The sequence below is a fragment of the Chlorogloeopsis sp. ULAP01 genome (assembly GCF_030381805.1).
GTDB lineage: Bacteria > Cyanobacteriota > Cyanobacteriia > Cyanobacteriales > Nostocaceae > Chlorogloeopsis.
The window spans coordinates 518,673-576,343 of sequence record NZ_JAUDRH010000001.1 but is presented as its reverse complement, the minus strand read 5'-3'; the positions used below and the strand labels follow the sequence as shown (position 1 = coordinate 576,343).

Sequence of the window (57,671 nt, the reverse complement as noted above, 5' to 3'; positions counted from 1 at the left end):
AGAGAAATCAAGGTATCGCGCCCTATGTCATTAAACCAATGGTAGCCAGAAATAACTGTAGGGCTGCCAATTGAAGTTCGGTAAACAATAAATTGATCGGCTGCTCGTAAAAGTTGCTGCAAAATCGGGGATTGGGTATTGGGGATTGGGTATTGGGGATTGGGGAGTGTGGGAAGTGTGGGGAGTTTGGGAAGAAATTGCTTCTCCATCTCCCCCATCTTCCCTCTCCCCTTGTCCTGTTGTTTGTCTCCCATCCCTTGTTGTCCAAAAATTTGGCAAAGCCGCTCTTGCTCTATTTCTATCGCTTCTGCAAAACTTTCGTCGGTGAGGATGCTCTGAAATCTGTCGGGAAAACCCACTTTTGCTTCCAGTGTGACTACATCTCCGGGGCGAAGAGTAACTGCTAGGTAACCAGGGCTGTAGAGATCTTCGCGATCGCTCAATCCGCGTCTTGTTTCCTCTGGTAAATGATAATTCCAATACCAAACTGCATCTGGTTGATATCTGCCATGAGTCCAGCGCAGGTGCCAAGGTGTGCCAAAATGTCCAGAATCAATCGCTTGTAAGCACACTTGCTTCTGACCAAGTAATTGGGAAAAATGTAAGTCGGGAATTGATTTTTGCTGGTTGTGAAAGTCGCGATCGCTGATCAACAGTCGCAACTTTAAAATTGCAGCATCATTACCCTCATAACGATATTGAATTAAAAGGCGATGACTCAAACAAGAGGAAACGGAAGCGCGAGCGTACAAAGACGTCGAGAATTTATCCACCACATCACTAGCCTCTGCCCCTTCTAACCCATAAGGCATGATAATCTGCCTGCTTAACTGCCAGTTGTCTTCCCCCCAAATCCATTTGGGAACAGGATTGATATCAAAATAGCGTAGCAGTTCATAGCCTGTCGGATCGATCTGACCAAAGCCCCAAAAATTAGTCCCTAATGCTATAAGTTGCTTTGGTAGTTCTAAGCTCGCTTCTAAATGCGAAAGCAGCAGTGTACGCCCCGAAGGCGGGTTAGTCGCGGCAAACAGCCAGCCATGATAGGTGCGAGTGCGGACATCAGAAACTGTACCACTGGCAAAACTTCCCAAGCCATTTGTAAGCAACCATTCTCTCGTATCTAAATCCACCATTTGCTACTCAAAATCGTTATGAGTATGATATAGTTGTAACAGTTCGTAATTTAAGCTGTCAGGGCATGTACAGGAAAGCGTTACCTGTACACAAGTAAAAAGCGGGCAGCTAGACACATATAAGTTCAAGGAGAATTAGTATATGTCAACAGAAGGATGCCTCCGCGTTGGTCAAAGCGCTCCCGACTTTACAGCCACAGCTGTAGTAGATCAGGAATTTAAGACGATTAAACTTTCCGACTATCGCGGTAAGTACGTCATTTTGTTTTTCTATCCCTTAGACTTTACCTTTGTTTGCCCTACTGAAATTATTGCCTTCAGCGATCGATACGAAGACTTTAAAAAAGTTAACACAGAAATTCTAGGTGTTTCCGTTGATAGCGAATTTTCTCACCTAGCCTGGATTCAAACCGATCGCAAACAAGGCGGTGTTGGCGATTTAAATTATCCCCTTGTTTCCGACATCAAGAAAGAAATTAGCACTGCTTATAACGTTCTTGATCCTGCGGCTGGCATTGCTTTACGCGGTTTATTCATCATCGATAAAGATGGCGTCATTCAGCATGCTACCATCAACAATCTAGCCTTTGGTCGCAATGTCGATGAAACTCTGCGGACACTGCAAGCTATTCAGTATGTGCAGTCTCATCCCGATGAAGTTTGCCCTGCTGGTTGGCAGCCAGGCGACAAAACAATGGTTCCCGATCCCGTCAAGTCCAAAGTCTACTTTGCTGCTGTTTAGTATAGTGGAAAACAATTGAAAGGGAACTCTTAACAGGGAACAGTTGCCCGTTAAGAGTTCCCTTCTTCGGTAAAGAATAGCCACAGATAAACATAGATATATCCTCTCTATCTGTGGTTTTCTAATTTAATATTTTAATGATATTTTTAGATATTTTTAATATTTTCAGGGAGAAAATATGTTGACATCTACTAATTTTAGTGGCTTATTAAATGAGCGTTTTTTTAGAAATTTTTTACCAATTCCAGCCAGTAATCAGTTACCGCTAGAATTTTTAACACCAGACTTTCAACTGCCGGATATTACTAATGGCTCTTTAAGAAAATTGTCAAGTTACAGAGGCAAACAACCTATAATACTAGCCTTTACGCGTATTTTTACAGAAAAACAATATTGTCCCTTTTGCTATCCACATATCAAAGCATTGAATGAAAACTACGAGCAATTTAAAAATCGGGGTATAGAAGTTTTAATGATTACTAGTACCGATGAAAGGCAAAGCCAAATAGTTGTCAGGGACTTAGGTTTAAAGCTACCGCTACTAAGTGATCCTACCTGCCGCATATTTCGTTTATATAAGGTTGGACAAGCTTTGGGAGCACCTTTGCCAGCACAATTTGTATTAGATAAAGAAGGTAGACTGCGCTACAAACATTTGTTTTCTTTCTTGGATCATAATGCCAGTGTAGAGACTTTGCTAGAACAATACGATGAAATAGTTAATGGTTAATGGCAGTTAATTACAATCAAAAATTAGCTATCAACCCCTAACCACTGTACGGGCGGGTTTAAAAGATAAATTATCGGTCTTAACCTAAAAATAATCAATGAAACCCGCACGGCAGTCGCTACAACCGGGGGAACCCGACGCCAGGTGCTACAATGCGCTTAACCCGCAAGGGCGCACTGACTCCCCTACTAACCACTAACTACTAACAATTTCTACAACCTGATATTTTGTAGATGACTGCGGGGGTTGTAGGTACGCATAGCGCGGATTTTTTCATAATACTCCCGCTCTTGCGAACTGATTTCTCTAGGAGTGGCGATCGCAATTTTAACTAACTGATCGCTACGTCCACCCTTAGGTTGCGGCCAACCCTTGCCCCGCAAACGCAAAGTCTGCCCAGAACGTACTCCAGCAGGGAGTTTCACATTAACGCTGCCATCAGGAGTAGGTACTTCAATAGATGCTCCCAGCACGGCTTCATCTGGCGTGATTGCCACTTCACAGACTAAATTATCACCTTCAAATTGGAAGAAAGAGTGGGGCTGAAGTTCAACTTTTAAGTACAAATCTCCTCGTTGTTGCGTATAAGGGCTGGTTTGCCCTTTGCCCCGCACGCGCAGGCGGGTTCCTGATTTTGCACCAGGGGGAATGCGAACATCAATAGTTTCATTGCCCAGACTGAAGCGCTTTTGGACACCATGAAATGCTTCGGAAAAAGTCAGAGAAATTGTCGCTTCACTGTCTTGGGTAGTGCCTGTTGTGCCAGCGTCTTGAAAGCCAAAATCACCAAAGCCGCCAAATCCGCTAGGAGCGCCTGTGGAAGTGCGGTAACTATAGGTTTGTCGTCCACCACGAGTGCTACCACCGCCACCACCAAAGCGTCCTAACAACTCATTGATAAAATCATCAAAACTGCCGTACTGACTAAAGTCAAAGCCACCCATATCAACGCCAACACCGCCGCCAGGGAAACCTTGACCGACTTGTTTCCAGTATTGACCGAATTGGTCGTATTTGCTGCGTTTTTCTGGATCTGACAAAACTTCGTAGGCTTCGTTAATTTCCTTGAAGCGTGCCTCCGCCTGTTTATTGCCAGGATTGACATCAGGGTGATACTTACGGGCTAATTTCCGAAAGGCTTGTTTTATTTCCTCTGGACTGGCAGTTTTACTAACTCCCAAAATTGCGTAATAGTCTTTAAAATCGGTTGCAGCCATCTACCAGCCTCCACTAGCAATTCCCTTTATGTTTTTTTCTAGATAAAATTTGAGTCGTTATTTTGCACCGGGTATAATTCCAGGCATATTAAGTCTGATTTTAAGTTAACAAACCTTATATAAAATCAAGTACGGTTCTTGCTTACTGTACGAGCGCAATTCCCGTACTCTCCTCGCTCCGGGGAAAAACAATGCTTAGGCTGTCTAATCCTTCTAGTAAGCTAGGGGGAGCATCCCGGAGTTGACGATACATACGAAATATTACATCTTCTGGCACTTGACGTTCCCGTCTTTTATTGCGAGCTAAACACAACCAAATTGGTGTGTCTACCCAAATTCCGACAATCTGGGTAAAACCGAGATCGCGAGCTATGGTGATGATTTCGCGGCGCTGGCGTCGCTGGGCATTAGTAGCGTCATAAATTACCGTACTATCTGTGGCGATCGCTTGTTGGAATTGTCGCCTGATTTCTCGCCAAATCAATAACCACGATCCCTGAGTTGCCTCATTACCAAATAATAGCCCCCGAATAGCATCGGTGGAAACCAACCGCCATTGGGGGCATTCTGCTAGCAATTGTTTTGCTAGGGTTGACTTACCGCCACCAGGAAGACCAATTAGTAAAATTAGTCTTGTCATTTGTCCTTTGTCATTTGTAACAGATAAACAATGACTATTGACTAATAACTAAATTATCGTTCCATCAGGAATGACAGCATTTTTTAACACCACGACAATACCATTGCGGATGTAAAAACCTTGATTTTCGCGTTCGGCTTCTTGAACGTTGTCTTTATTGACAATTTGTACATCACAACCGATGTGAGTATTTTTGTCAATGATGGCACGACGAATCGTTGTGTTAGCACCTATACCTAAGGGTATGCTGCTATGCTCGCAATCAGACTGGCGTTCGGCAAACGGCTGATAGTAGTCAGCACCCATGATGAGAGAATCTTGGATGACACAACCAGCTTCAACCCGCGATCGCACTCCTAAAACCGAATTTTCAATCCGGCAATTTTTGAGAATACAACCTTCACTAATAATTGACTGTGTTACATGGCAATCTAATAACTTGCTGGGAGGGAGGTAACGAGCGCGAGTGTAGATTGGCGCGTGCTCATCATAGAAACTAAAAGGCGGACGGGGTTGTTTAGTTAGTGCTAAATTCGCATTATAAAACGCTTCTATTGTTCCGATATCTTCCCAATAGCCATCAAACAAGTAGGCTTGAATGTTGTAGTCATTGGCTGAATCTGGAATAATTTCTTTGCCAAAATCAGTGCGTTCAGTAGCATCTTTTAACAACTTGGTCAAAACATCTCTTTTAAAGATATAAATCCCCATTGAGGCGATATAAGGTTGTTGCTCGGCTTGGTTTTTTTCTAAGCCAAGGATGGTAGTATCAACCGCCATTTTCTTGAGAGCATCGCCTTTGGGTTTTTCGCTAAAGTCTACTACCCTTCCAGACTGATCGATTTTCATCAAGCCAAAGTCGGAGGCGCGGCGCTCATCAATGGGTATTACAGAAAGAGTAATATCAGCCCCAGTTTCCCTGTGACGCTGAATAAATTGGCGATAGTCCATCCGGTATAGGTGATCGCCTGATAGTATTAAATATTCGTCTACACCCCATTCTTCAAACAGCCATAGGTACTGACGAACCGCATCTGCTGTACCTTGGAACCAACTGAGGTTTTCTGGCGTTTGCTGGGCAGCAAGCACTTCCACAAATCCCTCAGTAAAGCCAGAAAAATTATAGGTACGCGCAATATGGCGATTCAGCGAAGCCGAGTTGAATTGTGTCAGGACGTAGATTTTGAATATTTCGGAATTTATACAATTACTGACAGGAATATCAATCAAGCGATACTTACCTGCCAGTGGTACAGCTGGTTTAGCGCGTAATTTTGTTAACGGATATAGGCGGGTACCTGCGCCGCCACCGAGAATGATTGCTAAAACTCTTTTCACAAGTTTCTCCCGACTGCCTTTCAACTCTCACCTACAGTTTAGGACTGTCTGTACCTGCTGGTAAGGGGGGATCAGAGATTTCTAGTGAGTTAAGTTTGCTGTATGCTGCCACAGACAAGTAGCATTATCTATTGCTATTACAGGAAAACGAGTGTATAAATTTAACTTAAATTTATGATCTACCTATGCTTCTTCCACCTAACTGTCTATCCATCAAATGCAGCTTTTGGGATAGCTTTAGATACTGTACCCAAGGTTGCTCTGATAATTTAGAAATTTCATTAGGTGATAGAGTAGCACTAAATACATCTTTTGCTTTGTTAATATCACTAACACCCAAATTTTCTAAGATAGTGATCGCAGCAGATCCGTCTGTAATTGGTTCAGTGTGAATAAAGACTACCAAACTACGTTCTTCTGGATCGTGAACTTGATTTAACGCCATTGCAAGAGCAGCGTCTAGCTTCTGATAGTTCATCTAAAAAATCTCCCATCAATACCCCGTCTACTTTCTTGTTCAGACAGATAGATGGAAAGTAGGGCGAGATATTACCACTTTCCGAATCACAAAGAGCAGACTAAAATCAGCCTGCTCTAGAATTACCGTAGCAAATTTATTGCTTTCAATTGCCTACCCTTATGTAGAGCTAACTGACGCTTTTACCTACGACTAATTACAGATTCATGAGTTTAAGAGATCTCTCAATAAATTACTCTACTCTTGAGTGAGCTTTAGCGTATCAATCAATCCAAAACCCCATTTACCATCAAAAGTTCCCGCAGCTTTGCCAGGAATAGAACAATTTTTACACAACAGTTCTTTGACCTTCGCTGGATCTATATTGGGGTTTTTCTGCAACAACAATGCAACTAAACCAGTGACAAACGGTGTTGCCATACTTGTACCAGCCATCGCTACAAATTTGGAATTTATCATCATTGAGCGATTAAGATTGGCATTCGAGGAGAGGGCAGAAATAATCATCGCTCCTGGTGCTGCAACATCGGGCTTTTGAGCACCATTACGCAATGGGCCTTCGCTGCTAAATTCAGAAATACTATTTAACTCTAAGCCTATTTCTTGCTCGTTGTTGTCAATGTCTTTATATTTCACTCTAGTGGTATAAGAAGCAACTGTAATCGCGCTGCTGGCTGCTCCTGGTGAACCAATTTTCACTGCATCAGATACACTTTTACCTGTAAAAAATACAGATGGAGAGTCACTTAATGTCCATACGTCTAACTGTACATCACTTCCTGATGCTTTGCGTACTCGCAATTGCCAAATGCCACCTTGTACGGGTTGATTAAACCTGTCGTTACCCAAACCGCGAATTTGTACGAAGAAATTATACTCTCCGTTGACTGGATCAGGGCCGGGTGTGACAATTTCTACTCGTGCATCCGGTAAAGTATATAATTTGGAAGGATTATCGTCAGCAATGATCGCTTGAAAAGGTGTCACAAAACCTTTGGGGCTGCGCACAGAAACTTCTAACTGCCCACCTTTGGAATACCAGCCGTTTAACCAGACTATGCCTGCTTGATTTAAGGGAACGTTAAAGCGCATTGTATGCAGTCGATTGCCTGTAACCTGGGTTTGACCGTGAATATTGTCGTTACCTTCGTTACCTGCTGCACAGCAGACAATCCGTCCTGGGCCAGTTTCGGCATCAATGATTTTTGAGAGAGAATCGCTGCCATCATGAGCATCAGCGTGTCCGCCCAAACTTAGATTTACCACTGCTGGACGTCCCATTTCTGTTGCTACCCGAAAAATATAGCGAACGCCATCGGCAATGTGGGCATCTTGTAAGTCAGTTTTAACGATTACCAATTCTGCATCTGGTGCAACACCATTATAGGTACTGTCAGAAGCAGCAGCAATTCCGGCTACGTGAGTACCGTGACCGTCTGTATCTTGGGACACGCTCAACAGTGCTTCGGTTAATTCAGCTCCATAACCACCTTCTGATACTCCTGGTCCTGGTAAAGTCTGATCCCAGATGCGGAGAATGCGCCCTGCAAAGGCAGGGTGTTTGGGATCGATACCACTGTCTACGACACCGATAATAACTCCTTTCCCTGTCAATCCAGTTTCATTTTTGAACTCTGGTAATTTTACTGCCTTTGCTGCTACATCCATGCGCAAGTGTAATTTACGCGATGGTTTGATCCGTTGGATGGCATCCTCTTGTGATAGAGCGTCTAAACTTTCTAAAGGCAAGTAAGCTGTCCGCACAGTTCCTATATCTTGGTTAACCTCAATACCGTATTGTGATAAATAACTCAAGTCAGCTTGTTCATCACAGTAGATAAAAACGACACTACGGGTTGGCTTGAGGGCTGCTTTGGGAGTAATTATGCCCAGCGATCGCTTATGGAGAATTAAAGCTTCTTGTCCTTCTCTTTGATAATCTTCATAAGCTAAAAGTAGTCCAGGAGAGAGCTTTTCGTATCTCATTTACACCTCAAATTATCTTCAAGTGCTGCAAGATTTTAACAGGTTAAATCGCTTGGGTATCTATAATACACAAGTAATTTTTATTACTTTGTCTTTTAATGCAAATATATCTATATAATATTTACGAGTAAATTATATTACATACTCAAGTAAGCGTAAAATTACTTATAATCCCTGATTCATCACTTGCACCTATATGTATTTCATTGTGATCTTCTTAATCACTCGTAATTGGCATCAGCTAGAAACTAATGCTTGAACAAAGCTATTTACTGAATACAGTGTCTAACTCACCAATTACGTATAAGGTGAAGAGAAAAATAAATCTATCGATTAAGAGTAACAGAGCCTAGAGACTCTAGTTCTCATTACCAGGTTCAACCTGGTAACGAGGAATCACAATCCCTGTTTCCCGTTACTTCCCAATCCCCTATACCCAATCAAGACTCATCCTCTAATTTTGTTAAATAAAGACTCGTACTTAGCAGTTACATCGGGTGGTAAGGGAAGTAAAAATTCGCTTTTGGCAAAAATTTCGTTATTGTTTCTGAGCAAATTACGTAATGCTGCTTGGAGATTAGAATATTCAATTTTTGGAGAAATCGGTGAATTTGTTCTAGCGAGCAGAGAAATTTGTTCAGCTATGTTTGGTAACCAACAAAAATCGATCCATTGGTATGCTAAGTTTTCATTTGTAGCACTTGCTGGTCTTACCCACACATCTGCCCACAATGCTGTTCCTGATTGGGGAGTAACTGCGGCAAGTTGAGGATAACGTCCAATTACTGGTAATACATCATTTGACCATCCAACCGCCAGCCAAGTATCTCCTATGATTAGAGGTTCTAAATATCTTGTGGAGCTATAAAGCTTAACCTGTTGATTGAGAGCGCTTAATTCTTGTTCCAAGTTGGGAATGCTTTCCAAATTTTGCGTGTTGTAAGATGCTCCCAGCTTCTTTAGCACTAGTCCTATTACTTCCCGTGGCTGGTTGAGTACAGAAATGCGATCGCGTAGTTCGCGTCGCCATAAGTCGCTCCAATCTGTCGGTATCCAACCCAATTCTCGAAATTTATCGCGATCGTAAACAATCACCGTGCTACCCCAACGGTAAGGAGCCGCCCAAATCCTTCCTTGAGGATCTGGGTAACCTTGCTCGTTGCGTGTTACTAATTCCTGCCAGCGTTGAGGTAAAGTAGGCCATTGTTTGAGCTGTCCTACTTCTAGTGGTTGAATTAGTTTTTGCTCGATTGCTGTTTTTAGCCAATAATCTCCTAAAGTCACCAAATCAGCAGCAGTATTTGCTGATGCTCCTAAAGGCAGGGGGAGATTCCATTTTTTCTCGGAATTGGTTTTAGATTGATTATGCCAAGTTTGTAATTCTTGGTATAAATCCCGTAACTGTTCTACAGGGGCAAAATTTAGTTGTGCCTTTTGCTGCAAAGCTCGTCGGAATTTATCAACTACCTGAGCGGGGATAGAGCCTCTTAAAAGTTGAACAGTTAATGTCTCCTGGTTGTTGTTAGTGCATCCAAGCAGTGACTGCAGCAGTACTAGTGTAATACTGCTTTGCAAAAAAGACCGTCTATACATTGATTTGAGATTTTAGTTTATCACTCATACTATTTAACCAAATTGCCTGATTCCCCTTGCTACTGACCAAACAACGCCATAACCAGTCTAATTAAGAAGATTTCTGTAAGCAACAACCATAGGTTATTGAGATTAAGATACACGCTTACTCACTAATCTTTTATATTTTAGGATTCTTTAAATCAGACACATTCTTGAAGTCTTAAAAGAGCATCAAGCAGCAGTGGCTAGAATTATAGACTTTCTAAGGTACTGTGGGCAGAAAACTGTCTTAAAAACAATTATTTTCACTATATTTCAGAATAATCAGCTTTTTTATAAGTATTTTTCCTTGAATTTATGATTTAATTTATCCCACTCAAAATAATCAGCCAAAATCGCTGTATTTACATAGGCATAATTACTGTCATCTGTCTGAAGTTAAGCGCCAGAGACTACAAAAGAGATTTTTCGTCACGAGTATTGCGCGATATGAGTTATATGGGTGTTTACTTAGTTAATTCTTACCTTGGCCAGAAGTCACTAAGTCTCTAGCTGTAAATATTCTTGTTTGATAATTTGTCAAAATTTAGTGATATCTAAGTTGATAAATTACCATTAGCAGCTTTAACCATTAGCTTTGCCAAGCTTGAGTATACTTGATGAGTTTTTCTTCGATATACTGCTAAAAACTAAAGACAATTAAGGTAAAGCATGGTTTTTTTGAAAAAACTCCGAGAAAGTAAATTTTCTCAATGCTAAAATTGAGTAAGGCTATAGGCAATATTTAGAAATGTTACCAATTGATTAATTAAATGTTCAATCCTAAAAAATAATATTAAAAATTAAAAAAATCATAAGTATATTTAACGTTGCCAGTAAATTGAATAACATAGAGAAAAATAAGCGGACGAGGGTATTAAATGGAGCCATTACAAAAGCAAGTCCTGACATTGAGTTATAAACTGGATGCCCTCTACCAAGTGATTGAGCAGCTTGATAATAAAGTATCTCAAGCTTTATCGACGTGCTGCTTGGAAACAACACACGAGGATAGAGATAATGTTCTAGAAAATGTTGAGACTGGCCGCTTACAGTTTAAAGCACAATTTAGTCTTAACCCGGAGATGGAACACAAAGATGTAATAGCAGACGGTATTTATCCAGACTCGAATCTTCAGGGAGGAGACAAGCAAATCACGCCGGAAATTCAAATCCAAAGACTGACAGCACAGTTAACGGCAGCATACAATCGGATTGCTGCTCTAGAAGAGCAATTACTACTCAAAAGAATTCACTAATAAACTCATTAGTCAATCTTCCACAAATGATGTTGTGTTAACCCTAGACTACTGAACTATAAAGTTGAAATAAACCTTTAAGTTGAGCTTCAATGGCTTTTAAAAGTTGATGTTGCTGCCTATCGTAAGTAAGATGAGCGGCGATGCAAGCTCCTCCAGCCCCCAGCCCTTCTTTTACAAAACCCTGTTCATAGGCTTGAAGTTGGGGGTAAACAGAATTAGCAAAACTTAATTGAGTGGCTAGTAAGGGCGGAGGAGCACCGCCCAATTTTATGCTGTGTTCACCCACTAGCTGGGCTAAATCTACAGTACCTCCTGTCGGATCTTCTGCTACCCAACGCGTTGTACCGATGACTACTGCTTCTGGGTGCCAGGGTAAATTATAAGCTTGAGCGATCGCACTCGTGAGGGCGTATACTGCCAGCATTTGTGTGCCACCAGCAAGCATAACGCCACAACTGCGGCTGAGAGCGATCGCCATTCCTGCTGCGACAACTTGCATGGGATCACCCACCGCCGCTACAAGTTGGAGAGGATCTATTAGGGGTGTAGGAGTGGAGGGGTGTAAGGGTGTAGGGGAAATAAAGTGGTTGGTAGTTAGTTGTTTATTACTCCTGTGCTCCCTCATCTTCTCCAAACCTGCCTGTACTACTGCCCACTTTTGTGCGTGGTTACAAACGGGGTGGCTGCTGTTGACTTTTCCCACTGCATTTATGCCCAAACCCGTTAGGATTGCCAAAGCAGTTGTCGTTCCGCCGACAACACACTCACCCAAGACTAGGTAGCCTTTTTGAATTTTGTTAGCTAGGCGATCGCCCCACAAAAGTCCTTGTTCTAGCAAGTTGTGTACCATTGCTAGTTCCATTGCATTAGCGTGACTTAAGCACCGGGCTGGAGAACCGCCCAAATCAATTACTGGCACAGCAGGGGGCTGAGGCAAACCAGCATTAAATAAATAAATTGGTATATTGAATTCCTCCACCACCGCACGGGTAATTAACACTGGAGATGCACCAGCAATCAGAGGTGGTAGGGGATATTGGGGTTTTTTTTCTGTACCGTAGTAGAGAAATTCGGCATCAGCAACTGCTGTGTATTTGCGATCCTCAATCGTGCGCCCGGCTGCGGATATTCCGGGAATTAAACAAGTGTCAGTAAATCCTAAAATGCAAGCAAATACGGGCGAGCAATCACGATACCGAGCGAGCCATTCCTTTCCCTGTTGGGTTTGGGTATAAATACGAATTAAGTCATTAGTCATTAGCTTAAGACAAAGGAAAAATGACCATTACTCATAATCCATCAAAACTTGTACCCAGCGTGGTGGGCGGGGAATGGGGTTGCCTAAGCGATCCAAGAGCAACCATGCTGCCAGATGTACGACGAATAGGTAAATAAAGTTGTTGAATATGATAAGAGCGATCGCTCCTAGATTAATCGTATACACACTAGGAGATGAGAGTATGCCCAGCCTGAGGAATAACCACTCAATCATATCTGTCACTTGGTTAATCACATAAACCCAAAGGTCTTCTCCTGACAACAAAGACAAAAGCCACAACCGAAAAAATACTCCTACAGTACCCAATATTGCACCCAAGCTAATTGAAACAATCCAGGGAACGCGACGATGCCAAGTTGCTCCTAAAAGTACTCCCATAAAGCCAAAGGGCATAACAAATAGTGAACTACGGACAGGCCCCATTAATACCGATAGCAGCAAACCACAAGTGACTGCTGCCATCCACGCTGCTCTTTGTCCCCAACGCAGGTAAACTAGAGCGATCGGTACTGGGAAAAAGATCCGCAACACCGGGCCTAAAGGAAAATAGAAATTAATAAACCAAATTAAGCTAGCAGCACTGGCTAAAAATGCTGTTTCCACCATTCTCAAGGGTGCATCTAGCTTTAATTGGGGTTGTCTTAAATGATTTTGTTTATCTGGATATGGAGGAGTTACAGAGTTGTAGGGTTGGGAGTTGGGACGTTCTTCTGGCTCATCGGTTGGAGAATCTATAATGCTCATATTAAAGAAGCTAAACAATCATTCTTTCTAAAGCTGACACATCTGGGATACAAATGACTTCTTGATCCCGCTTGATCAACCCTTTCTTTTCTAGTCTTGTCAAAACTCTTGTCACTGTTTCCCGTGCCAGTCCGCTTAAGCTACTTAACTCCCGATGAGGTAAATTAGGAATTTCTGTTCCCGTTTCTCCTTTTTTCCCTTGTCCCTCTGCCAAAAATAATAACGTATCTGCTACACGCGATTGGCTATCAGATTCTCGTAAACGCAGTCGTCGATTAACCTGCCGCAACCGCCGTGCCATTAATTGTGCCAATCTTACCCCTGCCAAAGGTTCTGTCTGAATTAATTTGAGAAAATCTTGAGCAGGCATACTGCCAATCACAGTCGCAGTCAAAGTAATCACGTCAGTGGAGCGAGGCACTTCGTCGAGTGCAGCCATTTCGCCAAATAATTCTCCTTTGCCAATAATATTTAGCGTGACTTCTTTACCTTCTAAATTATAAGTACGAATTTTTACCCATCCCTCAATAATAAAATATACAGACCCTCCCCAGTCATTTTCTAGCAGGATCACTTGATTGGCTGGGTGAGTGCGAGTAACCAGATGAGCGAAGGCTATTTCTATAGCGCTTCCGGGCAATCCTTGAAAAAAGGGAGCCGATAAAATCCAGGGATTGGCGGGTGTCTGGACGCTATGCCGATCTTCCATTACGAAATCTAATTGATAAACGCTGCAATAAACACAACAAACAAAAGCGCCATTCTCAACCTCAGTACAATTCGTCGTGAATCGGAGTCAGAAAACAATAGTGCCGATCGCTCTGGATAAACAGTTAGACTTCAGGCTACTCCCAAACCCCTTTTCATGATCACGTGTACTAAACTATCAAAGCACAAGCCCTTTCCAAGATAAAACTAAACTATATTACACAATCAAGTGACAAGAGGATTCTCAACTATTTTTACCTGGTAATAAAAACTAGGTAAAAATTTGGGTGGGTGTTTCACCCGCTTTCGGAACTGGTACAAGATATATGGCTGGCTACCTATACTGCAACCATGATGACCGGAGTACAGGCAAGTTATATCAATCATACTCAAGCTCCTAAAATTTTGCTAAGGCTGTTTTCAGCTATTGCTAAAATTTGTAGCAATCATGCCTATCGCCGAAATTAACTGTCTGTTGTAAAATATTTCGTTTTAGTAACTTATTGAAAATAATTCTGGAACTTTTGGAAAATTAGGTTGACGTTGGTTTTTTAGCTCAAATTTTACAAAGGGTACAGATAGTCGCACTTAACTGACCAGTTTAACAAGAGGTTGAAAATTAAAAATAATGCATAAGTTTTGGTTTTTTAGTACCGTGTAAACACCGAGCAGATTTCTTGGGAGTTGCGAACTCAGTGGCGATCGCCCACGAGATTGGAACGCTCAACTGATGCATAACATCATGACAGTAGTAATAAAGTAATTTCTGCAATATCAGACGTACAGTTTTAGCGAAGGTAAATTAAAGTGACTTCCCGCACAACTGAAATTCAAACATTGATCGCAGACATTGATAGTTTACTAACTAACAAACGCCTCTCAAAGCTTCTCTCTAGCGAAGGAGAACAACCAAGACAGGTTTTAGAAAGAGTTCGTAATTTTCTTGTGAGTTACACGGAAACTGAGGCGGAAGTAGGTAGCCCAGAAAACCAAGAGCAAAATCAGCAACCGCGACTGCTGTCACCTTTACTAGCAAGATTTGTGGTTAAAAATAATCACTCTTCTTTATCGCGGCACAAGCAAGCCAACCAAGAGAGAGAAGATGTGAACTCTACCGAGACGAACGTATTTTCGTCATTGCTGGCACCATTACAAGCAGAAATACAAGGGCTTTTACAAGAGCGGGCAAGCCTTGTTCAGGAAATTAGGCAGCTAGAACAAAGACGGTTACAAAGCTACTCCCTTGCCCAGCAGTTGGCGAACCAAGAACAAATCATTACAGATTTTTTACAGGCAGTAACAAATCGACTGGGGGGCAATTTCCAGCCTCAGAAGTCGCCAACTTTGGCTAATTCCCCACAGGAGCAATGGCTCGCCCTTGGTGCTGCTGGTTCATCTGCGGCAAATAACAAAGGTGAACTAGAACAAGTATCATCTTCTGGTGAATCTTTATTAGAGTCACAAGATCAGCTGGCGCGGTTAACACGTCTTGCGAATGAATTGGATCGACGGCTACTTGCCCTTGACGGCAGTGTAAATGTGGTGTTTGAGTCACTACAGCGCAATATTCACACCTATAATGAGTCTTTGTCTCAGGCATTGGCAAGAATGTATAGTAAGGGGCTGCAAGGAGAACAGTTATTGACGGGCTTAATCAATAATTTTGCCCAGCAGGCGCAGCTACAAATCAGTTCTCAGGAACCGTTTACTATTGATATTCATAAAGAAACTTTATCTGCCAATCTCAGAAGTCTGGAGGCGGGTAATACAATTTCGGAATCTACACTAGAAGATAGTTCAACTGCATTTACCAGTAATTTCCCAGCAACCGACTCTGTGCTCAGTGAGGATAATTTAGGGACAGAGTTAGAGCAAGATGAGCAAAACACGCCGGATACTACTAATGTCACTACTAATGAAGTAGAGCCGGAGAACTCTGTGTCAATCCGCGATGAAGTAGAGCAACTTTATGCCAGTTTGTTTGGCACTGAAATTGCAGTTAACTCTGAAACTTCTTCTGAGGAAGCCAATACTGAAATCCCAAATGATAAGATAACTTTTGATGAAACTCCTGCAAGCAATCAACCAACCTCAGAATTTGTTCCTCAAGAAGTAATTCTTGAAAAGATAGATGCTCCAGAGGAATCATCTGTTGATGAAATTACTGGGAATAATCAGCAAATATCAGAGTTGTTTCATCAAGAAGTAACTGTTGAAAAGACAGATGTGCCAGAAGAATTTCTTGTTGATGAAACTGGTACTATCAGTCAGCAGGAATCAGAATTTGTTCCTCAAGAAGTAGTTTTTGAAGCCCCCAATCTTCCAGATGAATTATCTAGTGATTTTTTGAATACTGATGAAATTCGGCCCTCAGATACCAGCGACGAATTTCAATTACCAGATTCTATTCTTAGTGGCTCAGATCCCTGGTTTGATGAACCGGATGCTGGTCTTTTAGATTCAGGTAATACCAACGTCATAAATACACAAAATACATCCGAAGTTGTCAGAGAACAATTATTAGATTTATCAAATAAGATGACATTTGCGGAGGATACACAAACTTCATCTGTATCACCAGACGAGTCAATTAGTGTTGATCCAACTACAAATGTTGGTACTAATGAGCAGTTATCTGAAATAGAATTGCTAGAAATTTCGGCAAGTACACAACCAATTCCCATAACCGAAGAAAGAGAGATTTCCTCAGATGACTATATTGTGGCATCACCACAAGAAAATTTACTGGCACAAGCAGAAAATCAGAATCTAGCTGTACCAGAAATTTCCTTGGATCGAGAGCAGTTGCAGCAATTGGATCTAGATTTAGCTAATTTTGATGAACAAAATAATTTAGAACAGCAGGTTGCAAAAAATTTAGAATCTCAAGAAACAGATGAGGGACAACTTGCTACTACTTTTTCGAGTACGCAGTTAGCTGAAACTGAAAAAAATGAAGAGAAAACAGATTCTTCAAAAATTATTTTGTCTTCTGATTCTAACTTTGGAAATCTTACAGAATCTAAGTATAATACTCGAAATTCGGCCTGGTATCTCGGTATTGATTTGGGTACAACGGGGATTTCTGCGGTACTGTTGAATCGCTCCACGGCAGAAATGTATCCTCTATATTGGTCAGCACAAAACCAACCAGAAGCAATTTCTAACACAAAAGCATTTCGTTTACCAGCAGAAGTTTATTTGCCGCCAACGGCTTATTCTGGACATCATCTAGAAACAGAAACTAAACAAGCACAGGAGCGGGCTAATGCTAGTAATGCACCTGCTGTGACACAAAATCTTTTTTCTGCACAGTTAAAACCTTATTTACACATCGCCCTCCCTTACAGAAACGAACGGCAAAAATGGGAACCAGTATTGCAATTCAATGAAGTTGCGATGATTCCTTTGGTTTGGGTCACGCGATCGCTCTCAAAATTGTTGTTGACGTTAAAATCTGATCCTAGCAGCACAACTCTCGGTTTAACTGCATCGGCTGCTGGTTTAGATCAACAAATCTTACATCATGCGATTGATAATATTGCTGGTGTGATCTGCACCTGTCCTTGGAATTGGACGGAACAATATCGTTTTAATATCCGCGAAGCCTTACTAATTAGTAAAATTGTCCAGCATCCTCAACAAGTGTTTTTTGTCGAGGAAACGATCGCCTGTTTACTTTCAGAACTCGATGGTGCCAACGGTGAAGTCGTCAAATTAAGTGAGAGTCCAGTTCCTCATGCTGCTAAAATCAGCGATCGCCCTGTGGTTGGTAACACTCTGGTAATTAATATTGGGGTATCGGCAACAGAAATGGCATTGGTTGATTTGCCAGAAAACCTGGAAGATTTAACCCACGATAATTTTATGCTCCACGGTTTTGCTTATGCAGCTAAGGGAATAGAGCAAGACATCATCTGTCAATTACTGTTGTCAACAAAATGGCGACAACCAATCACCTCCAACCAAGACAATGGCAATGCCACAAGCGGTAATGCCTGGAACTGGCAACCAGCTGTTTATGGTGTGGAGCAAATGAGTTTTGCAGATTTAGGATTAGAATCCTTGAATTTACCGCGCCCTGGTGAACCGGATGTTGGCGATCGCATCCGCCTTCAGCAACGGCTCGAAAGCTCTTTACTTGGTAAGGCAGTTTTGGATGCAGCCATAGCCTTAAAGTTAATTTTGCAACACCAAGAATCTTTCAGCATGGAATTATCAGATCAGCGTTGGAACCTACAGCGACGGGATTTAGAAAGCCATGTATTCGTTCCATTTGTCCGTCGCCTTAACCGTGAACTCAACAAGTTATTAGTAGCAAAAGGTATACCTACAGAAGCAGTTCAGCAAGCAATCCTGACTGGTGGCACAGCTAATTTGGGTGCAGTTTCTCGTTGGCTGCGGCAAAAACTCCCCAATGCGAGAATTATTCAAGATGCGTACATGGATGAAAATGGCAGCCCGATTTGTAGCCGGGTAGCCTATGGTTTAGCAATGCTGCCTCTACATCCGCAGGTTTTAGAAGTACCCAAGCAACAGTACACCGATTATTTCCTGTTTACAGAGTTGTTGCGCCTGATTCCAGAGCGAGCCGTATCTTTAAATGATGTGATCGAATTATTTGAGACTCGTGGCATCAATACTCGTAGCTGTCAGCAACGCCTACTAGCTTTTTTAGAAGGTGAACTACCTCCTGGTTTTCTACCTAATGGCACCGCTTATAACTGGCTTGCCCAAATTTCTAGAGAGAATTTAGATTATAAGGCGATCGCAGAAGCACCACTTTTTGAAAAACAAGGCAACTTTATCTATCGTCCTAATTCCACACAATTGCATTCTCTACGTCGTTATCTGGATATCATCAAAGTCAGTACTCAGCAATCGCTGGAGGAACCCTACACGGTGAATTTTGCCTTAGGGGTAGTGCGTTAGTGGAAGAAGAACTGGGGACTAGGGATGAGAAATGACAAACCTAGTACCCAATACCCAAATTTGTCGTTTCTGTATATCGATTTTCGATAACGAAAAACTATACATCAGTAAGAATCTCTGTTACGATGCTGTTGAGCAGTCAGCTCGGTAAAACAGTCGGAATTTATAAGGATTGTATGGCTTCTCAACCACACCAATCTCTCAAGCGGCAGCTAGGTATTCCAGGGGCGATCGCTCTGGGTTTAGGCTCCATTGTAGGCACAGGTGTATTTGTCAGTATTGGGTTGGCGGCGGGAATAGCAGGCCCCGCCATGCTGATTGCCGTTGCCATTGGAGCATTGGTTGCTACTTGTAATGGATTGAACAGTGCTCAACTGGCAACAAATCATCCTGTGAGTGGGGGTGCCTACGAATACGGCTACCGTTATCTCAATCCTTGGTTGGGATTTACAGCAGGTTGGATGTTTTTAATTGCCAAATCCGCCTCTGCTGCCACAGCAGCATTAGGCTTTGCTGGATATGTGCTAAATTTATTCGGTTTGTCTGACCGTTCATTGCTGGTTCCCACTGCGTTGGGGGCTGTTGTCATTCTCACTGGTCTGATTTTAACGGGCATTAAGCGCTCCAATGTAATTAATATCGGCATTGTGTCAGTTACAATCTTCTCGCTAGTCTTTTTTGTACTAGCAGGTTTACCCCTTGCGATCGCAGAAGGTGCTACGAACTTTACGCCATTTTTTCAGAGTGGAACAGAGGGAGGAACGAATACAGCAATTGGATCTGTGTTCCACGCTGCCGCTTTGATGTTTGTGGCTTATACAGGTTATGGGCGTATTGCGACCTTGGGGGAAGAAATTCGTGAACCTCGGCGTACAATTCCGAGAGCGATGATCACAACATTGATTATAACCATGTTGCTCTATACAGGAGTGGCTGTAGTTGGCATTGGCTCTGTAGGGGCGGATACTTTGGGCAGTGTCACCCGCCAAGAGGTAGCACCATTAGAAGTGGCGGCTCGTAATTTCGCTGTGCCGGGTAGTTCTATCATTATGGCTGTGGGGGCTGTGACTGCAACCCTGGGAGTCTTGCTCAATCTGATTTTAGGTTTATCTCGTGTGCTGTTTGCAATGGGTCGCCGCCGTGATCTGCCAAGGGTAGTTGCCCGATTAAATCAGTCTACAACACCCTATATTGCAGTCATCATTATGGGAGTTGCGATCGCAGCCATTGTGCTAATTGGAGATGTGCGAATCACCTGGTCATTTAGTGCATTTACAGTATTGGTGTATTACGCACTGACTGATTTATCCGCACTACAAATTCCTGACTCGGATCGATTATATCCCCGATGGATTGCCTGGGTTGGTTTATGTGCGTGCCTGTTTCTGGCTTTTTGGGTTGAGCAGCAGATCTGGTTGATGGGATTGGGGCTGATCGCCGTTGGGCTAGTGTGGCGATGGGTGATGCAAAATCTATCTGCCTATTCTGCTGAAGATTGATACAAGAGTGGGGCTTAAATGAGATGGATGCCCTGATTTCCCGTCGAGCAAGCAAAATGTCTGCTAAATTTGGTCTCAATCAAAATAGCAAAACATAGTAATCTTTTATTACTCTTCCTCAAACAATTCACCAAAAAGCTCTTTTACCTTTTCCTTCGCTTCATCTAGCATAGCTTTACCTTGAGGAGTTGCCCGGTAATATTTCCGCAATTGCCGCCCCGATCGCTCCTCTACAGAAGATAGGTAGCCCTTGCTCTCCATGTCATGCAGCATTGGGTAGAGGGTTCCAGCACTGAGTTTATAGCCGTGGCGTGCCAGTTCTTCAATAATACCTAGTCCAAAAATTGGTTCTTGAACTGCATGATGCAGAATGTGAAGTCGAATCAAGCTAGAGTAAAACTCTCGTCCATCCATCGGGCAATGTTTTTGTCACATTTAAAATTTCATTTTCGCCTATATGGCGCTAGGCTATTGTTGGGTTGCCGTACCAAAATCCTCTACTCTTGAAGGGATATCAACACCGACAGTAGTGTGGGTAGTTTTGTACGTACTTCGTAATACAATCACCACTTGAAGGTGTTCACCCTGGGGCGATCGCCTTTTTGTAGATTCATAAAGAAGTGTCTTTCCCAACCCATACTAAAGCGGAGGTAAAAAATGCCAATAGATTCATTATTTACCAACCGAGTAGCAGTGCTGGCGACAATGCACCAAAAAGAAAAAGTTATTGCCCCAATTTTAGAAGCAGAGTTAGGAATTCAAGTTATCGTACCCCAAAATTTTAATACTGATGCTTTCGGTACATTTACTAGAGAAATTAAACGTCCAGGCAATCAAATTGAAGCTGCAAAATTGAAAGCAGAAAAAGCATTAGAATTAACTGGTGCAACTCTTGCAATCGCCAGTGAAGGAAGTTTTGCACCCCATCCGGAAATACCTTTTATTTCTAGTAACAGAGAAATTGTAATTTTTTTAGATAAAAACAATAATTTAACAATTGTTGGTGAAGACTTTTCCACAGATACTAACCATAATCATATAGTTGTAGAAAATATCGAGCAAGCATTGAAATTTGCGAAAAAAATTGGTTTCCCTGAACATGGTTTGGTAGCTATGTTCCGCGAATTTCCTCAAGATGATAATGAAGTTATTAAAGGAATAGTTACAGAAGAAAAATTAGTAGAAGCGGTGAATTTTATAATTAAAAATTCACTGACAGGAAAAGCACATCTAGAAACAGATATGCGGGCAATGTATAACCCTACACGGATGAAAAATATCGCTAAAGCCACTCAAAATTTAGTAAAAAAAATTAACAGCCGTTGCCCACAATGTTCTACACCTGGTTTTGAGGTTGTTAGAAGAATTCAAGGATTACCATGTGCGATGTGCTATATGCCGACTTCCTTGACTGTTGCTGTTATTGATCAATGTCAAAAATGTGGGTTTAGTCAAGAAAAAAGATTTCCTCATGGAATTGAATACGCCGATCCAGGACAATGTATGTACTGCAATCCTTAATTATGCATGGTTAGTTAGATGTTTTCCCATCAGATACGACAGGCGAAGTCTCTCCCCAACTTCCGGTAAACACAAATGTTTCTAGGGGCTGGCGCTGGCGTGGAGCAAATTCACGTTGTTGGTATTGTTCAGGTAATTCTTCCGGATTGCCTGGATATCCAACTGCGATCGCTGCGACTGGTTCATATCCCTCAGGAATGCTGTACAACTCCCGCGCCTTAGAAACATCGAATCCTGCCATTTGGTGAATAAATAAGCCTAGAGAAGTTGCTTGAGTTGCCATACTACAAGCTGCTGCCCCCACATCGTGAAAAGCATGACGGTTTTCTTTTCCATTCTTTTCAAAGTAAAGCTTTGCTACCGATAGCATCAAAACAGGGGCATTCTTTGCCCACACTTGATTTCCTTCTGCAAGGCAACTCAGCAAACGGTTGAATTCCTCTGGATTGTCTTGAGTCGCAACGATAAAGTGCCAAGGCTGCTCGTTATATGAAGAAGCAGCCCAACGAGACGCTTCTAGTAAACTGCAAAGCTTTTCTGGTTCGACTTGCTGTTTTGCAAATGCGAGAGGACTCCAACGCTTTTGCAATAATTGATCAATAGGATACTGAGAATTAGCAGGTTTTTCCATGATTTTCTCGCTTTTTGATTGCAACAAAAGATGAGCTAAATTGGAAAGGCACAGCAGATACTGTCAGCTTAAGTGTAGCGACTACAAGCATTGTTATGATAAGTGGGGACTTTGGGGACTTTTTGATTCCTGATACAGCAGTTTCAGTTGCTGGGTTGACTGACTACATCCGTTTTTTATTAGAGCAAGATGAACAACTGCGGCAAATTTGGGTAATTGGAGAAGTTTCAAGTGCTAATCAGCACCGCAGTGGTTTATTTTTTACACTGCAAGATCCCGATGCTGGGGCTGCAATTAAGTGTGTAGTCTGGAATAGCCAATTGCCCAAACTCATGCAAATGCCCATAGTCGGCGAGCAGCTCATTATCTTGGGCAGTATGCGAGTTTATCCCCAACGGGGAGAATATCAGCTTTCTGTTTGGCAAGCTTTACCTGCTGGTGTTGGTTTGCAAGCGCTACGTTACCAACAATTGCGAAATCGTTTAGAGGCAGAAGGTTTATTTGCTCCCGAAAGAAAGCGATCGCTTCCTCACCATCCCCAAATTATCGCTGTTGTCACTTCACCCACTGCCGCCGCTTGGGGAGACATTCAAAAGACTCTTAAACACAGGTATTCAGGTTTACATATTTTATTTTCGCCAGCCATAGTACAAGGAGAACAAGCGCCCGAATCTATCGTTACTGCCATTCAAAGAGTAGAACGAGATGGACGTGCCGAGGTGCTAATTTTATCGCGGGGTGGAGGTGCTGTTGAAGAATTAGCTTGCTTTAATGATGAGCGAGTGGTGCGAGCAGTTGCCAATTGTTCGATTCCTGTGATTACCGGCATAGGGCATCAAAGAGATGAGTCTTTAGTAGATTTAGTTGCAGATGAGAGCGTACATACTCCTACTGCCGCCGCAGAAAGAGTTGTTCCCGCGCTTGTAGATTTATATAATCAGCATCGACAGCGAATTACCGCTTTACAACAGGTGGTGTATGGCGAGTTAGAAACTGCGGAAAATCAACTCCAAGGCTTGCGAAATCGTTTGCGGCGTTTGCGGTTGGATGCACAGGTACAGCAAGAGCTACAGATATTAAGTTGGAAACGTCGGCGACTGCTACAATCCACCACTAGTAAATTGCAGCACGCCAATCAGCATTTAGAGATGTTGCGACAAAAGTTGGCAACTCTTGATCCAAAAGCTGTGTTGCAACGGGGTTATGCGGTAGTTAGGCAAGAAAATGGGATAATTGTTCGCAATGCGGCTGAGTTGGGAGTAGGGCAAGAGTTATTGATTCAGTTGGGTCAGGGTGAGGTTAAAGTAAAGGTTATGGAAACAAAATAGTTAGAAATTTGAACCGCCAAGACGCATTAGACGCGTCAGCGGCTTCTCGTAGAGTAGGACAGAAAGATTTAAATGATTAAGCGTAATAGTTCTTCTAATTCTAAATCTGTAGAGGTTTGGAATTACGAAGCGAAGGTTGCTGAGATAGAAAATATTATTGCTCGCATTGAAGCGGGTAATTTGGAGTTGGCAGATGTGTTTGAGCAATTTGCTAAGGCTGTGGAAAATTTGCGTGAGTGTGAAAAGTTTTTGCAGCAGCGACAGGAACAGGTGGATTTGTTGATTGAAACTTTGAGTGATGAGTAAGATATTACTTTTACTATTAGCAAGATTGTGAGCAATAAAAGTGCTGTCTTCAAAAATTTTCCACAACTTGAAACTAAGAATTTGATTCTTAGGGAGATACAATTAGTTGATGCACCAGCCATTTTTGAGATTTTTGCAGATGATGAGGTAACTAAGTTTCATGACTTAGAAACTTTCACTTGTTTAGAACAAGCTCAGTGTTTGATTGAGCGGCGTAGGGAGAGATTTGAGAATAAACAGGGAATACGCTGGGGAATTGCGAGAAAAGAAGATAATATCATTATTGGCTCTTGTGGCTATGGTATTAAAAACGAGTTTCAGGCAGAAATCGGATATGAGCTTGCTAGGGTGCACTGGCAAAAGGGCATAATGACAGAAGCTTTAAAAGCTATTATTAATTGGGGTTTTCACCAATTAGCTTTGAATCGAATTGAAGCAATGGTAATGAGAGAAAATATTTCCTCTGTGAAATTGTTAGGAAATTTAGGATTTGTAGAGGAAGGAATTTTGAGAGAATACGGTTTTTGGAAAGGACACTTTCATGATTTGAAAGTATTTTCTTTACTTAAAAGAGAGTTATGAATCCGAATGTCCAGACGCGATATATTGCCTCTGGGCAAAGATTTTGGAATGACGCAAAATTATTTTCATAGCCTAAATCAGCAACGCTCTTTGTGCGATCGCCCAGAATTTGTCTCAAAATACTGGGTTTCCAAATTTCCACTTAGGTATTTGACAAACTAGTTTATTTTATCCGGTACAAGTGCCACCACAGCTTGAACTAATTGTTCTGGTTCCAGGGGTTTTGTCACATGCCTTTGAAAACCACAGGTTAAGGCTCGCTGGTAATCGTTTTCTCTGGCATAAGCAGTTAGGGCAATTGCCGGAACTTGTCCGCCTTTTGCAGGAGATAAAGTCCGAATCTGTTGGAGCAGGGTATAGCCATCAACATCAGGCATCCCAATATCACTGACTAAGACATCTGGTTGAAAGGATGCCAAATTTGCCAGCACTTCTGGGGCAGATGCAACGCTTAGAACTTCTGCCCCATACTGGGTAAGCAATACTGTTAATAGCTCACGAGCATCGGGATCATCATCGACTGCGAGGATTCTAATGCCCATGAGATTGAGTTCTTTTTGTGGCAACTCATCAGTTTGCTGGATTTCTGGTTCAACTTTTAGTAGTGGCAAGCGGACAGTGAAAGTGGCTCCCAATCCTTCACCGGGACTGTCGGCTGAGATGGTGCCGCCGTGAGCCTCAACCAACTGCCGGACGATCGCTAATCCTAGCCCCAGCCCTCCGTACTTGCGGGTGATCGAGGCGTCTTCCTGTCGGAACGATTCAAAAATGTGGGGGAGAAAGTTTGGGTTGATGCCTTTGCCGGTATCTGTGACTTTAATTTCTGCTTGATTTTCCACTCGTTGAAGTTTGATATTAACTTGTCCATGATTCGGAGTGAACTTGATGGCATTAGATAGCAAGTTCCAGACGATTTGCTGGAGACGAGCAGTATCACCAGATGCTTGCCCAATATTGGGTAATTCAGGGTGGAGTGAAATGGATTTAGCGATCGCTGCTGTTTTGACTGTATCGATCGCAGCTGCAATTACAGAGGCAAGATTGACGGAGGTAGCATTTATGCTGAGTTTGCCGCGCAAAATTCTGGCAACATCAAGTAGATCATCAATTAGTTGCGTCTGCAATCTAGCGTTCCGCTCAATAGTGGCGAAGGCTTCTGCCATTTTGTTTTCATTTAGCTTGCGAGTTTGCAAGAGCTTTGCCCAGCCCAGGATCGGGTTGAGTGGTGCTCGCAATTCGTGGGAGAGTACAGCCAGAAATTCATCTTTGATGCGATTGGCTCGTTCGGCAGCTTCCCTTGCGGCTCGCTCTAGCTGCAATAAGTGCTCGCGTTCAATTTCTAGTTCCTTTTGATCGTGAATATCTGTGCAGGTGCCAAACCATTTTACCACCCGTCCTTGTTTATCTTTGAGTGGCAAACCCAGTGCCAGATGCCAACGGTAGCTATGATCAGCAGCTCGTCTCAAGCGATATTCATGGCGATAGCAACTACCGTGATGCACAGCATTCATCCACGCGGCTTGAGTCGCTTTTAGATCATTTGGGTGAACGGCACAAAGCCAGCCTGTTCCTATAATCTGCTCAAAGGACAATCCGATATACTCACACAATCGCTGATTTACGTAGTCATAAACACCACTAGCATTGCATGTCCAAACTAGTTGTGGAATCGCCTCTGCCAGGTAGCGGTAGTGTTCCTCACTAAGGCGTAGTGCTTCCTCTGCCTGTTTGCGATCGCTTAAATCGAGAATGAAAGCTACCGACTCTTCTCTTGCCTCTCCTACCAGGCTATAACCCACCAGAACCGGAACTCGACTGCCATCTTTGCGAATATATTCTTTTTCGTAAGGGGTACAGGCACCGTTTGCCCGTGCCTCTGCGATCGCTTGTTCATCGAGCGGTAGGTATTCTGACGGCGTGAGATCAATCCAGCGAAGTCTGCCTGCACGCAAATCTTCTTGCGTGTAGCCGATAATTCTCAATAGCTCATCGTTGGCTTCATTAATGTTCCCGTAGATGTCTCCGTAGAGAATGCCAACCACATTGGCATCTACAAATCCTCGCAGTCGGGCTTCGTTTGCTGCAAGTGCTGCTTGTGCCTGTTTGCGTTCAGTAATATCTTGAATTAACCAACGAACCCCAGCAATTCTTCCTTGAGCATCGCGCATGGCTGTTCCTGTAATTGCAACTGGAATTGGATGCCCGTTTGCTGATTTTAAGCTCAGTTCTTCGGTTTGCAGCTTTTGTGCTTGCGATTGCCGATACAAATTGTTAAGCAAATTTCTAAAAGCTCGAAGATCTGAGTCACTGATGTAGACTGCTAATGGTTTATTGACCAAATAACTTTGATTGATTACCACTAATGTAGCGATCGCCTGGTTTGCCTCCTGAATCATGCCATTTGCGTCGGTTACTACATAACCATTGGGTGCAAAATTAAACAGATCCCGGTAACGTTTTCCTTCTGCTTCGGCTAGATTATGGGCAATTACTAGTTCTTCATTTTGTTGACGCAGTTCTTCTTGGGCAACTTGAAGCTCCTCTAAAGTTTCTTGCAAGGTTAAATTTGTTTGCTCCAGTTGAGCGGCTTGCTGCCTTAATCCATATTCAATTTGCTTGCGATCGCTGATATCGCAGTAGTAAATGCCTAATCCATCAGGTGCAGGATAGGCGTGAACTTCATACCATCGCTGCCTCGATTCATAAAAATATTCAAAATGAACGGGAATTTGTTCTGCGATCGCCCGTTGGTAGTTCTCTTCAAGAATACTGTTCTTAGTTGCAGCCCAAACTTCCCAATGGGATTTACCAATCAGCTCCTCTGGTGAAACTTGATTAATACGAGCAGTCATCTGGTTGACGTAGGTAATGCGCCAGTCTGGATCAAGTGCGACAAACGCATCTGTCATGCTTTCGAGAATATTGGTAATTTTTTGGTTAGCGGCTCGCAGATTTTGCTCGGTGTGCTGGTGGTTAGCGATTTCGTTGAGCAGCTTTTCCTCTAGCCGCTTTTGATGATCAATATCGGTAATCGTGCCAATCCAACCCGTAAGTTGTCCTTGGCTATCTTGCGTCGGTATCCCCCGACAGATGAACCAATGATACACACCATCCCAACGGCAAATTCGGTATTCAATTTCAAAACGTTCTCCGTTGGCTACAGACTGCTGCCACTGCTCAAGGGTGCGATCGCGCTCATCAGGATGAACCGTAGTTATCCCCGCCAAGCCCATTGACTCGGCTTCATTCAAGCCCGTATACTCATGCCAGCGTTGATTCCAGTAATTGACAAATCCCCTGGCATCGGCAGTCCAAACCATTTGGGGCATTGCTTGTGCCAACTCTCGATAAAGTTGTTGACTGGCATTTAAAGCGGCTGCTGTCTGGCTGAGTTCCAGTTCCATACGCTTGCGATCGGTAATATCTCGCCAGGAGGCAACAAACCCATCATTCAACTTGGTAGCACGAATATCAAATGCTCGCACCAGCTGTTGCTCACCATAGGTATCCTCATAAACCAGTGAATCTTTAATTAATGCCTCTCCCGTTTCAACCAATCGACAATATTCGTCAAATAACCCTGATGCGCGATGGGCAGGCAGTAACTCGCACAATCCTCTGCCAATCTGCTTGTGTTTGGGCATTCGGTTATTATCACAGGCTGCTGCATTGAGATAATCGATGCGAAAGTCCACAATCTGCCCCGACTCATCCCGCATCGATGAGAAGATGCCGAAGCAGTCTAGCATATTTTCAATGGACGTTTGGAACTGCTCTTGATTGCGTTGCAGTTCCCGTTGCAACTGTGCATTTTTGATCGCACTCCGCATTCCTAACCGCAGATCATCTGGAGTGAGCCGCTCTTTGATCAGATATTCTGTAGCTCCATTTTTGAATGCTTGCACTACAATCTCTGCATCACCACTACCAATTACCACAATTGGCGGACAGCGATCGCCCATTTGTTCTTTCATTTGCCTCAGAAAATCAAAGCTACCGGAATGGCGAGAATTGAGTTCTAAGAGGATGCCATCGATTTGCTGTGATTGAGACAGTGTCAGAATTTTGGTGCGATAGCGTTCTGTTAGAATTCTGTATGCAAAACTCACATCTTGCTGTAATTGATGCTCATAATCGTTATTGCTCTCATCAGAGTCGGCAATGACAATAACAGTCCGGTGAGTTAACATACATAAGATCCAATCTGCAAAGTTTTCAATAAATCAATCGAGACTACTAGTTTGAGGAATTTTTTGAAGATAAATTCAGTCATCCTTAAGATAGTGTCAGTTTTGTGGATCAGCTTTGCCAGCTTGAATCAAGGAGCCGATTCTACGGCAATACGGTTGACTTAAGCCTGAGGCTTCAATTAACCAAGCCTGCAAAGGTAGGCTGTGCCTGGAAAGTTACACTTTTTAAGGTGTCGGCTACCCTGAACTGAACCGTATTGGTTTCTAGGGTTAATGATTCGAGCCTTAAAAACATTTAGTCTTAATCGCTTTTTATTAAGTACTTTATAGCAATTTCCATATCTTTAAAATATATCTTAAGATTGGTGCCTGCTGAATTAAAGCATAGAGATGGCCTTGCCTATAAATAAATTTATCTTTATAAAATAAAAGTTGTTCATCTCATATCTTGTATCTGTGCTCTTATCCACCAAGAAATAAATTTCAAGGGCTAAAAGCTAAAGTCTGCTCAAGCAGATTAGGTAAGATTTTCAGTCAGTTTTAACTGACTTGAGCTAGAAGAGAGGAACTTCAGTTCTAGGCGTTTTAGGAGCGAGGCGCAAGATGTGAATCAGGTGATGAAAATCATTCAGTAAAAATAAAAGAGTTAGTGGTAAGAGTAAATTTTATCTCTTACTACTAACTCTTGTGGAAATAATTTTGAATTTATGCTCCTACTGCTTCTTTGGCTGCGTATAGCACTTCTGTTGTGATATCTTTAATACCTCGCTCACGAGCAAATTTCTCTGTGTTGCGCTTTACTTTTCCACGCACAAAACCAGGAATTTTATTCAATTCTGCTAGACCATCTTTTGTCCAATTCAGGTCAGATTCCGCAGAAATTCCTTTAGTAATTACTTCCTTAGTATCATGACCACCAAATATTTCTAGTAAATGATCTTCCATTCCTAAGGTAAAGGAATTATAGATCAAATCTGTAATTTGATTTGTACCTTCATAACCCAAAAATGGTTTATAACCAATTGGGAAATTTTGGACGTGAATCGGTGCAGCAATTACACCGCAAGGAATGTTTAAACGTTTACCAACATGACGTTCCATTTGCGTGCCAAAGATGGCAGAAGGTTCGACACGAGCGATCGCATCACCAATGGCACCGTGATCGTCGGTAATAATCACTTCGTCACAGTACTCGCTTACCTGCTCTCTGAACCAGTCTGCATCGTATTTGCAGTAGGTTCCAGCCCAAACAACGTGAATGCCCATTTCTCGTGCCAAAATTTTGGTTATGGCTGCGGCGTGGGTGTTATCACCAAAAACTACAGCTTTCTTGCCAGTCAAGTTTTGACAGTCGATGGAACGGGAGAACCAAGCGGCTTGGGAGACGTGCAGGGTTTGCTCGTTGATAAAGTCTTCGTAGTCTACATTAGCGCCTTGCTCATTAATTATCTGCTGAATTTTGCGGATGCAACGAGCAGTTTCTACTACACCCATTGGGGTGATGTTGATGTAAGGTGTCCCAAATTCTTGTTCGAGGTAGCGAGCTGCCATTAAACCAAGTTCGCGGTAAGGCACGAGGTTAAACCAAGCACGAGGGAGGTTCTTCAATTCGTGTACAGAAGCACCTTCGGGAATCACAGTATTGACTTCAATTCCCAAGTCTGCCATCAGCCTCCTTAATTCGGTGCAGTCGTGCTGATTGTGGAAGCCAAGGGTGGAAATACCAATGATGTTAACAGAAGGCTTTTCGGTTTTGCCTTGTGGTAGTTCGCCTCTCTTGCGGGCTTTTTCAATGTAGTACTGAACGATTTGATGCAAAGTGCGATCGGCTGCTTGCAGTTCGTTGACGCGGTAATGGTTCACATCCGCCAGCATCACGTCTGCTTTCGCTTCTATCTTCGCGCGCTCGACGAAGTTTTGTAGATCTTCTTGCAAAATGCTGGAGGTGCAAGTAGGAGTGAGAACAATTAGATCGGGAGTTTCCTCCTTATCCTTGCGGGTAATGTTGTCCACCACTTTTTCTTGGGAACCACGTGCCAAAACGTTACGATCAACGATACTGGCTGTTACCGGGGTGAAGTTCCGCTCCCGCTCAAGCATGGAACGCATGACGTTGAAATAGTCATCGCCAAGGGGCGCGTGCATAATAGCATGAACGTTTTTAAAAGAACTGGCAACCCGCAGAGTGCCGATGTGGGCTGGGCCTGCATACATCCAGTAAGCCAATTTCATTCGGTGTTCTCCCTGTTAATCAAACGAAGTATGTCCGAATTAGAGGTGGACAATGATTGCTTGATTATTAAATCGTTTTTGATTCTCTCAAAAGTTCTAGTGTGACAGAAGTTGGCTTCTTGTAAGTTTACATCCCTAAGGAATGCCTGAAATGTCGTTGCTGATTGGATTAGGCGCTCAATTAAAACAACATTTGTGTTGTTAAACTTCAATAAAAATTAACGTTTCGGTAAATTACTTAGCAATTACGAATTGCGATCGCTACGAGTTGTGACAATAGCATAATCATGCTATTTTTTCGCATGAAAGTTATATTTATCCAAGCCATGCCAATACATCTTCAACTGATTGGTTAGGAGTAAATAATTTTAACGGAATATTATCTTTTAGGTTGTTGCTGATGACACAAACTGTCTCGTCAAATTTACTGAGGTCGTGAAAGAAAGAATCGCTCCATTTTTGATTTGTTGATTGGCTTTCGTCAAACACCAACACCAAGCTTTTACTGCTTTTACGTTTTAAGGAATTGTAATAAAGTTTCAGCGTTGCAATTGTTTCTGGGATTCCTCTTTCCCACTCTGGACATTCCCAGTCAAGCATCTTGTCGTAAATTTCGGGAACGGGGTTGTTAATGTAGATGAGGTGGGTGGTTTGATTGAGGTGGGGGTTATTAGCGATCGCTTTTTTCAAAATGTTAGGTAAATCAACCTGGTTAAGGGTTTGACTTAAATCAGTTCTCACTTCCTCTCCTTGATGCCAAGCTTGATAAAAGTCAGGATAGGTCATATTTTGGGCGCAATGCCAGATGACTCTATAACAGTTTTGATAAAGGGCAGGATCACTCTTAGCTACTGATTTTTCTAAAAATTGTTTTAGAGATTTAATCACATCTGCAAATAAAACTTTCGGACAAGTACTAATTATTAAATCAGCAGCACTTTGCACAGAGTAATCATTTTGGTTGGATTGTAAAATCCCAATCAAATTTTTTATAAGCCGAATTAAAAGCTTAGAATCAATTAAATCATTTTTCTTTAGGCTCCATTGTAAATCATAAAGAGCAGTGGAATATTGCTTTTGACTATTAAGTAACTCAATTAAAATATTAGTTGCTTTCTCACTAAAATTGATTCTTATCAGACTTTGAGCAGCCAAGCTACGTGTAACTTCATCTTGGTGCTTAAGTAATTCTTCAAGATTCCAAATAATCTCTGGATTATCCTTTTTATAAAAATCAGAACCCAAAATATCAATAACATTACAATTATGTTCGTCGCGCAGTAATTCTACAAGAGTAACTACAGCTTGAGGATCATTTGGAGCAACCATAAGTAGGTAGTGAGCTGCCTCTAAGCGAGTCATAGAATCTGGGCTGTTTAAAAACCTATTAAAAATTTCCTTTGCTTTTTTGTGCTTAGGATGAAGTTGCCATAAACATTTGGCTATTATTATAAGATACCAATCATGCTGAATAGTATCAAGTAGTTTTTCAAAAGTAGAAATATCTATAATATTTTTAGTTGCGTTTTCTGATATAAACTCAACAGCAAATGCACAGGCTTCCTGTAAAAGCTCAGTATCATTACTCTCATGATAATTAGTATTACGTTGTTTCTCTTCCTTTGTTATATATAAAAAATCCAAGTAGTTATGTACATCTTTTATGAATTTAGTGAGAGCGCAACTTATTTCTTGATTTATAAAAGTATTTTTTCTTACGATGTGTTCAATAATTAAATAACACTTTATTGGATTTAAGCTACTAAGTGTATTAACTATAACGTGAATAAATTCTGAATTATTAGGATTAATGTTGCCTAAACATAGAGCAATTGTAAACCTCTTATCTTCGTCTTGACAAGATTTTATTAGCTTTGTTAAAGCCTTGATGGCTGTTGAGTTATTAAAAGCAATCTTTCCTATAATTTCTGCGGCTTCGCTATAAATTTTAATGTCTTGCTCAGAATAAAGTAATTGAAGTAGGGGGTTGATGATATCAGACTTGCTAGTATCTATTTGTTCCAAAAAAAATTTCACCTCTATATTCAAAAACGAGGATTTATGATTTTTCTTATTAAATTTACAGTTGGAAATCAACAATTCAATCAAAACTTTAATAGCAAGTGAACTGTTAGGATAAATTTTTAATAAAATTCGAGCAGCAGAAAAACGAATCCATTGCAAATCCTCAAACTCAAATTTATATATATCTTCTTTTAAAATCTTTTCTAAAAATATAATATTTATTGAATTGCGTGGAGCAATATGGCTTAAAATCTTACTGATTCTGCAACACAATCTATCACGATTAATAATTAAAGCTAATATCTGAGATATAATCTTGCATTGATTAGTCAATTTTGAATCAATACTCTCTTCACTATCTGCAATTTGTAGATTAGATAAATTTTCTAATGTATCTTGAGCATGGAGCAATGCATCTTGTAAAGCATTAACATCTGACTTAGACAAATTTTCTAATGGATTAGCTTGTATTCGTTCAATTAAGAAATTAGCTGCTTTAGTAGTATCAGTTTCGTGTATGATTTCTGTAGCTTGTTTTTGTAAAGGATCGTTTTCCCAACAATAAGTTTCAGATTCTGAATCTTCAAAGCTCCATTGAATAATTTGTTTTACAATTTTGTCTGAATATCTACAATTGAACTCTGCTATAGATGCTGCTGCTATAAAATACGCTTGATAATAATAAAAATTTTCACATTCATCTTGAAAACCTACTAATTTTTTAATAAAAGCTTCTTTCTCTTCTGGCAAGATATTTTGACGTCCAAACCAAAGTAAAATAACTTCTCTCCACTGTGGTTCAAAAATGCGATATCTTTCTGGAACTGGCTTAAGATTGTTATTATTATGAGTGCGAGGTAGAAAAAAATCCCAATCATCAATTGCTAACGCTGCAAAATATTCCTGAAACGTGGAATGATAAAAAGCATAAACAGGATTATTCGGGTTTGGATTATTTGCATCAACTCCAACTTGATTTAACCAAGCAAGCTTGTTAACTGCCAAATCAAACAGCGAAGCATCAACAAATACATCTTCAATAAATTTCTTTTGCAAACAAAATCGCTTCTCTTTCTCATCAATTGCCTTTAGTGCCAACTCTGCCAGCTTGGCGTTCAGTTGCTTTCTTTGTTGGGATGTTGTGGGAAATTCATCTTGTTTCCAACAATAAAATTCCTCCACATACATTTGATAAAGTTCTGCTTTGGTATCGGGTAACTTACCATCGTGTAAATGCCAAGTGGAACACAACAGCATCAACCGCAAAGGATTTTTAACTAAATCTTTAATCCGTTCTTTCCCTGGTTGATTTAACGCCTGCTGCAATTTTTGTGCATCGTTGGGGTTTTCAAAACAAGCCTTGATAAACCCCTCAACTTTCTCTTGGCTAAACTGCAATGTACGGTAGGTTTGATAGCCATTGAGTGCATAAGGATTTGCTTCCCAGGTATTGAGCCGACAAGTTAAAACAACGCGACAAGTCTGATAGCAAGTTGGTATCCATCTATCAATACAACTCAGAGGATGTTCGTAAGTTGCCATTTCATCTACACCATCCAGCAGCAGCCACACCTTACCATCACTCAACAACTTTTCAAATTCAGCTTTTCTCTTGTGTGCTTCGCTACCTAAAACATCCTCCAACCAATGATTGCGAACATCCTGGAACTTTGGTGCAGGATTGCCTAAATTACCCAAGCGTATAAAAATTGGTAAATTTTGAGTTTCATCCAAGATCCAAAAGGCGATGCGTTGCAACAGCGTCGTTTTACCTGCGCCTGGTTCGCCAATAATGGCAATTTTGTGGCTGTGCTGTGATTTTAGAACTTTGCTAAGAAATTCTTTGTACTCAAACTTCTCCCGTTCTTTGTATTCTGGTTGATATAACCGCGAAGATGCAGGGTTATCATCGTCATTGCGTTTATCTGGCTTTTTGCGTTCAACTAATGCCAAAGGTACGTGAAGTTTATCAATATCAAATACCATTGCATCCGCACACATCAGTTGCTTGGAAGTTAGCTGCTTGTGCTTTTCTAATGATTTACGACAGACTTCGCGCCAATCTAAAGCTTGGGATGCTACTGCTGTTTGCTTTGGAACTTTCCCACTCTGAGATTTTTGAGCTTGACGGCGTTTATCCCATTCGCCACTAGATTGAAATAACCAATTGAGATTTTCTTGTTTGTCGATACTGGGAAACTGCAATACAAAACGCCAAACTTTGGAATTAGTTTTAGTTCTGGCACTAACTTGTTCGCGTTTGTCTTCTAGAATCTTTAATGCTGCCAAACATTGTAAAGCATTGCGAATATCTTCATTTCCCAAGCTATTCCCATAATTACTGGTGAGTTTGGCAAGTGCTTCTAGAGTGGAATGTGTAACCCATAACTGATTTTCTCCTTGCCAATCAGCCTTGATGTCTAAATCTCTGTAGCTATCGGATTCTTCCGACTCTTCCAAAAATGATAGCAAGGCGCTAAGTAATATTTTTGACTGTTCTCTACCATTTTCGTAGCTAAGATTTCGTCCCATCTAAGTATTACAACTAGCCAGCAAAATTTTTCCAAAAAATTCAAATTGTCCCAAAGGAAACATCTTTCCCAAGCACACTTAAATCTATTCTATGGGGCTTTTCTGGAATGTTTGGGAAAATTACTTGTTCATAAGTCCCAACCTTAACCTCGGTTTGAAGCTAGAAACGAGGTTAAGAAATGAAAAAATTACAAAGCGATCGCAGCCTATATAATCGTAAAATTATCAGTTTATTACTAGTCCTGAAAATCCTGCTTATCGGTATCAAAGCCGAAAACCGCATTCAACAAGGAGATACCCCCATCGAAGTCTTGATCTGGATGATTAACCAATGCATTCCTGTACTGCAAAAAGCTGGGAACCTGGAGGATAAGAAGAAATAGAAAAAACCCCATCCCTAAGCACTCCTTTGGTTGCGGGAGGGGTTCTAAGTTTATGCAGACACCAAGCGACGCAAAGATTCAGCCCGACGTTTGGCTGTGGAGTTTTTTGGATCGTATTTAAGTGCTTCTTCGTAACTTTGCAATGCCTGAACGTTTAATTTTTTCTTCTCGTAGGCATGAGCAATATTATTCAGTGCTGTTACATAATCAGGTTTGGCTTTCAGTGCTTCTTTGTAATTACGAATTGCTAAATCATACTGTTCTTGAGCAAAGTAAGCGTAACCCAGCCCATTGTAAATGGCAGCGATATTTTCTTCTCCCTCTTCTTCCGCAGCTTTGAGAGCTTTTTGAAAAAGGGTTATAGCCTGAGAGTAAACTTTTTTTTCAGTATAGATACTACCCAATTCGTAATACTCTTGAGCCGTACCCTGTTCTTTTGTCAGTTTTTTTCGCAACTTTGAAAAAGAGCTTTCTAGCTTGCGAGTTTTGAAAATCTGACGAAAAACATTGATAAAGGTGAATAAGAGCAAACCCACCAAAATTGAGAGATAAATAACCGCTAAATTACTATCCATTGCCTTTATTAAAAATCTCTTCTCTATATTATTATCAGGTAATGTTCACGAGATTGCTTGGAGTGCTTCACAACTGTTTCTCTAAGCACAGCTTCACTTTGCTTCATATATATTCGATTTTTCTATAGAGCTAAATACCTGCTGAATATGCCTCATCAACTTTGAGAGTTGTACCCGTAATGAATTTCGCATCGTCAGAAATCAAAAAAGCAACTATTTTAGCAAACTCAGCATAGGTTGCAGGGCGATTAAACATCATGTCGGTTGGCACATTCCATCCTTCAAGTTCTTCGAGGCTGTCTGCCACAAAGAAGGGAGCCACAGAAATCATCCGAATTCTATCGGCTTTGTAACGCTTGGCATATAGTTTTGTAAATCCTTCCATCGCAGCGCGGAGTGTGCCACTAAATGGTGTTCCTAATGCTGGCTCATGAGAATCAGATGCAGAGATATTAACAATCACCCCGCCCCCTTGTTGGCGCATTGGTTCTGTAACCAGCCTTGCGATCCGAACAACGCTCAAGAACAGCATTTCAAAATTCTCTATCCACATTTCATCGGAAATTGACAGTAAATCTGGGCGGGGTGGATCTCCAAAACTATTTACTACTGCATCAATGCGACCGAATTTTGCTAGTGTTGTCTCTACTAATTGCTGCAAATCTTGGAAATTTGTAATGGAACCCTGAGTAGCTATACCGCCTAACTCTGAAGCTAACTCAAATACACTTTCACTTCGTGCCAAGAGTGAAACCTTGTAGCCCCGTACAGCTAACTCTCGCGCACAACCTGCTCCGATGCTCCGACTTGCAGCCGTAATAATCGCAACTTTTTGTGAATTCATAGGGGAAATCCTCGCAACACACTGGCTGCTCTACTAACTCCTAATGTGCGTCTAATGTGAATTAGCCGAACTCACCTTGAGTCGCAGCAAAGAATCGATTGATTGCGAAATCCAATTTTTAGATGATAACGAACACCGATAAACACAGATGCACACGGATAAATTATCTGTGTTTATCTGTGTCCATCTGTGGTCGATTTCTATAATATGATTTTTGCTTGCCATTTTGATTCACATCAGACGTAATTTTTAACTCTGACGATGGCAAACCCCAATATTGAGCGCGTTGCTGAAGCCAACCTGCTTCTAAATAACGAGCGATCGCGCTATTTATCTCTCGTCGCAGTGGATCGTACTGCAATCCCTTGGGCATAACTACAGATAAGGGTTCGGTTGATAATTTGGTAGAGAGCAGCCGATATTGAGGATATTGTTGCACCCAACCACTCAAGACGCTACCATCGGCAGCAAAAGCAATTGCTCCATTACTTTCTAAGAGCGATCGCGCCTGGTGATAAGACTTCACACCCACTAATTCTGCTTGTGGCACATAGTACCTGATTGTGGCGATCGTGCTGGAGTGTTCGAGAACAGCAATCTTTTGCTTTGCCAAGTTACTTAATCGCTGTACAGAGCTATCTTTTGTGATTAATCTGGTTCCATCAAAGTAATAAGGCAGACTGAAACTCACTAAGCGAGCGCGTGACTCTGTAGCGGTAACTCTAGCGATGGCAATGTCAACTTTATTGTCTAATACTTTTGAGAGGCGATCGCGATTTGCTACAGGCTGCAATTTCACAGCATTGGGCTTGCCGAGCAAATCACTTGCCAAGGCTTTTGCTAAATCAATTTCTAAACCTTGTAGATTACCGCCCGCATCTCTAAATCCCAGTGGAGGCAAATTATCTTTAACAGCAACAGTTAAATAGCCCCGCCGCTGAATTTCTGACAGTTCTGCGGCAGTACTGGAAACATTAAAAGGTAAAAGGCAAAAGGCAAAAGTAAGCAGAAAAACAAGTATCCTATTGCGGGTACATCGCATTTTTCAAACACCAAGCGATGGAATATCGCGGCAATACAAACTGAGTCCGCAATACAAAGACTAATGATAGCTCGTAAAAGCAGGCTTTGTTTGTATAGAGGTAGAGACAGGATGTATTCCTCGTGTCTCCACCATCTGTAGGCGTTGTGCGTGCATTGCAATGCTCGCTCCTTCTACCTTTATCCTTCTTTATGATTTAGCTTGGCTTGCCAATTCAGCAACTTTGCTGAAACCACTTGGATCGAGAACTGCCATTTGAGCCAACATTTTACGATTAAGTTGGATGTTGGCTTTCTTGAGATTGCCGATGAATTGGCTGTAACTCATACCATGTTGGCGAACAGCAGCATTGATACGGGTGATCCAAAGGCGGCGGAAGTCACGCTTGCGTTTTTTGCGATCGCGATAAGCATTCCGCAGCGCTTTCATTACTTGTTGGTTGGCAGTTCTAAACAGAGATGAGTGAGAACCGCGAAAACCTTTAGCGAGTTTGAGAATCTTTTTGCGGCGTTTGCGAGCAACGTTACCGCGTTTTACCCTTGTCATAGCTTAATTAATTCCTAAACAAATTTACAAATAAGGGAGCATCAAGCGTACATTTTCTTCATCGCGCTCGTTAACAACTGCCATTTTGGAAAGCTTGCGCTTTTTATTAGAGGTTTTGTGTTCGAGCAGGTGGTTTTTGAAAGCTTTACGACGCACGATTTTGCCGCTGCCGGTAGCGCGGAATCGCTTTGCCGCCGCTTTACGAGTTTTAAGTTTAGGCATGGATGGATTGTAAAACGACACAATCTAATATATTACTACGTTTTTTATCTGGATTGGGGATTTATCGCACCTTGGGGAAAACAAGATGTCTGACGAAATCGACATTGTTGAATACGAGCCGCGCTGGCAAGCTATGTTCGCACAAGAGGCAGCGCGTCTTCAGCAGGCGCTGGGTGATGATTTGGTTGTCGAAATTGAACATATCGGTAGCACAGCAGTGCCAGGACTAGCTGCAAAACCAATCATTGATATCATGATCGGAGTGCAAACTCTTGCAGATGCAAAAGCAGTCATTCCTTTAATGGAAGCACTGGGATATGTCTATTGGCGGGACAATCCTTGTCTAGCAAGGATGTTTTTTGTAAAAGGAATGCCGCCATATGGTAAACAACGTACTCATCATGTTCACATCGTTGAGGCGTATGGGGAATTTTGGCAGCGCAAGTTATTTCGTGACTATTTACGAATACATTCGGATGAGGCGAAACGCTACGAAGCTCTAAAAAGAGATTTGGCGGCGTGTTTCCGTACAGATCGTGAGGCTTATACTGAGGCTAAGAGTGAATATATAAAAGCTGTAATGGAGAAAGCACGGCGCTTTTTTTATTAACATAAGTTTTATATTTTAATTCCGCAAAGTGGAACTAGCCTTACTTTGAGAGGTAAATAAGAATGGAAAAATAACCCTTACTTTTAATCCAGAAAAATATAAAGAATTATTAATTGCTTATCTTCCTAAAATTATCAGAACTGAAGCTGAAAATCAACAAGCTTTAGCCATTATAGAAGATTTAATGCACCGGGAACGCACTCCTGAATAAAATGAACTATATCAATTATTAATTACTTTAATTGAAAAATTTGAACAAGAATATTATCAGCCTGATGAGCAGATTAATCCTCACTCTATGATCTTGTTTCTTTTAGAACAATCTGACAGAAATAGAGAAGATTTACAGGTAGTTTTAGGGTCAGAGAATGTGGTTAATCATATTTTAAACGGATAACAAAAGATAACTCCAGAACAAGCGCGAAAGCTAGGAGAGTTTTTTCATGTGGAGCCGAGCTTGTTTATCATGTAGACAACTACTGCACACTTCCAGGAAACTGACGCTTCAATGCTGGAAAAACAGGGCAAGGTGCTGAAGATTGTAAATTCTCTGGTTTACTCCAAGTGAACGGTGCTTTCTGGGCGGCAGACATCCACAACAAACGCTTTGCCCGTGTCATTGCAACGTAAAGTAACCGATATTCCTCGGCAGTTTTCAGGTATTTTGCTTGTTCCCAAGCTTGGGTTATATCTGGTAAAGTTGCTTGTCCATGGAGGTTGGCGCGAATTTGGGCGCGGGCAACTTCTGATAAGGTAAAGCTGCCCAAAAATTGGCTTTGGGGAGGAACCCAAAATCTACCAGGTATCAAGTTTTCATGTAAGAAGGGGAGAAATACGTAATCCCAGTCTAGCCCTTTGGCTTTGTGCATGGTGATAATAGTAAGCTGACCGCGACGCGTATATCGAGCTTCTAAATCTTCTGTTTCTACAGGCTCAAAGCGTTCGGAACTAACTATTTCACTTAAGACACCCAACATTGTCCCCATTGAGGTATTGCCAGCTATTTGCTGGTTAACTCTTTCTGCAAGTTTGTCAGCTGTTGCTAGTTCTGCTTGGTCGTAATTTAGCGTTAAGGCAAGGAAAGGAATTAACTGATACAAAGGCAACTCCAAGCGAGCGCGAAGTAAACTTCGACACAAACGTGCAGCTTTTTGGGCTGGTTCTGGCTGGGGCGCAGACAAAGGGCCGGGATACAAAAAGTCTTCTGGTACAGAGGCAAGGGCGTTAAGATCTTGAGTGGGAATTAATTGCCGTTCGACGAAGACTTCTAGAACTGCTTTGAGATAGTCGGGAGAATGAGGGCGATCGCAAAATTGCAGTAATATCAAAATTTCTTCTGGTACGTGGGAATGGCGATCGCGTTCACCTACATCATAAAGTGTAATTTTATGCTCTTTGCAAATAGGTGTCAGTGCTTCTGCCAACCATCTGCCTTGGCGATTTTCTCGCACTAAAATAGCCGCGCTAATACTTGTTGCGTCTTGGGCAAATAACTGAACAACTCTTTGGGAAAGCAACTCGACGGTGTGATTAATATCACGCGGAGTGTATATTTCCAGTCCTCGTCCTACTGGTTGGGGATTAGCATCGGTTTGAGGATCATCGGAGTCAACGAGGCGGATTTTCTGGGGACGGAAGGGGGAGGCGGTAAGAGGGGGCAGTTTTTCCCCGTGTCCCCTCTCCTTGTCAACGGACAGTTCGCTCAACGGAGGGAACCTCCGCACACGACTGTCCTCCCCTTGTCCTCCTAATTCCCCCTGTCCTTTTGCGTTTCCATAAAAGCTATTCACCCACTCCAAAACAAAGTTGGCAGCGTCGATGATAATTTTGCTACTGCGCCCGGCTTGATCCATTGTTGCCAGTCTGTTTTGAATGTTGCAGTCTTCACAGAATTGACGGAAATAAATCGGATCGGCTGGGGTGAAGGTAGAGTTAATCGCTTGGTTGGGATCGCCGACGCGGATTAGGTTTGGTGGTTGATTAGGGTTGTTGGCATCGGTAGCAAGAATTTCTAATAGCTTGGTTTGTAGCGGGCTGGAGTCTTGGGCTTCGTCTTCAAAAACGGCGAAAACTTGATTTTGCTCAATTCTGCGAGCGCTTTCGTTTTCTAGTACCCGCAGCGCAGCTAAAATCATGTCATCGTAGTCAATAAAGTCACGCGATCGCATCAAGTTTTGATATTGTTCATACAGTCCCGCCGCAACTCTTAAAATTCCATACTCATCTGTGGTTTGTTCGCTTAACCGCAGCAAATCTTCCGGCAACAACCCAGAACTTTTTGCCTCATGAATTACCGTAGTTGCCAAATCCGGCAAGATTTCTGTTCGCAGTACTGATTGGCGACGCAATCTTTCTGTTTCTTCGCCGTCAAATTGTATACCTTCAATCAAGCGAGAATAACGCTCTGGATGCCTAGCAATCCATTGTTCTACAGCAGTACGAATGAAGCGATGACCTTGGGTAGGAGTAATTAATGTCACATTTTCTAACTGCAAGCCAGATAAATCGGGATGGCGACTGGCAATATTCAACGCCAAACCGTGCAACGTATAAACAACAAACCCACTGGGCGGTAAAGATAATTCCTTGAGGTTTTTGCGGATTTTGGCTTTAATATTAGCGGCGGCAGAGCGAGTAAAGGTAACAACTATCAATTGCCGTCGTCGTTCAGACAAGCCCAAAGCAGAACGCTGATATTGACGAGCGATCGCAATTGCTGCTGCTGCTGCCATCCCTGTAGATTTACCAGCACCAGGAACCGCAGAAACAGCCAATTGCCCAGAGTACCAATCAGCCATTTGTTGTTGTCCGGGACGCAGGCTGTTGCGAATATTTAATATAGCTGTCTCCCTTAGGGAAGACAAATCAGATGGAAGAGATTCTTTGAGGGTAGGTTCTTGAGGCACTGGATATTTACTGGATATTTAAAAGTAGCGTCTTATAAGATTTTAGATTTTAGATAAGAAAGTGGTTAGTAGGGGAGCCAGTGCGCCCTTGCGGGTTCCCCCGTTAAAGCACCTGGCGTGTGGATTTTATTGGACTTCTTGCATTCGCACGTAGTTTAGTAGAACAAGCTTTGATTCGGCAAGAAGGTTGTGTATAGGTAAAAAATAGTTGCTAATACTATTTCACGAAAAGGCTGATATGGATGTACCCCTCCCAACCTCCCCTTACTAAGGGGAGGTTGGGAGGGGTTGAATATGAATCACTCAAAAAGTGAAATGGTATAACTCTTTGGTAAATAAATTAATCTACTAAATTCGTTACTTAAAATTCCTATGTTGACAAATACAGAAAATTCTAATAATCAAGAGTTAGTCGGTTTTATCTGGAGCATTGCTGATAAACTTAGAGGCCCTTACCGTCCACCCCAGTACCGACGGGTGATGTTGCCTCTAATTGTCTTGCGTCGTTTAGATTCTGTTCTAGAACCTACTAAAAATGATATTAAATCTTTGGAGGCGGACATTATGGCGATGTTGGGGGAAGTGGTTTAAGAACTAAAATAAAAATGTAGAGTCGGGAGATTTTAGCAATGGCTTTAACAATTTCAGATGAAGAGTTGGAAAGTATTCAGCTTTCGGATGAGATTCGAGAAAAAGCTTTAAAAAAAGCTAAGGAAGGGTATGTAATGGCTTTATTGGAGGTAGGAGAAATTACCAGTGGCAGGGCAGCAAAAATCCTTGGTATTTCTCGTTTAGAAATGATTGAAATGATGAATAGATGGGGGATTTCTATTTTTGATGATTCGCAGACTTTGGAGGAATTACGTTAAAAAGTGGAGCAGACAGAATTAATTTTAAATCAGCAAATTTCTTATGCCGCAAATATAGGAGATATGGCAATTTTAACCTTTAATGCTTGTTTTCCTGATAGTATTGTTGGTTTTCTCCCATCAAAGATGACAGAAATATTTTTTCTTTACTATCTTTTTAGTTCTATGAAGAAGCAATTTTTGTCAACGGCTGTTTTAAATACACAGTTAAATCTAAATATTGAAAGAATAAGCAATTTATTTACAGTTATTCCTCCTCTAGATGAACAAGTAAAGATAACTAAATTTTTAGAAAAAGAACTTCAAAATATTGACCAACAAAAAGCCAAAATTAAAGAAGCCATAGAACTATTAAAAGAATATCGCACCGCCCTCATCACCAACGCCGTCACAGGTAAAATAGATGTGCGACAATTCCCTATCCCCTAACCCCAGAAACCACCATGAAACAAATTACCCTTGTAGAACTTCCCGAAACCGTCCAAAACCTAATTAACCAAGCCCAAAAAACAGGCGAAACTCTCACCATCATCCAAAATGGTATCCCCTTCGCCATCATTTCCCCCATCAAGAAAAACAAAAGAGCTGCCTTCGGAGCGATGAAAGATAGCGGTAAAATTACAGGAGATATTGTCGAGCCTACTTCAAATCTAGTTACTTGGGATGTACTATTATGAAACTTTTACTAGATACCCATATCTGGATTTGGTATCTTCTCGGCGATCTCCACCTTTCAGAAAATCTACAAAAAGTGATCTCTGACGAAATAAATGAACTGTGGCTAAGTCCTATCAGCATTTGGGAAACCCTCTTACTTACTGAAAAAGGAAGACTTAATCCTAAAGCCAACTCCAGAACAATGGATTCAAAATAGTCTACAGCAACTAGATACAAAAGAAGCCCCCTTATCCAATGACATTGCGATTTTAAGCCGTCAATTAGATTTAGTACATCAAGATCCCGCAGATCGTTTTATTGCAGCAACCGCAATTCATTACGAACTTACTCTTGTCACCGTAGACGGAAACTTAACTAAAGCCACTTGTCTTAATACATTGAGTTAAACCAGTTTGCCAATTCAGAAAATTGTAAAAATTTTTACCTATTTACTATAAAAGAATCACTTAATAAAATTTCTATCATACTCGTCAATGATAGATCACGACAGACTCTTTAAAGAATTAATCCAAACCTTCTTTTGGGAATTTATAGAACTATTTTTACCAGAAGTCTTAGAGTATGTTGCCCAAGACAGCCTTACCTTTTTAACAGAAGAAGTATTTACTGATGTTACCACTGGAGATAAAAGAAGAATAGACTTATTAGCACAAGTAAAATTGAGAGGAGAAGACAGTTATTTTCTCATACATTTAGAAAATCAAGCATATAATCAAAAAGAATTTGAACGGCGGATGTTTCATTACTTCGCTCGTTTAGATGCTAAATATTTATTGCCAATCTTTCCTATAGTTATCTTCTCCTACAACGAACCAAAACGCCCCGAAAAAAGTCAATATATAGTTAAGTTCCCTAACAGGAAAATACTAGAATTTAATTACTTTTCCATCCAACTAAATAACCTGAATTGGCGCAATTTTTTAAATCAACCAAACCCGGTGGCTGCCGCATTAATGGCAAAAATGGACTTTAAACCAGAAGAAAGAGTCCGAGTGAAACTAGAATGCTTAAGGATGTTAGTAACACTACAGTTAAATCCTGCTAAAATAGAATTAATTTCCGGCTTTATTGATACTTATCTCAGATTAAACGCCACAGAAGAACAAGAACTTGAAACTGAACTAAAACAAGCCAACTTAGTTGAAGAGGAAGAAATCATGGAAATTGTCACCAGTTGGATGCAAAAGGGAATTGAACAAGGAGAACAAAAAATTATTAAAAAGCTAGTAAAACGGCGTTTTAATAATATTGATTCTACTTTGGAAAACCGTATTAATGATTTATCTTCAGAACAATTAGAAAACCTAGCAGATGCAATTTTTGATTTCCAATGTTTAGAAGATCTCATAAATTGGTTAGACCAGCAAGATAACTCTAATCTTTAATATTGTCGTAGTTGAAATCAAGATGCACTAAGTCCCCATTCCCTAAGCACAGAAACCACCATGAATCAAAAAACCTATCAACTCCCCTTAACCTTCGAGCAAATTATTAATCTTGTCCTACAACTTACAGCGCAAGAACAAGAACAACTCATTCAAGAAATAAAAAAACACCCTGCAAATAAAGATGAAGATTTACCGAGGGTTTTTGACAGAATCAGCAGAAATGCTCAAGCCAAAGGATTAACAGAAGATATCTTAGAAGAATTACTCGTCGATGAATCATAAGCTAATTGTTATTGACACAAATATTTTAATTAGTGCTGCCCTGAGTCCAGATGGAACAGCCCGTAAAGCACTCAATAAAGCCTATAAACAATTCAAAAATTCCCTTTCATTACTAAAGCCATTGAGACTTTAGCGAAAAAAGGTAAAACCATAGACATTACCACCAAAGATAAACGCTTTGCCGTCATCGTTGATGAAGCCCACGGCTCCCAAACCGGAGAAACCGCCACAGAACTCCGCAAAATTCTCAATAAAGATGGTATCGAATCAGCGATCGCCGCCCAACTCCTAGAAGATGAACTTGAGGAAGACGATCTCACTGATGAGGCTAAACAACAACTCCTCAAAGAACAACTCACCCGCACCAAACAACCAAAGCTCAGTTATTTTGCCTTTAGCGCTACCCCCAAACACAAAACTCTACTTGTATTTGATGAAGCAGGGGAGAATGGTAAAGTCCCTTTCCATCTCTACACGATGCGCCAAGCGATTGAGGAAGGCTATATTAAAGACGTTTTGGCAAATTACACCTGCTACGAACGCTATTACGAACTTGTCCGTATCTCAGAAGATAACCCTGACTTACCCCGTCGCCAAGCAGCCAAGGCGATCGCCCGATTTTTCGAACTCCACCCCCACAACATCGCCCAAAAAGTTGAAATCATCATTGAACATTTCCGCAACCATACCCACCACAAAATTGGGGAAAGAGCCAAAGCAATGGTTGTCACCCGTTTCCGCGAACACGCCGTTAAATACAAACTCGCCTTCGATCAATAATATTAAACAAAAAGGCTATAGCGACCATTACGAGGTGTGATCGCACTCGGAACTCGGCAGCTAGATAAAGAAGTCCCCTTATCCGCGCTGATTGACTCCCTGAACGAACGTTTTGGTACTAACTTCACTCCAGCCGATCAACTGTTTTTCGAGCAAATTACCAAAACAGCGATCGCTAATGACTCCATCAAACAAGCCGCTCAAGTCAATACAAAAGAAAACTTTGCCCCAGTTCTAGAAAAGCATATTGAAAATCTATTTATCGAACGCATGGAAGGTAATGAAAAAATCTTTATGCAAGTGATGAACAATGAAGAATTTAAAGCAATTGTGTTTGAAAAATTACTATCTAGTATTTATGAAAGTATCAAAAGTGAGAATTTATGACTAGCACTTGGCACATTGCCAGCGAATTTATGTACTAAATCCAAATTTGGTGTTGAGACGAGATGCGGGAATCGTTAAACCAAGAAAGCAAGAAAATGTTGTTTTGTTATTTAGTGAAGCGATAAGATATCTGATTAAAACCGCTTCTACTGACAAATGATAAATCACAGTTTTTATCTACATTATTTAGGTTTAACCGGAGTCATCGCCCTCGGTATCATCCTGCGCTTTTACAATTTGGACTTAAAACCTCTGTGGATGGATGAAATTATTACTGCCATCTTCAGCTTGGGTAAAAATTACCATGACTTGCCTTTAGACGTAGTCTTGCCTATAGAAAAATTACAGGAGATTTTTATTTATCAACCAGGCAAAAGTTGTGCTCAAATAGCTCAAAATCTTGCTAATCAGTCTACTCATCCGCCGTTGTTTTTTTGCTGGATGTACAGTTGGCTAGGTTTGTTCGCTCCTCTAGGAGAGAATTGGATCTTTAAATTGCGATCGCTACCTGCTCTGTTTGGTGTGGGTGCGATCGCGGCTATTTATTGTCTCAATCGTCTTGCTTTTTCTAAAGCGGCTGGATTAACAGCAGCAATGTTAATGGCAGTCTCGCCTTTTACTGTTTACCTTTCCCAAGAAGCAAGGCACTACACTTTACCCATGCTATTAATCACTTTGTCATTACTGGGTTTAATACAAATTCAATTAGATATTTTTCAACGTCAACAAATTAGATTTTGGATTTGGTTAAGTTGGACAATTATTAATATTATTGGTCTTTATGTCCACTACTTTTTTATTCTTGCTTTAATTGCAGAATTTGGAATATTATTAGTTTTATTGTGCCTGTATAGGACAAATATTACAAATCAATTGCAAGTTTGGTTAGCAACAATTTTATCTATTAGTACAGTTACACTGAGCTTTTTGCCCTGGTTGCCAGTGATATTAAGAGATTATCATCGTCCTGAAACTAATTGGCTCTATCCTCCAAATCACATTGCCCCTTTCTATCAAACCTTGCTGAACTGGATACTAATGGTAATTGCTCTACCTGTTGAAAGACAACCTCTTGCGATCGCTATCCTATCAGGAGTATCCATGCTTTGTTTTGGAATTTGGCTGGGGTGGCAAGTTTGGCAAGGATTAAAGCAACTATGGTGTAAATCGACAACTCATTTAGCTACACTTACACTTTTAAGTTTTTTCGTTGTAATTTTATTAGAATTTTTTGCTATTGCCTATTTTTTAGAAAAAGATATTACAGCTATTCCTCGCTATAGTTTTGTTTACTATCCCAGCTTCTGCTCTCTTGTTGCTGCCAGCCTCATAATAATTAAAAAAGTAAAATTAAAATTTACTGTTTTTTTTGTAAGTTTTATCAGTTGCATTTTTGTGATTTATAACTTAGTTTTTCTCAAACCATTTACACCTGAACAAGTCGCTCAAACCATGAACCAAAACCCCTCTACACCACTGATGGTTGTGGTGGGATATGGAAATTATCAGGATGTAGCATTGGGATTGAGTTTTGCCTTAGCATTAAAAACAGTCAGGAATGGGAAAGAGAAAGTATCCAAATCTCATATCCCATTTTCGTCTACTCATTTTGCTTTTTTCCAAAAATCACCTGATTTTCAATCTATATGGGCAAAGCTTTCTCAATTGTCTAATCTAACCACTTCTAACCTCAATTTATGGGTTGTTGCTCCAGGAATTAAACGCCGTGATTATCCACAACAAGTGCTACTTTCACAATCTAATATTTGCACTATAGATGCCAAACAGCATTATCGTGTTGGCGTTCCCTATCAACTTTATCGGTGTGGTGAGAAATTTTAGATCAGGATGGAAAGCACTTGCCGAAAGCTTGAAGTAATCGGAGTGAACCTTTAATGCGAATCTTCCTTCGCAGCAATGCCCAGATTATGTTTTGCTCCTTGGCTAGAAAGCGAAGCCAATTATCACTATCAGCAGTGATACGAATATCTGCATTGCCAATATACCCATCATGAACCTGTATTTTCTTATCTCTGATAATCACTGTTGCCCTGCATTCCTCTGCACCTGTGAATGTGAAGTGGTAAGTTGCATCTAAACCTTCTGATTGGTTTCTTTGAAAGGTTAGCGGTAAACCACGCAGGAATCCGCGAATTGAACTTGGCTGCAATCCATTTCTAATTCTTTTTACTTTTTTATGAGGAAACCGACGTTTTACATGGGCTTCAGCATCAGAACCAGGAACAACATAGATAGTTTCCTCTTTATTCTCTAAAGGCTTAACTACTTCTTGAATAAAGTCTTTACGATTTGCCAAAAACGCACCAATCACATCTTCTCCTGCCGGGCAAACAGCCATGCAGTAAGCAGCTTTATAGTTTGCTCCAAAAGAAAGGCTTTGCCACATTGATGCTGATTCAGCACTACTCGCTTTTTGACGGTAATTTCGAGCACTATTGCTTTCAGCAATATTTTCTACCCAATCTGTGAATCCTCCCATGAATTCCCGATAATTATGGGTGTAGCAAGCTGAGAAGTTAAAGTGTCCATCTGTACCAATTGCTCCCACTGGACAGGCTGTGACGCATAATTTACACTCCAAGCAAGGATTATAGTCGATAGGTTGGTTATATGCGGTTACTTCCTTATCTATTAAAATTGTCCCCAACAAGATGAAGTTGCCAAACTTAGGATGAATGACGTTACGGTGAATTCCCATGTGTCCTAAGCCTGCTGCCACCGCCACAGGTTTGTGGGAAATTACCCAGACTTTACCGGGGAAGCGATCCATCTCCATCGGGAAACCCATTGCCGGATTTAAGGCTCGTACACCCCGTTGCTCAAGAGCAGCGACAATCTCACGGGCAACATGATTAACTTCATCACCTGTACTGTGAAATTCTACGTTGGCAACAGAACGCGCCGGGCTGCGAACATTCTCTCTGTTCATCCGACACACGAAGCTAATCAGGGTTTTTGTCGGAGGAAAGGCAGTTAGGATATCCTGGCGTTGGTTGGCAATCTGCGATCGCTCAATCTCGACAAAACCCACATCATCTGCCCCAGCCCCTAAACAAAGATTGCGTAACCACTCAGCATCAATCACAGAAGTAGACTTGGAATCATTGCTCTGTGCTTGTTCGCGAAAACGTCTCACTGTCGGATGGTGATCGAATTTTGGCATATATATTCATCCTGTGAAAACAAAGTTTAAGGGAAATAGACAGGACTTACGCAGGAGTTATGGAAAATAAACAAACCGCAGAGTACGCGGAGAACACTGAGGAAGGAGGATTTTAGAGGGGTTTTGCGTAAGTGCTAATAGAGAAAAAAGAGTGTGTATACACTTATCAAGCAAAAAAATTAGCTTTTTTGGAGGGTGGAAACGGTATCAGACAAACTTTTTAACAATATGCTCCATCTTTGTTGTCCTAATTTCTCTACCACAAGAGTTTGCGCCTCCTCCCACAAGGGCAGTGCGTTTTCTAAAGCGGCATTACCTTCGGCTGTTAAACTTACAACCCGCATTCGTTGATCTTTACCAGGCTCTATCTGGATCAATCCCTGTCTTTCTAATGGCTTGAGGTTGCGTGTCAGTGTAGTTCGATCCATGACTAATTCTTGTGCAAGGCGTGTGATTGGTGCCGAGCCAACTATGCTGATAGCAGCGAGAAGTGTAAACTGATTCACTAACAATCCACTTGGTTGTAGTACTTCATCAAAAATTTGCGTCACAACGCGCGATGCTTTGCGCAGATTAAAGCAGGTACAAGTAGCGGCGACTTTTTTACATAAAGCTAACTGAGTATTTTGGTCTTGCATAACAATCAGTGTATATACACTCTTTTTCCCTGTCAAGTGTTTGATGTGGAATTAGCGTCGCTGGGTTAGTTTAGCGCTAAGAGGCATTAAATAGGGTATCTACTTATATAGAATGTGAGTTCTATATCTATGTTATTCAAAATAAGAATCGGTCAAATTGCTCAAAACCTTAGGAGTTTGCGAAGAATTAAGCAAACTTATAAGGATGTGCTAATAGCATTAATACTCTGCTTCATAATTATTGCCTGTACTAGCACCTCTAAATTAGAACCGTCCTCACTCACCCAATTGTCTAATGACAATATAGTGTTGAAGATTTGGTGGGATAAAGGCTTTACTTTAGAAGAGGATGAAGCACTCCAACAACTTGTGAAGCACTGGGAGCAAAAAACTGGTAACAAAATCAAGCTTTCTTTCTATAATGATGACGAGCTGGCACAGAAAGCACAAAGGGCGCTTCGAGCGGGTGTTCCGCCCGATTTGATGATAAGTTTAATAGCTGAAAGGCAGTTGAATCCGCGTCTTGCTTGGGCTGGCAAACTAGCAGATCTCTCGGATGTAATTGAACCAGTCAAAAGTTTTTATTCTAAGGCTGTACTGGAAGCCGTTCATTTGTATAACAATGTAGATAAAAAGCGGAGCTACTATGCTATTCCGATTCACCAAGCAACTATTCAAATATTTTACTGGCGGGATTTAATCAAACAAGTTGGTCGTCAAGAAAGCGACATTCCTAAAGATTGGGTTGGCTTTTGGGAATTCTGGAAACAAGTACAGGTTGATCTGCGAAAACAGCAAAAAAAGGAGATTTACGGGCTAGGCTTTCCTTTTTCCATCGGAGCTTCAGATACTTACTACTTGTTTGAGCAGATTTTAGAGGCATACGATGTTCAGATTCTAGACACTAAAGGTCAATTGCGCATTGACGATCCTAAAGTCCGTCAAGGTATTATCGATAGCCTAGACTGGTATGCCAAATTTTATCAAGAGGATTATGTACCACCAGAAGCAGTGAAATGGTTAAATCCAGACAATAATCGCAACTTGCTTAACCGTGTTGTGGTTATGACACCCAATCCTACACTCTCAATTCCTAGCGCTGTACGCGAAGATGCTGATACTTATCGCAACAAGCTAGGCACTATAGTTTTTCCTCACAAACCTAATGCCAGTTCAATGCGTCATTTAGTCACTCTTAAAGAAGTAGTTTTGTTTGCTCAGTCTCAGAACCAGAAGATAGCCAAAGACTTTCTTACCTATTTAATACAACCAGAGATAATGGGAGATTATCTGAAAGCTGCTGGAGGTAGGAATTTTCCAGTACTCAAACCAATTTGGAAAGATCCTTTTTGGACTAATCCTGCCGATCCGCATATTTCGACTGTTGCTAAAACATTAACTCATGGTCAAACACGCCTATTTTATAGTACTCAGAGCCCAGCTTATAGCCTAGTTTTGGAGGAGAACGTTTGGGGCAAAGCTCTCAATCGGATAATTGCAGATGGTTTATCTCCAGAACAAGCAGCTAATGAGGTAATTGTGCAGATCAAACAAATTTTTGACAAGTGGCAGCAAGCTATATAAAAGTCAAAAATTAAAAGATAGATTTAACAATCTAGAAAATTATCTTTTCTTGTGTCAAAAAATCAACAGCCTGCGTAAAGATAAAAAAAGCGATAAATCTTCAGTGGGAACAAAGCGCTCATAGTTTATGAAGTTTTGGAACCAATACTTTACCAATAATGTTACTCGTTCCTTCTTACTCCTATCCCTAGTGAGTGTTGCTGTAGTGGGAGGAGTTGCCTTCTTTAAAGCAAGAGAGGCTTTAAAACAAGCTGCTTTCAATCGACTGAGTGTGACTGCAACGCTCAAAGAGGAAGAAATCACCCGTTGGTTTGAAGATCAACAGCGAGATTTTTTACTTGTGACTCAGTTACCAGACGTACAATCGAATGTGAGCAAACTCCTGAGTCAAACAAAATCTGATACAGATTATCAAGTTGCTTACAGGGTTCTCTCTCAGTACTTAGTTAGGGTAAATCGCCTCAAACCCAACCTGAGGGAGATTTTTGTTCTTAATCGTAGTAATCGAGTAATTTTATCTATTAACAAAATACACGAAGGTCAGTATGAACCTTTAGGTAACGTTACTTACGTTGAAAAGATTGAGCTGGGAGATGCCTTTGCTCCCATTTTTTATGTTTCGCCTATCACTGGCAAGCCATCAGTCACCTTGGCAACGCCTTTGCGCGATGTAACAGGAGAACACAAGGGTATAATTCTAGCTCACCTAAATTTAGACCGAATCGATCGCATTGTCCGAGAACGTACAGGCTTAGGTAAAAGTGGCGAAACTTACTTAGTTGGCTCGATGGTGACGAGAAATACTTTTATTTCCAAAGAGAATGACAACAGGCGAGAATTTGCCGAAGGAGTTAGCAGCCAAGGCATTAATGCAGCAATGAGTGGAGTAAGTGGTTACGGTCTTTATTTTAACTATGCGAAAGTGCCAGTGATTGGAGTATATCGCTGGCTTAATGACCAAGACCTTGCCTTATTAGTGGAAATGCATCAAGAAGAAGCTTTTTCTCCGGCTCGCCAACTAGCAGGGACAATTGTGGCAGTAGGATTGATATCAGTAGTATTTCTATTTATTGGTGTAAATTGGCTGACACAGCAGTTGAAAATCTCGCGCGAGCAGTTAGAGAATTACAGCCACAAACTAGAAATGAAAGCTCAGGAAGCCGAAGCTGCTAATCGTTCTAAAAGCGAATTTTTAGCAAATATGAGCCACGAATTACGCACACCATTGAATGCCATTCTTGGCTTTGCTCAACTTATGGAGCGAGATCCTGTTCTCACTCCAAAGCAATCTGAATTTTTAGCTACCATTAACCGTAGTGGCAAACACCTGCTGGGTTTAATTAACGACGTTTTGGAGATGTCTAAAATTGAGGCAGGACGTGTTGCTCTTAAGCCCGTACCTTTCAATTTAAGAACTTTTTTACAAACTTTGCAGGAAATGTTTTTGGTGCGAACTGAAGCAAAACAGTTATCGCTGCAGTTTGAGCTTGCACCTGACTTACCTGAGTTTATCGTTACTGATGAAGGTAAATTACGGCAAATTATAATCAACCTCTTGAGTAATGCTGTTAAATTCACTTCTGCTGGGGGAGTGACGCTGCGAGCAAAGTTAGGTACTGGGTACTGGGGACTAGGGACACTTGAAGAGGACACGGGGAATAATTCTCCCCCACTCCCCCCCTCTCCCCCTTTCCCTTTCCTCTTTTTCGAGGTTGAAGACACTGGATGTGGGATTGCACCAGAAGAAATGAAAGATTTATTTAAACCGTTTGTGCAAACCAGCAGTGGTGTCCAAATCAAGGAAGGTACTGGGCTGGGGCTGGCTATTAGCCGCCAGTTTGTACAGTTGATGGGAGGCGAACTCCGTTGCAGCAGTACTTTTGGGCAGGGAACGATTTTTAGTTTTGATGTACAAGTCCAAATAGCTAAATTACCAGAACAAGTCCCTCAAACAACTCCAAGACGAGTTCTCCAGCTTGCTTTTAATCAACCAGCATACCGAATTCTTGTAGTTGATGACCATCAAGAAAATCGGGAACTGCTAGTGCAACTGTTGCAAAGCGTTGGTTTTGATACTTGCAGTGCAATTGATGGACAAGAAGCTGTCACCATTTGGCAGCAGTGGCATCCCCATCTGATTTGGATGGATATGCGAATGCCCTTGATGGATGGCTATCAATCTACCAAGCAGATTAAGGCAATGGAGAGGAATCAACAAGATGGGGATAACTTACCCGCCGTGTCTTCTTCCCGCACGATCATCATCGCTCTGACTGCCAGTGCCTTTGAAGAACAGCGAGCCAACATCCTAGCTGTAGGTTGTGATGATTTTGTTCGCAAACCTTTCCAAGAGCAGATTATCTTTGAGAAAATAGCTAAACATTTAGGGGTTAAGTATATTTATACCCAACAGCAGGAGAGCAAAAAAACACAGGAATATAACAGTAACTTAACATTAGAAAACAAGCTCAAGTCAGAAGATTTGATAGTGATGCCCTCCTCTTGGAGAGAACAAATGTGCCAAGCAGCCTTAGAAGTTGACGCTGATAAGATTGTTCAACTGATTGAGTTAATTCCCAAAACTCATTCTGCCCTGGCAGACAAACTCACAAAGCTTGTACGTAATTTTTGCTTTGATGAAATTCTTGAACTAACCCAGGGAGAATGTGAATAAGAGAATAAAGTTTATCACTAAGTATCTTGAGCTTTAACTATTCATCAATTTGCCAAGCATCCTTAGTTACTTCCTCATCTACAATTCTCTTCGGTCGTACAATCACGATAATTCGTCCTAATAAAGGAACTTCTGGTTCTGTTTCAAACCACTGAAAATCTAAATCCCCAGAATTATTCACCACAAAGTAGCTAATTGCATCCCATCGCCGTTGAGCGCGATCAATAACTACCATTACTGGTTCTACAGTATTTTGTGTTTGGTTTGGTAGGCGATCGCTATTACACAAAATCACTACCGGATCTTCTGCACCCAATACCAGCTGCCAACCAGGTAAAGGAACCCAGGCTTGTTCTCCAGCAAATTTAACCATGCGAAATGGCCCAATTTCTTCTGCTAAAGGAACCGCTTGTAAATCTTGTGGTGTTAATGGCAACTCACCTACCACTGGTACAAGGCGAGGCATTTCTTCCTCTGATTCCGGTCTATACATTGGTAAACTTGGTGCAGGTTTCTTAGGAACAACCGTAAAATCTGTTAATAGTTGTTCTATTTGCTGCCTAGCAGTTTGCGTGTGTGCAAATTTTAAACCCTTGGCAATCAGACGCGATCGCACTTGCAGATCTGAGTTTTGTCGAGCAAGTTTCCAGCATTGATAAGCAACCGCATCACCGGGATGACTGGAAAAACCTTGTGGCAACTCACGGAAACGAGAGAAATCTTTAATTGCCTTTGCTACTTCTCGCGCCTCAAGCGCGTCAAGTTTGTTTTGCCAGGTGAGTGTGGCTGCTGCTGCACGTTCTTGTTGGTTAAGCAAGCGCAACTCGTACAAAATATCACTTCCTCGCTGGGAATAATGCGAGAGCACCTCTTGTGATGTTCCTTCCTTTTCTAAAGAATTGTAAACTTGCGAACCGACAATAACCTGATTTTGTTGGGATGGCTCAAAGCCTGTAGCTTCAAAAATCGTTTGGGGATTATAACCGGCTTTTTGTAAGTGAACGCAAGCTTGTCCCCATTCCACCCAGTTGCCTTGTTTTTGTCGTAATTTTCGCAGCAACTCTTGGGCGACATTGTCATTTTCTACAGGATTATGAGCGTTGGGTGGTAGGTCAGTCATAAGCGATTAGCAAATTTCCAAAAAAGGCTATTCATACTTGAGCACCAAGTATCTATTTTAGGTCTGGTGCTGCACTGACACTCATAGATTTTAAAGAAAATGGGAAGAGTTAAGCTCATCCCCCGACTGAAGTCTGGGGGATTTCGCGGGCATCGGGAATTGGGAATTGGGCATTGGCCAATGCATGAATGCCCCTTGCCCCAAGACGACGGACGACGATTCTGAGCGCCCCTTAAAGGAACAGGCTTCCCCGTCGTCTTTTGGTGAAGTTAGAACTTAGTATGAACGTGAGTGTTTAACACTGACACACGTTAGATATTGATTCTCAGCCTATGTTCTGAGGGAAAGTTAAATATAATTACTCTGTGCAACTATGCTCAATACTCCAGTGCGATCTCATTTCGAGAAGCTTGCGCGTCTACGCATCCAGAGTTTTTTTAAATATGCCTACCAAAAGAGTTATATATAAACACGCTTTGCCGCTTTAATCTCAGCATAATGGTGCTTGATTAGAGAAAAATGTGAATGTTTTAATGCGAGTTGTAGTTTTTGTAAGCTAATAATTTTCGTACTTATTGGAATTTCAAGTCATGAAAAATACATTATTTGATAAAATCTTCCGTGACAGTGATGGCAACATTGTTGTAGCTCAGATGCCAAATCTACCAATTATTGTTTGGTTCACAGCTAGTTTACTTAAGCTGGTATTTACAACAAGCGAAATTAATACAGTATTAGACGTACTAGCATATGGCTCTTTGTTTACTTGGGCATGGCTGGAATTATTTCAAGGCGTCAATTATTTTCGCAGAGCATTAGGTTTAGTCGTACTTGTTGGTGTTATCGCCTCAAGAACCGTTGGTATTGATGCACTTGGAAACTTCGCTTTTTGATGTGAAGGAATGACGTTGAGAAGGTTATCACAGTGCGATGCCTTCACTTAAACTCAAAAACCCAGTCTTGTGACTGGGCTTGAGCAGGGTATATCCCCGCGCTTTATTTATAGAGATTAGTTATAAGTTTATAAGTTGCTTATCTAGTTATTGCTACAACGGTGGATTGAGTAGTTTCGGAAAATTTGTAAATTTCCTACATTTGGAAACACAGGTAGTCCATTGTAGATACTTGTACAGACTTAAGCAACCACTGTTTATGAACGAAAAGTGAAAAATATATTGAGTTTTCAAGAGAACTTAAGATGCGATCGCCTAGTTGGGATAGAGCGCAAAGCATATACTGCGATCGCTTAAAAGGGAATAGGAAAGGAATACAGCAATTTTACCTGTATTGAAAAATGGCTAAATATT

The 57,671-nt window shown here is 41.3% G+C and carries 53 protein-coding genes and 1 pseudogene (1 of these 54 only partly in view); 27 read left to right on the top strand and 27 right to left on the bottom strand.

All coding sequences use genetic code 11. The annotated features are described in order from the left end of the window. Positions 1-1,136 carry the 5' portion of an amylo-alpha-1,6-glucosidase gene (locus QUB80_RS02520; protein WP_289787909.1) on the bottom strand. 1,030 nt of this gene lie to the left of the window's left edge, so the window shows 1,136 of its 2,166 coding nt (coding positions 1-1,136); its start codon is at positions 1,134-1,136; its stop codon lies beyond the left edge, outside the window. A gap of 142 nt (positions 1,137-1,278) precedes the next feature. On the opposite strand from QUB80_RS02520, the gene QUB80_RS02515 reads away from it, so the two are divergent. Both QUB80_RS02515 and QUB80_RS02510 read left to right on the top strand, forming a co-directional pair. Continuing rightward, a complete protein-coding gene (locus QUB80_RS02515) occupies positions 1,279-1,878 on the top strand; it encodes a peroxiredoxin (protein ID WP_289787908.1) in 600 nt (199 codons plus the stop codon). Positions 1,879-2,056: 178 nt separating this feature from the next. After that, positions 2,057-2,608: a peroxiredoxin family protein gene (locus QUB80_RS02510; protein WP_289787907.1), complete on the top strand. Its 552-nt coding sequence runs from the start codon at positions 2,057-2,059 to the stop codon at positions 2,606-2,608. A gap of 212 nt (positions 2,609-2,820) precedes the next feature. Here QUB80_RS02510 and QUB80_RS02505 read toward each other — a convergent pair whose 3' ends face one another. From QUB80_RS02505 to QUB80_RS02480, 6 genes are all read right to left on the bottom strand, one after another. Beyond that, positions 2,821-3,825 (bottom strand): DnaJ C-terminal domain-containing protein, encoded by a 1,005-nt coding sequence (locus QUB80_RS02505; RefSeq protein WP_289787906.1) that lies wholly within the window; start codon positions 3,823-3,825, stop codon positions 2,821-2,823. A gap of 142 nt (positions 3,826-3,967) precedes the next feature. Continuing rightward, positions 3,968-4,465 carry an AAA family ATPase gene (locus QUB80_RS02500; RefSeq protein WP_289787905.1) on the bottom strand — a complete coding sequence of 166 codons (498 nt, stop codon included), beginning with the start codon at positions 4,463-4,465 and terminating at the stop codon, positions 3,968-3,970. Positions 4,466-4,513: 48 nt separating this feature from the next. Then, the gene (locus tag QUB80_RS02495; protein ID WP_289787904.1) at positions 4,514-5,803 is read right to left on the bottom strand and encodes a glucose-1-phosphate adenylyltransferase; all 1,290 of its coding nucleotides are present in this window, start codon (positions 5,801-5,803) and stop codon (positions 4,514-4,516) included. Positions 5,804-5,975: 172 nt separating this feature from the next. Next, the gene (locus tag QUB80_RS02490) at positions 5,976-6,281 is read right to left on the bottom strand and encodes a hypothetical protein (protein ID WP_289787903.1); all 306 of its coding nucleotides are present in this window, start codon (positions 6,279-6,281) and stop codon (positions 5,976-5,978) included. A gap of 237 nt (positions 6,282-6,518) precedes the next feature. Beyond that, positions 6,519-8,267 carry a S8 family peptidase gene (locus QUB80_RS02485; protein WP_289787902.1) on the bottom strand — a complete coding sequence of 583 codons (1,749 nt, stop codon included), beginning with the start codon at positions 8,265-8,267 and terminating at the stop codon, positions 6,519-6,521. 447 nt (positions 8,268-8,714) lie between these two features. Further along, complete coding sequence (locus tag QUB80_RS02480) at positions 8,715-9,860, bottom strand: extracellular solute-binding protein (RefSeq protein WP_289787901.1); 1,146 nt, start codon at positions 9,858-9,860, stop codon at positions 8,715-8,717. Between the two features lie 902 nt (positions 9,861-10,762). Here QUB80_RS02480 and QUB80_RS02475 point away from each other — a divergent pair. After that, positions 10,763-11,140 carry a hypothetical protein gene (locus QUB80_RS02475; RefSeq protein ID WP_289787900.1) on the top strand — a complete coding sequence of 126 codons (378 nt, stop codon included), beginning with the start codon at positions 10,763-10,765 and terminating at the stop codon, positions 11,138-11,140. A 43-nt stretch (positions 11,141-11,183) separates the two neighbouring features. On the opposite strand, the gene QUB80_RS02470 is transcribed toward QUB80_RS02475, so the two are convergent. Genes QUB80_RS02470 through QUB80_RS02460 form a run of 3 tightly spaced genes read right to left on the bottom strand, consistent with a single transcriptional unit; the run spans position 11,184 to position 13,875 of the window. After that, positions 11,184-12,401 (bottom strand): nicotinate-nucleotide--dimethylbenzimidazole phosphoribosyltransferase, encoded by a 1,218-nt coding sequence (locus tag QUB80_RS02470; RefSeq protein ID WP_289787899.1) that lies wholly within the window; start codon positions 12,399-12,401, stop codon positions 11,184-11,186. 27 nt (positions 12,402-12,428) lie between these two features. Next, positions 12,429-13,166 (bottom strand): DUF2232 domain-containing protein, encoded by a 738-nt coding sequence (locus tag QUB80_RS02465; RefSeq protein WP_289787898.1) that lies wholly within the window; start codon positions 13,164-13,166, stop codon positions 12,429-12,431. 10 nt (positions 13,167-13,176) lie between these two features. Then, positions 13,177-13,875, bottom strand: a complete 699-nt coding sequence (locus tag QUB80_RS02460; protein WP_289787897.1) for a Crp/Fnr family transcriptional regulator — start codon at positions 13,873-13,875, stop codon at positions 13,177-13,179. 806 nt (positions 13,876-14,681) lie between these two features. Here QUB80_RS02460 and QUB80_RS02455 point away from each other — a divergent pair. Continuing rightward, entirely contained in the window at positions 14,682-18,806 is a 4,125-nt protein-coding gene (locus tag QUB80_RS02455) for an acetate and sugar kinases/Hsc70/actin family protein (RefSeq protein WP_289787896.1), read from the top strand. A gap of 176 nt (positions 18,807-18,982) precedes the next feature. Beyond that, entirely contained in the window at positions 18,983-20,305 is a 1,323-nt protein-coding gene (locus QUB80_RS02450) for an APC family permease (RefSeq protein WP_289787895.1), read from the top strand. A gap of 108 nt (positions 20,306-20,413) precedes the next feature. Here the strand turns inward: QUB80_RS02450 and QUB80_RS02445 are convergent, their stop codons facing one another. Continuing rightward, complete coding sequence (locus QUB80_RS02445; RefSeq protein WP_289787894.1) at positions 20,414-20,719, bottom strand: PadR family transcriptional regulator; 306 nt, start codon at positions 20,717-20,719, stop codon at positions 20,414-20,416. A gap of 54 nt (positions 20,720-20,773) precedes the next feature. Continuing rightward, positions 20,774-20,938, bottom strand: coding sequence for a hypothetical protein (locus QUB80_RS02440; RefSeq protein WP_289787893.1), 165 nt, complete (start codon positions 20,936-20,938; stop codon positions 20,774-20,776). Between the two features lie 24 nt (positions 20,939-20,962). Here QUB80_RS02440 and QUB80_RS02435 point away from each other — a divergent pair, with 24 nt between their 5' ends. After that, entirely contained in the window at positions 20,963-21,826 is an 864-nt protein-coding gene (locus tag QUB80_RS02435) for a DUF6671 family protein (RefSeq protein ID WP_289787892.1), read from the top strand. 10 nt (positions 21,827-21,836) lie between these two features. Here QUB80_RS02435 and QUB80_RS02430 read toward each other — a convergent pair whose 3' ends face one another. Beyond that, on the bottom strand, positions 21,837-22,457 hold the full coding sequence (locus QUB80_RS02430; RefSeq protein ID WP_289787891.1) for a nitroreductase family protein: 621 nt from the start codon (positions 22,455-22,457) through the stop codon (positions 21,837-21,839). A gap of 95 nt (positions 22,458-22,552) precedes the next feature. Here QUB80_RS02430 and xseA point away from each other — a divergent pair, with 95 nt between their 5' ends. The 3 genes from xseA (at position 22,553) to QUB80_RS02415 (ending at position 24,673) form a co-directional block, all read left to right on the top strand. Further along, on the top strand, positions 22,553-23,785 hold the full coding sequence (gene xseA / locus QUB80_RS02425; RefSeq protein WP_289788124.1) for an exodeoxyribonuclease VII large subunit: 1,233 nt from the start codon (positions 22,553-22,555) through the stop codon (positions 23,783-23,785). A 72-nt stretch (positions 23,786-23,857) separates the two neighbouring features. After that, a complete protein-coding gene (xseB, locus tag QUB80_RS02420; protein WP_289787890.1) occupies positions 23,858-24,091 on the top strand; it encodes an exodeoxyribonuclease VII small subunit in 234 nt (77 codons plus the stop codon). A gap of 27 nt (positions 24,092-24,118) precedes the next feature. Next, positions 24,119-24,673 carry a GNAT family N-acetyltransferase gene (locus QUB80_RS02415; protein WP_289787889.1) on the top strand — a complete coding sequence of 185 codons (555 nt, stop codon included), beginning with the start codon at positions 24,119-24,121 and terminating at the stop codon, positions 24,671-24,673. Positions 24,674-24,831: 158 nt separating this feature from the next. Here QUB80_RS02415 and QUB80_RS02410 read toward each other — a convergent pair whose 3' ends face one another. From QUB80_RS02410 to QUB80_RS02400, 3 genes are all read right to left on the bottom strand, one after another. Continuing rightward, positions 24,832-28,863, bottom strand: a complete 4,032-nt coding sequence (locus QUB80_RS02410; protein ID WP_289787888.1) for a PAS domain S-box protein — start codon at positions 28,861-28,863, stop codon at positions 24,832-24,834. A 705-nt stretch (positions 28,864-29,568) separates the two neighbouring features. Beyond that, positions 29,569-31,095, bottom strand: a complete 1,527-nt coding sequence (gene bchB, locus QUB80_RS02405; protein WP_289787887.1) for a ferredoxin:protochlorophyllide reductase (ATP-dependent) subunit B — start codon at positions 31,093-31,095, stop codon at positions 29,569-29,571. 315 nt (positions 31,096-31,410) lie between these two features. Then, the gene (locus QUB80_RS02400; RefSeq protein WP_289787886.1) at positions 31,411-35,073 is read right to left on the bottom strand and encodes an NACHT C-terminal alpha/beta 1 domain-containing protein; all 3,663 of its coding nucleotides are present in this window, start codon (positions 35,071-35,073) and stop codon (positions 31,411-31,413) included. On the opposite strand from QUB80_RS02400, the gene QUB80_RS02395 reads away from it, so the two are divergent. Then, positions 35,067-35,273, top strand: coding sequence for a hypothetical protein (locus QUB80_RS02395; protein ID WP_289787885.1), 207 nt, complete (start codon positions 35,067-35,069; stop codon positions 35,271-35,273). The genes QUB80_RS02400 and QUB80_RS02395 overlap by 7 nt on opposite strands. A gap of 22 nt (positions 35,274-35,295) precedes the next feature. Here the strand turns inward: QUB80_RS02395 and QUB80_RS35030 are convergent. Then, positions 35,296-35,652 (bottom strand): annotated as a pseudogene (locus tag QUB80_RS35030) (hypothetical protein); the annotation flags it as partial. 179 nt (positions 35,653-35,831) lie between these two features. On the opposite strand from QUB80_RS35030, the gene QUB80_RS02390 reads away from it, so the two are divergent. Beyond that, positions 35,832-36,035 carry a hypothetical protein gene (locus QUB80_RS02390; protein ID WP_289787884.1) on the top strand — a complete coding sequence of 68 codons (204 nt, stop codon included), beginning with the start codon at positions 35,832-35,834 and terminating at the stop codon, positions 36,033-36,035. 50 nt (positions 36,036-36,085) lie between these two features. Here QUB80_RS02390 and QUB80_RS02385 read toward each other — a convergent pair whose 3' ends face one another. The 5 genes from QUB80_RS02385 to rpmI all read right to left on the bottom strand — a co-directional run bounded on the left by QUB80_RS02385 (position 36,086) and on the right by rpmI (position 39,264). Next, on the bottom strand, positions 36,086-36,610 hold the full coding sequence (locus tag QUB80_RS02385) for a tetratricopeptide repeat protein (RefSeq protein WP_289787883.1): 525 nt from the start codon (positions 36,608-36,610) through the stop codon (positions 36,086-36,088). Positions 36,611-36,740: 130 nt separating this feature from the next. Next, positions 36,741-37,454: an SDR family oxidoreductase gene (locus QUB80_RS02380; RefSeq protein ID WP_289787882.1), complete on the bottom strand. Its 714-nt coding sequence runs from the start codon at positions 37,452-37,454 to the stop codon at positions 36,741-36,743. Positions 37,455-37,617: 163 nt separating this feature from the next. Beyond that, entirely contained in the window at positions 37,618-38,496 is an 879-nt protein-coding gene (locus QUB80_RS02375) for a transporter substrate-binding domain-containing protein (protein ID WP_289787881.1), read from the bottom strand. A gap of 189 nt (positions 38,497-38,685) precedes the next feature. Further along, entirely contained in the window at positions 38,686-39,042 is a 357-nt protein-coding gene (rplT, locus tag QUB80_RS02370) for a 50S ribosomal protein L20 (RefSeq protein ID WP_289787880.1), read from the bottom strand. 24 nt (positions 39,043-39,066) lie between these two features. Then, positions 39,067-39,264, bottom strand: coding sequence for a 50S ribosomal protein L35 (gene rpmI, locus QUB80_RS02365; RefSeq protein ID WP_016878795.1), 198 nt, complete (start codon positions 39,262-39,264; stop codon positions 39,067-39,069). Between the two features lie 85 nt (positions 39,265-39,349). Between rpmI and QUB80_RS02360 the strand changes: the two genes are divergently transcribed. Further along, the gene (locus QUB80_RS02360; RefSeq protein ID WP_289787879.1) at positions 39,350-39,874 is read left to right on the top strand and encodes a GrpB family protein; all 525 of its coding nucleotides are present in this window, start codon (positions 39,350-39,352) and stop codon (positions 39,872-39,874) included. A gap of 476 nt (positions 39,875-40,350) precedes the next feature. Here the strand turns inward: QUB80_RS02360 and QUB80_RS02355 are convergent, their stop codons facing one another. Continuing rightward, positions 40,351-42,780, bottom strand: a complete 2,430-nt coding sequence (locus tag QUB80_RS02355) for an ATP-dependent helicase (RefSeq protein ID WP_289787878.1) — start codon at positions 42,778-42,780, stop codon at positions 40,351-40,353. Positions 42,781-43,152: 372 nt separating this feature from the next. Between QUB80_RS02355 and QUB80_RS02350 the strand changes: the two genes are divergently transcribed. From QUB80_RS02350 to QUB80_RS02325, 8 genes are all read left to right on the top strand, one after another. Next, the gene (locus QUB80_RS02350) at positions 43,153-43,371 is read left to right on the top strand and encodes a type I restriction-modification system subunit M N-terminal domain-containing protein (protein WP_289787877.1); all 219 of its coding nucleotides are present in this window, start codon (positions 43,153-43,155) and stop codon (positions 43,369-43,371) included. A gap of 38 nt (positions 43,372-43,409) precedes the next feature. Next, positions 43,410-43,649 carry a UPF0175 family protein gene (locus QUB80_RS02345; RefSeq protein WP_289787876.1) on the top strand — a complete coding sequence of 80 codons (240 nt, stop codon included), beginning with the start codon at positions 43,410-43,412 and terminating at the stop codon, positions 43,647-43,649. A gap of 3 nt (positions 43,650-43,652) precedes the next feature. Next, positions 43,653-44,078 (top strand): restriction endonuclease subunit S, encoded by a 426-nt coding sequence (locus QUB80_RS02340; protein WP_289787875.1) that lies wholly within the window; start codon positions 43,653-43,655, stop codon positions 44,076-44,078. 14 nt (positions 44,079-44,092) lie between these two features. Continuing rightward, positions 44,093-44,326, top strand: coding sequence for a type II toxin-antitoxin system Phd/YefM family antitoxin (locus tag QUB80_RS02335; RefSeq protein ID WP_289787874.1), 234 nt, complete (start codon positions 44,093-44,095; stop codon positions 44,324-44,326). Then, positions 44,323-44,523, top strand: coding sequence for a type II toxin-antitoxin system VapC family toxin (locus tag QUB80_RS34895; protein ID WP_336622304.1), 201 nt, complete (start codon positions 44,323-44,325; stop codon positions 44,521-44,523). Before QUB80_RS02335 ends, QUB80_RS34895 begins: the two co-directional genes overlap by 4 nt. Then, positions 44,468-44,713, top strand: coding sequence for a PIN domain-containing protein (locus QUB80_RS34890; RefSeq protein ID WP_336622305.1), 246 nt, complete (start codon positions 44,468-44,470; stop codon positions 44,711-44,713). Before QUB80_RS34895 ends, QUB80_RS34890 begins: the two co-directional genes overlap by 56 nt. A gap of 87 nt (positions 44,714-44,800) precedes the next feature. Beyond that, on the top strand, positions 44,801-45,712 hold the full coding sequence (locus QUB80_RS02330; protein WP_289787873.1) for a DUF4351 domain-containing protein: 912 nt from the start codon (positions 44,801-44,803) through the stop codon (positions 45,710-45,712). 60 nt (positions 45,713-45,772) lie between these two features. After that, positions 45,773-45,997, top strand: coding sequence for a hypothetical protein (locus QUB80_RS02325; RefSeq protein ID WP_289787872.1), 225 nt, complete (start codon positions 45,773-45,775; stop codon positions 45,995-45,997). 92 nt (positions 45,998-46,089) lie between these two features. Here QUB80_RS02325 and QUB80_RS02320 read toward each other — a convergent pair whose 3' ends face one another. Beyond that, complete coding sequence (locus tag QUB80_RS02320) at positions 46,090-46,317, bottom strand: hypothetical protein (RefSeq protein ID WP_289787871.1); 228 nt, start codon at positions 46,315-46,317, stop codon at positions 46,090-46,092. 157 nt (positions 46,318-46,474) lie between these two features. On the opposite strand from QUB80_RS02320, the gene QUB80_RS02315 reads away from it, so the two are divergent. The 3 genes from QUB80_RS02315 (at position 46,475) to QUB80_RS02305 (ending at position 49,006) form a co-directional block, all read left to right on the top strand. After that, the gene (locus tag QUB80_RS02315; protein WP_289787870.1) at positions 46,475-46,777 is read left to right on the top strand and encodes a hypothetical protein; all 303 of its coding nucleotides are present in this window, start codon (positions 46,475-46,477) and stop codon (positions 46,775-46,777) included. A gap of 36 nt (positions 46,778-46,813) precedes the next feature. After that, the gene (locus tag QUB80_RS02310) at positions 46,814-47,164 is read left to right on the top strand and encodes a type I restriction endonuclease subunit R (protein ID WP_289787869.1); all 351 of its coding nucleotides are present in this window, start codon (positions 46,814-46,816) and stop codon (positions 47,162-47,164) included. Between the two features lie 156 nt (positions 47,165-47,320). Further along, a complete protein-coding gene (locus QUB80_RS02305; RefSeq protein ID WP_289787868.1) occupies positions 47,321-49,006 on the top strand; it encodes a glycosyltransferase family 39 protein in 1,686 nt (561 codons plus the stop codon). Between the two features lies 1 nt (position 49,007). On the opposite strand, the gene QUB80_RS02300 is transcribed toward QUB80_RS02305, so the two are convergent. After that, positions 49,008-50,348 (bottom strand): SCP2 sterol-binding domain-containing protein, encoded by a 1,341-nt coding sequence (locus tag QUB80_RS02300; RefSeq protein WP_289787867.1) that lies wholly within the window; start codon positions 50,346-50,348, stop codon positions 49,008-49,010. 179 nt (positions 50,349-50,527) lie between these two features. Then, positions 50,528-50,986, bottom strand: coding sequence for a MarR family winged helix-turn-helix transcriptional regulator (locus QUB80_RS02295; RefSeq protein WP_289787866.1), 459 nt, complete (start codon positions 50,984-50,986; stop codon positions 50,528-50,530). A 129-nt stretch (positions 50,987-51,115) separates the two neighbouring features. Here QUB80_RS02295 and QUB80_RS02290 point away from each other — a divergent pair, with 129 nt between their 5' ends. Both QUB80_RS02290 and QUB80_RS02285 read left to right on the top strand, forming a co-directional pair. After that, positions 51,116-52,570: a sugar ABC transporter substrate-binding protein gene (locus tag QUB80_RS02290; RefSeq protein WP_289787865.1), complete on the top strand. Its 1,455-nt coding sequence runs from the start codon at positions 51,116-51,118 to the stop codon at positions 52,568-52,570. A gap of 127 nt (positions 52,571-52,697) precedes the next feature. Beyond that, positions 52,698-55,244 carry a hybrid sensor histidine kinase/response regulator gene (locus QUB80_RS02285; RefSeq protein ID WP_289787864.1) on the top strand — a complete coding sequence of 849 codons (2,547 nt, stop codon included), beginning with the start codon at positions 52,698-52,700 and terminating at the stop codon, positions 55,242-55,244. A 37-nt stretch (positions 55,245-55,281) separates the two neighbouring features. Here QUB80_RS02285 and QUB80_RS02280 read toward each other — a convergent pair whose 3' ends face one another. Further along, positions 55,282-56,364, bottom strand: a complete 1,083-nt coding sequence (locus tag QUB80_RS02280; protein WP_289787863.1) for a RuBisCO accumulation factor 1 — start codon at positions 56,362-56,364, stop codon at positions 55,282-55,284. A gap of 99 nt (positions 56,365-56,463) precedes the next feature. Between QUB80_RS02280 and QUB80_RS02275 the strand changes: the two genes are divergently transcribed. Next, entirely contained in the window at positions 56,464-56,589 is a 126-nt protein-coding gene (locus QUB80_RS02275) for a hypothetical protein (protein WP_289787862.1), read from the top strand. A 365-nt stretch (positions 56,590-56,954) separates the two neighbouring features. After that, entirely contained in the window at positions 56,955-57,257 is a 303-nt protein-coding gene (locus QUB80_RS02270) for a hypothetical protein (protein WP_289787861.1), read from the top strand. Positions 57,258-57,671: the final 414 nt, after the last annotated feature.

What these genes read in the sequence shown, in the direction of transcription:
- QUB80_RS02515 (WP_289787908.1), top strand. Translation starts at nt 1,279, where the DNA reads ATGTCAACAGAAGGATGCCTCCGCGTTGGTCAAAGCGCTCCCGACTTT.
- QUB80_RS02510 (WP_289787907.1), top strand. Translation starts at nt 2,057, where the DNA reads ATGTTGACATCTACTAATTTTAGTGGCTTATTAAATGAGCGTTTTTTT.
- QUB80_RS02505 (WP_289787906.1), bottom strand. Translation starts at nt 3,825, where the DNA reads ATGGCTGCAACCGATTTTAAAGACTATTACGCAATTTTGGGAGTTAGT.
- QUB80_RS02500 (WP_289787905.1), bottom strand. Translation starts at nt 4,465, where the DNA reads ATGACAAGACTAATTTTACTAATTGGTCTTCCTGGTGGCGGTAAGTCA.
- QUB80_RS02490 (WP_289787903.1), bottom strand. Translation starts at nt 6,281, where the DNA reads ATGAACTATCAGAAGCTAGACGCTGCTCTTGCAATGGCGTTAAATCAA.
- QUB80_RS02485 (WP_289787902.1), bottom strand. Translation starts at nt 8,267, where the DNA reads ATGAGATACGAAAAGCTCTCTCCTGGACTACTTTTAGCTTATGAAGAT.
- QUB80_RS02480 (WP_289787901.1), bottom strand. Translation starts at nt 9,860, where the DNA reads ATGTATAGACGGTCTTTTTTGCAAAGCAGTATTACACTAGTACTGCTG.
- QUB80_RS02475 (WP_289787900.1), top strand. Translation starts at nt 10,763, where the DNA reads ATGGAGCCATTACAAAAGCAAGTCCTGACATTGAGTTATAAACTGGAT.
- QUB80_RS02470 (WP_289787899.1), bottom strand. Translation starts at nt 12,401, where the DNA reads ATGACTAATGACTTAATTCGTATTTATACCCAAACCCAACAGGGAAAG.
- QUB80_RS02465 (WP_289787898.1), bottom strand. Translation starts at nt 13,166, where the DNA reads ATGAGCATTATAGATTCTCCAACCGATGAGCCAGAAGAACGTCCCAAC.
- QUB80_RS02460 (WP_289787897.1), bottom strand. Translation starts at nt 13,875, where the DNA reads ATGGAAGATCGGCATAGCGTCCAGACACCCGCCAATCCCTGGATTTTA.
- QUB80_RS02450 (WP_289787895.1), top strand. Translation starts at nt 18,983, where the DNA reads ATGGCTTCTCAACCACACCAATCTCTCAAGCGGCAGCTAGGTATTCCA.
- QUB80_RS02445 (WP_289787894.1), bottom strand. Translation starts at nt 20,719, where the DNA reads ATGGATGGACGAGAGTTTTACTCTAGCTTGATTCGACTTCACATTCTG.
- QUB80_RS02435 (WP_289787892.1), top strand. Translation starts at nt 20,963, where the DNA reads ATGCCAATAGATTCATTATTTACCAACCGAGTAGCAGTGCTGGCGACA.
- QUB80_RS02430 (WP_289787891.1), bottom strand. Translation starts at nt 22,457, where the DNA reads ATGGAAAAACCTGCTAATTCTCAGTATCCTATTGATCAATTATTGCAA.
- xseA (WP_289788124.1), top strand. Translation starts at nt 22,553, where the DNA reads ATGATAAGTGGGGACTTTGGGGACTTTTTGATTCCTGATACAGCAGTT.
- xseB (WP_289787890.1), top strand. Translation starts at nt 23,858, where the DNA reads ATGATTAAGCGTAATAGTTCTTCTAATTCTAAATCTGTAGAGGTTTGG.
- QUB80_RS02410 (WP_289787888.1), bottom strand. Translation starts at nt 28,863, where the DNA reads ATGTTAACTCACCGGACTGTTATTGTCATTGCCGACTCTGATGAGAGC.
- bchB (WP_289787887.1), bottom strand. Translation starts at nt 31,095, where the DNA reads ATGAAATTGGCTTACTGGATGTATGCAGGCCCAGCCCACATCGGCACT.
- QUB80_RS02395 (WP_289787885.1), top strand. Translation starts at nt 35,067, where the DNA reads ATGCCAAAGGTACGTGAAGTTTATCAATATCAAATACCATTGCATCCG.
- QUB80_RS02390 (WP_289787884.1), top strand. Translation starts at nt 35,832, where the DNA reads ATGAAAAAATTACAAAGCGATCGCAGCCTATATAATCGTAAAATTATC.
- QUB80_RS02385 (WP_289787883.1), bottom strand. Translation starts at nt 36,610, where the DNA reads ATGGATAGTAATTTAGCGGTTATTTATCTCTCAATTTTGGTGGGTTTG.
- QUB80_RS02380 (WP_289787882.1), bottom strand. Translation starts at nt 37,454, where the DNA reads ATGAATTCACAAAAAGTTGCGATTATTACGGCTGCAAGTCGGAGCATC.
- QUB80_RS02375 (WP_289787881.1), bottom strand. Translation starts at nt 38,496, where the DNA reads ATGCGATGTACCCGCAATAGGATACTTGTTTTTCTGCTTACTTTTGCC.
- rplT (WP_289787880.1), bottom strand. Translation starts at nt 39,042, where the DNA reads ATGACAAGGGTAAAACGCGGTAACGTTGCTCGCAAACGCCGCAAAAAG.
- rpmI (WP_016878795.1), bottom strand. Translation starts at nt 39,264, where the DNA reads ATGCCTAAACTTAAAACTCGTAAAGCGGCGGCAAAGCGATTCCGCGCT.
- QUB80_RS02360 (WP_289787879.1), top strand. Translation starts at nt 39,350, where the DNA reads ATGTCTGACGAAATCGACATTGTTGAATACGAGCCGCGCTGGCAAGCT.
- QUB80_RS02350 (WP_289787877.1), top strand. Translation starts at nt 43,153, where the DNA reads ATGTTGACAAATACAGAAAATTCTAATAATCAAGAGTTAGTCGGTTTT.
- QUB80_RS02345 (WP_289787876.1), top strand. Translation starts at nt 43,410, where the DNA reads ATGGCTTTAACAATTTCAGATGAAGAGTTGGAAAGTATTCAGCTTTCG.
- QUB80_RS02335 (WP_289787874.1), top strand. Translation starts at nt 44,093, where the DNA reads ATGAAACAAATTACCCTTGTAGAACTTCCCGAAACCGTCCAAAACCTA.
- QUB80_RS34895 (WP_336622304.1), top strand. Translation starts at nt 44,323, where the DNA reads ATGAAACTTTTACTAGATACCCATATCTGGATTTGGTATCTTCTCGGC.
- QUB80_RS02330 (WP_289787873.1), top strand. Translation starts at nt 44,801, where the DNA reads ATGATAGATCACGACAGACTCTTTAAAGAATTAATCCAAACCTTCTTT.
- QUB80_RS02325 (WP_289787872.1), top strand. Translation starts at nt 45,773, where the DNA reads ATGAATCAAAAAACCTATCAACTCCCCTTAACCTTCGAGCAAATTATT.
- QUB80_RS02315 (WP_289787870.1), top strand. Translation starts at nt 46,475, where the DNA reads ATGCGCCAAGCGATTGAGGAAGGCTATATTAAAGACGTTTTGGCAAAT.
- QUB80_RS02305 (WP_289787868.1), top strand. Translation starts at nt 47,321, where the DNA reads ATGATAAATCACAGTTTTTATCTACATTATTTAGGTTTAACCGGAGTC.
- QUB80_RS02300 (WP_289787867.1), bottom strand. Translation starts at nt 50,348, where the DNA reads ATGCCAAAATTCGATCACCATCCGACAGTGAGACGTTTTCGCGAACAA.
- QUB80_RS02295 (WP_289787866.1), bottom strand. Translation starts at nt 50,986, where the DNA reads ATGCAAGACCAAAATACTCAGTTAGCTTTATGTAAAAAAGTCGCCGCT.
- QUB80_RS02290 (WP_289787865.1), top strand. Translation starts at nt 51,116, where the DNA reads ATGTTATTCAAAATAAGAATCGGTCAAATTGCTCAAAACCTTAGGAGT.
- QUB80_RS02285 (WP_289787864.1), top strand. Translation starts at nt 52,698, where the DNA reads ATGAAGTTTTGGAACCAATACTTTACCAATAATGTTACTCGTTCCTTC.
- QUB80_RS02280 (WP_289787863.1), bottom strand. Translation starts at nt 56,364, where the DNA reads ATGACTGACCTACCACCCAACGCTCATAATCCTGTAGAAAATGACAAT.
- QUB80_RS02275 (WP_289787862.1), top strand. Translation starts at nt 56,464, where the DNA reads ATGGGAAGAGTTAAGCTCATCCCCCGACTGAAGTCTGGGGGATTTCGC.
- QUB80_RS02270 (WP_289787861.1), top strand. Translation starts at nt 56,955, where the DNA reads ATGAAAAATACATTATTTGATAAAATCTTCCGTGACAGTGATGGCAAC.